A 57671-nucleotide genomic window follows, 5' to 3' on the forward strand; every position below is an offset into this window, starting at 1 on the left:
CCAGAACGTCCTGCCCGACATAGCGGCGCAGCACGTCGGGCACGACGACCGATCCGTCGGCCTGCTGGTAGTTCTCCAGCACCGCGACCAGCGTCCGCCCGACCGCAAGGCCCGAACCGTTGAGGGTATGGACGAAGCGGGTCGCCTTCTCCCCCTCCGGGCGATAGCGTGCGTTCATGCGGCGCGCCTGGAAGTCGGTGCAGGTCGAGCAGCTCGAAATTTCGCGATAGCGCTGCTGGCCGGGCAGCCAGACTTCGAGGTCGTAGGTGCGTGCGGCCGAGAAGCCCATGTCGCCGGTGCACAGCTTCATGCGGCGGAACGGAAGGACGAGACGGTTGAGGATATCCTCGGCCGCCTGGGTCATGCGTTCATGTTCCGCGTCCGACTGCTCCGGCGTGGTGATCGATACCATTTCCGCCTTTTCGAACTGGTGCTGGCGGATGAAGCCGCGCGTGTCGCGTCCCGCGGCACCAGCTTCCGAACGGAAGCACATGGTCAGCGCGGTGAAGCGCAGCGGCAGCTCGCGCTCGGCGAGGATGTCGCCTGCGACGATATTGGTCAGCGACACTTCGGCGGTCGGGATCAGCCAATGTTCTTCCGTCGTCCGGAACAGGTCCTCGGCGAATTTGGGCAGCTGTCCTGTGCCATAGAGCGCGTCGCTACGCACCAGCACCGGCGGCACGACCTCCTCATAGCCATGGATGCCGGTCAGCGTGTCGAGCATGAACTGGCCGAGCGCACGGTGCAGCTTGGCTGCCGCGCCGCGCACCAGCGTGAAGCGCGCGCCCGACAGCTTGACCCCGGTTTCGAAATCGAGGCCGATGGCCGGGCCGATCGCGTCATGCTCGGCAGGATCGAAGCCGAAGGCAGTCGGATCGCCTACGGTCTTTTCGACGACGTTATCGTCCTCGTCCGCGCCCTGGGGCACATCGGCGAGCGGCAGGTTGGGGACGATCGAGAGAACGCCGCGCAGTTCGCTGGCGAGCGACGCCTCCTCCAGCTCGGCCGCGAGCATCCGATCCTTCAGCGTGGCGACTTCGGCCATCAGCATTGCGGCAGTGTCCTCGTCCCGCTTCGCCTTGGCTGCCCCGATCGCCTTCGATGCTTCGTTGCGGCGCGCCTGAGCGGTCTGGATCTCGGTCTGAAGCGCGCGGCGGCGCTCGTCGAGCGCCACGATCTCGGCCGATCGCGGGTCGAGACCCCGGCGGGCAAGGGCGGCGTCGAAGGCGGCGGGATCGTCGCGGATCAGGCGGATATCGTGCATGGCGGGGCTATGGCGAGGCCAGCCGAGCCATGCAAGCCGCAACCGCCCCGCCCATCGGCGCGTTCATTCGCCCGGACAGCCATAAGGAGATGGACGATGCGGATACCCCATGACGCCTGCATATTGGTCGCGGACGGGCGCAAGATGCTGTTCTTTCGCAACGAAGGCGATGCGGACATGCCGAACCTGATCGTCGAGGATCAGAAGCTGCAGGCCAATCCCGCCGACCGCCACCAGAAGACCGATGCGGCGGGTCAGGCGTCGTCGACCACCGGCGGCACGATGGGGGAGGTCGATTTCCATCAGCAGGCCGAGGACCGGTTCGCGGCGGAAGCGGCCGAGCTGCTGCGCAAGCGTGCGCTGGCGAACGAGTTCGAATCGCTGATCATCGTCGCCCCGCCCAAGACGCTGGGCGAGATGCGCAAACATTATCACAAGGCGGTCAGCGACAAGCTGGCCGGCGAACTCGACAAGGACCTGACCGGCCATCCGGTCGACCAGATCGAGAAGCTGCTCGCCAACGCCTGATGCCGAAAGGCCGGAACGGAAAACGGGCCGCGCGGGGGTTCCACGCGGCCCGTTTTGTCGTGCAATCGACCGGGATCAGGCGGCGTCGCTGGCCACCTTGCGCGCGAACCGCTTGCGCAGGACCAGCGCCGCGGCGGCGCCACCGAATAGCAGCAGCATCGGCGGGGCCGGCACCGGCGTCGGGGGCTTGTCCGGCGGCGGGGGCGGCGGATAGCCGTTGGAGGACGACGAGGTGGACGAGCTGGTCGCCGAGGATGTCGAGGCGGACGATGCCGACGACGTGCTGGTGGATACGTTGCCGCTCGACGAGGTGGAGGTCGACGTCGAGACGTTGCCGCTCGAGGAGGTCGAGGTCGACACGTTCCCGCTCGACGAGGTGGACGTCGACACATTGCCGCTCGACGACGACGAGACATTGCCGCTGGACGAGCTGGACACGTTTCCGCTGCTGCCGCCCGACGCGGACGACGTGCTGCTGGTGCTCGACACGCCGCCGGTGCTGGTCGATGACCCACCGGCCGAGGTCGAGGTGGAGCCGCTCGTGCTGGAGGTCGACGATACGACGATCCCGCTCGACCCGCCCGAACCGCCGCCGCCGAAGAAGCCGCCCGCGAAGAAGCCGCCGCCGATCCCGCCGCCGCCGGTGCCGCCGACCAGTACCGGGCCGGGGGCGAAGCCGCCGCCCTGCATGACCGGCATGTCGGGGCTGGCAAAGGCGGGGGGCAGCGGCACGGGATCGGCTTGGCTGGCGACGGTCACGACGGTCGGTGCGCACACGGTCTTGGTCCGGGTGACGATGCGCTTCACGACTCGCTTGGGGGCCGGGCGCGCCGCGACTCGCTTCGTGATGACGCGTTTGGTGATGGCGCGCTTCGTGATCTCACGATGTTGCGACGATTCGGCGACGTGCACCGCGCCGCCGCCGATGACGGCACCGCCACAGGCACATGCGCATAATTTCGCCAATGCCATCTTTACCGACATGCAGCACCACTCTTCCCAAAGAACCCCGACTACGTGCCCGAGAGCATCGCGCGGGTCCGTCCTGCATCACCAAGGCGAAAGAAACCGTAAAGTTCAAGCCAATGTGACCTATTCCCGCGGTCATATTTCTGAAATGCGCGCTACGCCAGCACTTCGCTACGGTTAACGTACCGTAAAGGGACGACGAGTCACACCGGTACGATACGGACCCGTCGGCGATGCGACGGGAACAATGTCCCATGTTCCGCAACGCTTGTGGAGCCGCCCCCCGCTCGATATAGGCGCGCGGGACAAGAGAGGGCGACCCCGCGGGCTTCGTAGAGGGACGCCCCTGGGTGGAGAATGGGGATGGCCACGGTTTTGAGCGACACGAAACAACCTCTCGACATGCCACCGCCGCCGGCGAACGACGATGGCACCGGATATCGTCCCCATGCGGACGAACCGTTCATGAACCCCCGTCAGCAGGCCTATTTCCGGGCCAAACTGCTGGCATGGAAGGACGCAATCCACCGCGAGGCGCAGGACACGCTGGCGCATCTGCAGAACGAATCGCTGCGCGAGGCCGACCTGACCGACCGCGCATCGAGCGAGACCGACTTTTCGATCGAACTGCGCACCCGTGATCGCCAGCGCAAGCTGATCGCCAAGATCGAGGCGGCGCTGCGCCGGATCGACGATGGCGAATATGGCTATTGCGAAGTCACCGGGGAGCCGATCGCGCTGGGCCGGCTGGAAGCCCGCCCCATCGCGACGATGACGGTCGAGGCGCAGAGCCGCCACGAACGCCAGGAAAAGGTATCGCGCGAGGATTGAGCGCACGACAAGGCGCGGGGCCGGCAGGGCCCCGCGCAGGTCGTCGCGTTACAGCGCCGTCATCTCCTGCTTCACCATCAGCTTGCGCTTCTTCAGCGAGGACAGCAGCGCCTGGTCGGGGGAAGGACGCTGCGTTTCGGCGGCGATCTGACGATCGAGCGTCGCATGTTTCGCTTCGAGGGCGGTGAGGTGGGCAGACTGCATCGTTGCATCCTCCTGCTTGGCTGTTGGGGGAATGAATAGAACACAGCCGCCGACGATTGTCGCCATGCCGCGAGCGGCTTTTTCGACATGGCGTGCGAAAATGACCGACGGGCCGTTGCCAGCGGCCAAGCGCCAAGCGAGAGTGGACCGCGATGGACGAATCGGACCTTGAACAGCGTCTGGGGCTGCTGCGGATCGAGCATCGCGACCTCGACGATGCGATCGCGGCGCTGGGCATGGCGGCGCAGGTCGACCAGTTGCAAATCGCCCGGCTGAAGCGGCGTAAGCTGCGCCTGCGCGACGAGATCGCGGCGATCGAGGACCAGCTGATCCCCGACATCATCGCCTGAACCGCCCGGTTGGTTCGTTCAGGGACGGTCGCGCGTCATCGGGCGCTTGTCGTCCGGCGGCAGGGCGTGGCATCCAGCGGATCATGGGACCAGCCGGACACGGGGCGGACGTTCAACGCCGACTGATCGATTCGCTGTACGTCGAAGCCATGCTGCTGGCCGACGAGGCGCGATCCTATTTCAACGATGCCGGACAGGCGGAACGCGCGCTGCTCGACCCGATGGCGCGGGTGGTGCTGTCGTGCGAATCGCTCAAGATCACGACGCGGCTGATGCACGTCATCGCGTGGCTGCTGACCCAGCGCGCGATCGATGCGGGCGAGATGGCGCCGGACCTGGCCGAGGATCCGCTGCGCGCGCTGGCCACGTCGCCGGTGACCGAGGACGAGGTGCTGGAGACGATGCCGGCGGGGACGCAGGTGCTGATCCGCGCCAGCCTCGACCTGTATCGCCGGGCGGAACGGATCGAGCGGTCGAAGACCAGCCCGCCGCCGGCCAGCCCGGCGCGGGCGATGTTCGAACGGCTGGCGATGCAGCTATAGCGCCAGCCGGGTGCGGGCGGCGCGATATTCCTCCGCCATGCGCGCGATACGGTCGGCGGCGGGCAGGACGGCATCGACCGCACCGATGCCCTGGCCCGCGCCCCAGATGTCCTTCCAAGCCTTTGCGCCGGACCCGAAATTCATCTTCGAGGCGTCGCTGTCGGGCAGGGCGTCGGGATCGAGGCCGGCGGCGACGATCGAGGCGCGAAGATAATTGCCGTGCACCCCGGTGAAGAGGTTGCTGTAGACGATATCGTCCGCCCGGCCGTCGACCACCGCCTGCTTGTAGGCGGCGACGGCATTGGCTTCGGCGGTGGCGATGAAGGGGGAGCCGACATAGGCGAGGTCGGCGCCCGCCGCTTGGGCCGCGAGCACCGCGCCGCCATTGGCGATCGCGCCCGACAGCGCCAGCGGGCCGTCGAACCACTGGCGAACCTCCTGCGTGAAGGCGAAGGGGTTCAGGCGGCCGGCATGGCCGCCGGCGCCGGTGCAGACGAGGATCAGGCCATCGGCGCCCTTTTCCACCGCCTTGTGGGCGAAGCGGTCGTCGATGACGTCGTGCAGCGTGATCCCGCCCCAGCCCTGGACGGCGGTGTTCAGGTCCTCGCGCGCGCCGAGCGAGGTGATGACGATCGGCACCTTCCATTTGGCGCAGGTCGTCAGGTCCGCCTCCAGCCGGTCGTTGGAGCGGTGGACGATCTGGTTGACCGCGAAGGGCGCGGCGGGGCGGTCCGGGTTGGCGCGGTCGTGGGCGGCCAGTTCCTCTGTAATGCGGTGGAGCCATTCGTCGAGCTGCGCCTGCGGCCGGGCGTTCAGCGCCGGGAAGGAGCCGACGATCCCGGCCTTGCACTGGGCGATGACCAGATCGGGGCCGGAGATGATGAACAGCGGCGACCCGATGACCGGGATCGTCAGCCTGTCGAAGAGAGAAGGAAGCGCCATATGAGTTTCATAGCGCAACCGTAATCACTGTCCAGCGGCGAAAGTTGGCGAAGGTTACGGTACGTCGAAGTTTATAACGACCAGATTTCGTTGTTCTGCAATGACTTGCAGGGCAACTTCGGCGTGGAAGTCGACACTTGTGGTTCAATCGGTGCGTCGAGCGGTGCCGGGCAATGTCAAAGAGCCGGAACAGCATGCATGTTTCGGCCAAGTAGGAAAGTCAGCCGGTCACGACCTGATAGAGCAGCACCAAGTTGAGCACGATCACCGCCGCGCAGATGACCCATGCGGCCAGCGCCAGTACCGGGCGGTTGGCGAAGTCGCCCATCTTGCCCCGGTCGCCGGTGAAGCGGACCAGCGGATAGACGGCGAAGGGCAGCTGGAGGCTCAGCACGACCTGGCTGGCGATCAGCAGCTGCGCCGTGCCGCTTTCGCCATAGAGGCTGGCGACGATGACGGCGGGGACGATCGCGATCAGCCGGGTGACGATCCGGCGGATCCACGCCGGCAGGCGGATGTTGAGGAACCCTTCCATCACGATCTGTCCGGCGAGCGTCCCGGTGATGGTCGAGTTCTGGCCCGAGGCGAGCAGCGCGACCGCGAACAGGATGCTGGCGGCACCGGCACCCAGCATCGGGGTCAGCAGCTGATAGGCGTCCTGGATTTCGGCGACGTCGGTGCGGCCCGCGGTGTGGAAGGTCGCAGCGGCGAGGATCAGGATCGATCCGTTGATGAACAGCGCGAGCATCAGCGCGACCGAGCTGTCGATCGTCGCCAACTTCACCGCCTCACGCCGACCCTCCGGCGTCCGATCGAAGCTGCGCGTCTGCACGATCGAGGAGTGCAGATAGAGGTTGTGCGGCATCACGGTCGCGCCGAGAATGCCGATCGCGATGTAGAGCATCGCCGGATTGGTCACGATCTCGGTTCGCGGGATCAGCCCCTCGGCGATCGCGGCGAGCGAGGGTTGCGCGAGGAACAGTTCCACCGCGAAGCAGCCGGCGATGATGATGAGCAGCGCGACGATGAACGCTTCCAGCTTGCGAAAGCCATATTGCTGGAGCAGCAGGATCAGCATCACGTCGACGGCGGTGATGCACACGCCCCAGACGAGCGGGATACCGAAGAGCAGTTGCAGCGCGATGGCGGTGCCGATGACCTCCGCAAGGTCGCAGGCGATGATCGCCAGCTCGCACAGCACCCACAGGACCCAGCGGATCGGCGAGGGATAATATTCGCGACACGCCTGGGCGAGGTCGAGGCCGGTGACGATGCCGAGCTTGGCCGACAGCGATTGCAGCACCATCGCCATGATGTTCGACAGCAGGATGACCGACAACAGCGTATAGCCGAACGCCGAACCGCCGGCGATGTCGGTCGCCCAGTTGCCCGGGTCCATATAGCCGACCGCGACGAGATAGCCGGGGCCGGCAAAGGCACCGAGCTTGCGCCAGAACTGCCCGGCGCCGGCTGGAACCGGCACGGTGCGAAACGAGCCGGGCAGGCTGGGGCGCCGCTCGGGAGCGTCTGCGCTGGTCGGAGGGGCCATGCGATACGCTCCCGAAATCAGACGTTAGACGGCGTTGCTGGTCTTCAGCGCGCCATTGACCCCCGCCGGGAAGAAGCCGCCGGCCGAGACCGAGGCGCGGGTCAGGTAATGGATGTTGAGCACCTGCGCCGGCAGGCGGCTGAAGGTCAGCGCGCTGCCGTCGGTCGGCACGATGTTCGACGCGTTGTTGACCGGCTTCACCCCCTGATCGGTGTCGTTGGCACCTTCGAGGTCGTCGCGGGCCTTCGACAGGGCTTCGGTCGCATCGAGGATCGCCGGGGTGGCGATGCCCTTGCGATACAGCGCAGCGCGGATCAGGCCGGCATGATAGGCCTTGGCCGAGACCATGCCCGCAATCGCGTCGATGAACGCCGCGCCGGTCACGCCGGCGGTGATGCCGCGATAGGCGGTGACGGCGACGTCGGCGAACACGAACGCGCCGAGCATGACCTGTTCGTCGGTGGCATAGACGTCATAGGTCGCCGCCGTGCCGGTGATGAGCCCCGCCGTCCGGGCAAGGTTCGAGAAAGCGCTGGTCGCGGTGACGCCGAGGTCGATCGCCGGCTGGGCGATGACCGGGGTCCCGATCGTGCGGCGCAGCAGCGCGACCTGTGCCCGGGTGTCGGCGGCGATTTCGCGCGCGAACTGGCCGAGGACGGGATCGGCGAACACGCGCTGGCGCCCGCCGCTGGCGGCCCCGGCGGTGCCGGCTCCGGTCAGCAGGTCGGCGGACAGGCCGGCGCCGGTCGTGACGACGCTGAAATACTGCGCCTCGAGATAGGCGAGGTTCAGCGCGAAGTTCAGCACATCGGCATCGGTCAGCGGCGTCGAGGACGGCGTCGGCGTGGGCGACGTCGTTGCAGTCGGCGTGGGGGTGGGCGTCGGGGCCGGGTTGCTGTTGTTCCCGCCACAGGCAGCGAGCAGCGACGCGCCGGCCATGACGGCCGACACGCTGCCCGCGCTGCGCAGGAAGTCGCGGCGATCGGCGCGGCGGCTATCGTTGGTGTCGAGCACCGACAGGATCGATTCGTTGGTCATCTGGGTCGCTCCCGAAAGGCTCAGTTCGCCGCGCTGGACTTGATGGCGCCGTTGACACCGGCGGGGAAGAAGCCGCCCGTCGTGACGGCGTTCCGGTTCAGATAGGCGATGTTGAGCACCTGTCCGGTGGTGCGGCCATAGGGGAGGCCGTTGGTGGAATCGAACGGCATGATGTTCGACTGGTCCTCGATCGGGCGCACGCCCTGATCGATGTCGCTGGCGCCGTCGAGATCGTCGCGCGCCTTCGAGATCGCTTCGGTCGAATCGATCAGCGTCGGGGTGGTCAGCCCGCGCATGTACAGTGCCGAGCGGATCATCGCCGCGTGATAGGATTCGGCGGCGAGGATGCCCGACGCCGCCTGACGGATCAGCGCGTTGGCGATGCCGCCCATCGCGCCGCGATAGGCGGTGACGCCGACATCCTCGAACAGGAAGGCGGCGAGCAGGAAATTGTCGTCATTCTCATAGGGATCGAACGTCGCGCCCTGACCGATCAGGCCGGCGGCACGCGCGGCGTTCGAAAAGGCGCTGGTCGCGGTCGCGCTGATGTCGATGTTCGGCATCGCGATTGCCCCGGTGCCCAGCGCGTTGCGCAGGAATTCGACGTGCGCCACTTCGTCCTGTGCGATTTCGCGGGCATAGTTGGCGACGATCGGGTCGCTCAGATTGGCCTTCTTGCCGCCGGTCACGGTCCCGGCGGTGCCGGTGCCGGTCAGCAGCGTGGCAGCCAGGCCGGTGCCGTTGGCGGCGAACGCATAGAATTGCGCTTCGAGATATTCGAGGTTCAGCGCGAAGTTCAGCACGTCGAGGTCGGTGAAACCGCTGCTGTTCGTTGCGGTCGGCGTCGGGGTCGGCGTCGGCGTGCCGCTGGGCGTCGGGGTGGGCGAGTTGTCGTCGTTGCCGCCGCACGAGGTCAGCGCGAGGCCGGTGCCGACCGCCGCCACCGCGCCAAAGGCACGGAAGAAGTCCCGGCGTTCCTCGCGTCGGCGCACCCGCGCGTCGAGGGCTGCAACCATCTGTGTCTCGTCGGTCATCTACCGGTTCCCTTAAACCCTGGCGGCCCCGTTCCGTGGATGACGGAACGACCCGGACCTCTCCTTCGATGATATGCGGGTCAGGCCGACCGACATATCGCTGTAGCGTGCTGTATTGGCTGTCGTGCCGCGATGCTACCCCCCAGCGACCGGCGGAGGCGCGATCGATTCCCGCAGGATCAGGCGGTGTTCGTGGGCGATGGTCGCCGGGACCGGCGTGCCGGACAGCTGATCGAGCAGCAACGACGTCGCGCTGACCGCCATGTCGAACACCGGCTGGCGCATGGTGGTGATGCGCGGCCAGGTGATGCGGGCGATTTCCGAATCATCGAACCCGACGATCGACAGGTCGCGCGGCACGTCGATGCCCAGTTCGCGCGCGGCCATCAGCGCGCCGACCGCCATGTCGTCGTTCTGGGCAAGGATCGCGGTCGGCCGGTCGGGCCGGTCGAGCAGGGTCCGCGCGGCGGCAAAGCCCGAATCGAAGGTGAACAGGCCGTCGATGACCCGCGTCGGATCGATCCGAGCGCCGGCGGCGGCGAAGGCGTCGGCATAGCCGGTCATGCGCGCGCTGCTGGCGGCATGGGTCGGATCGCCCTTGATGATGCCGATGCGGCGATGGCCCTGCGCCAGGACGGCGCCGGCGACTTCGGCCGCGGCGACCACGTCGTCGACGACGACGCCCGGCACGATATCGTCGAACTGGGTCGGCGAGATGCGGGCGAACGGCATCCCGATCCCGACCAGTTCGTCGAGGATGCGGCGGCTGTCGGATGCCGGCGGGGCGAGCACCACGCCGTCGATCGCGGCCGAGCGCAGCAGACCGACGACCTCATCCGCATGGTCGTTGACCGAACGCACCGGCAGCACGACCAGCCGGTAGCGTTCGCCGCGCAACCGGTCGAGCACGCCCATCTGCAGGTCGACGCCATAGCTGGGCGAGGGATTTTCATAGACCAGCCCGATCAGGTAGGAGCGTTGCCGCGCCAGCCCCTGCGCCATGATGTTGGGGTGATAGTCGAGCACGCGCACCGCTTCGCGCACCCGGTCGCGCACCGCATCGGTGACGTGCGGTTCGCCGTTCAGCACGCGGGACACGGTTTTCGTCGATACCGCCGCATGGCGCGCGACATCGACGATGGTGATGCGCCGGGACGGGCGCGATCGCGGGGATTTCATGGGCGCCATCTTCCTCCACGCCGCCGCGCGCATGTCAACCTTCGCAGGTGCGAAGATGACGCGATCTTCATGTGCCGCCCATCCGCCGGACGCCCGGCATGGCGCAGGGTGGCGGCGAAGGAGGTGGCGATGGACGCGATCGGGCGCAGGTCGGGAATGCCGGTACGCGGGATCGCGCTGAGCGGTCTGGTCGCCCTTGCCCTGGTCGGACCCAGCGTCCTTGCCAGCGGGCGGAGCGCAGTGACGGCCGGCGGCGCGACGCTGTCCGTTACCCAGGCGCCGGACGGGTTGATCGTCACCAGCCTGGAGACTGGTGGCGCCTCTGCACAAGCGGGGCTGCGCGTCGGCGATGTGATCGACCGGGTCGACGGATCGGGCGCGCCGACGCCGGACATGCTGCTGCGTGCGGAGGGCGACGGCGTCGCGCGCCTGCATGTCGCGGCAAGGGGTGACGGCGTGGGCCGCACGCTGATATGGCGGCGACCAACGGAGGGCCAAGGTGAAGATCCTGATCGTCGAGGACGATGAACAAACCGCCAGCTATATCGCCAAGGGGCTGACCGAGGCCGGGTTCAACGTCGATCGCGCCACCAACGGGCGCGACGGGCTGTTCCATGCCATTGACGGCGGCTACGACTGTATCGTCATGGACCGGATGCTGCCGCAGATGGACGGCATGGCGGCGGTCGCGGCGATGCGGGCCGCCGGGGTCGCTACGCCGGTGCTGATCCTGTCGGCCATGGGATCGCCCGACGACCGGGTCGCCGGGCTGACCCAGGGGGCCGACGACTATCTGACCAAGCCGTTCGTGTTCGCCGAACTGCTCGCCCGCGTCCGGCTGCTGACCCGGCGGCAACAGGCGGGCGGGCCGGCGGTCGAGACGAAGCTCGTCTGCGACGATCTGGAGATGGATCTGCTTGCCCGGCGGGTGCGGCGGGGGACGCGGGTCATCGACCTGCAACCGCGCGAGTTCCGGCTGCTCGAATATCTGCTGCGCCATGCCGGGCAGGTGGTGACCCGCACCATGTTGCTGGAGGGCGTGTGGGACTATCATTTCGATCCGGGCAGCAACGTGACCGACGTGCATATCAGCCGGCTGCGGCGCAAGATCGACGAGGGTGAGGAACGCCGGCTGCTGCATACGGTGCGCGGGTCGGGCTATAAGCTGGGAGCCGACGCCTGATCCGGTGGAGCCGGTCGGCGACGCTGCGCTTTGCCGCGCTGGTGTTCGCGTTGCAGATTGCCGGGTCGGCGGTCGTGCTGTTGACGGTCCGGTCGATTACCGAAAAGCAGCTGACCGCCAATGCCACCGACGAGGCGGGGCGATTGCGCGCGACGCTGCTGGACGGATGGGCGTCGGGCGGGGTCGACCGGCTGGTGCGCGTCGCCGAGGCGCGGCTGGACCGGAGCGACCGGCCGCAATCGGTCGTGCTGGTGATCGGGCGCGACGGGCGGGTGCTGGCGGGCAATGTGGCGGCATGGCCCCCGAATGTCGTGATCGGACCGCCATCGACCATCGAAATCTTTCGCGTGGCGCGCAGCCAGCCGGAGGCGATGCGGGTGATCGGCACCGTCCTGCCCGATGGGACGCGGCTGCTGACCGGCCATGTGATCGAGGGCGAGCTGGCGTTCGTCGGCGCGATGGAGGCGGCGATGGTCGCGGCGATGGTCGTCGCGCTGCTGCTGGCCGCCCTGGCCGGATGGGCGGCGGCGCGGCTGATCGCGGCGCGGCTCGGGCGGACGGCACAGACGGTGGCGGCGGTGACGGCGGGCGATCTGGCGCAGCGGGTCGCGCTGGACGGGGGCAACGACGCGTTCGAGGCGCTGGGCCGGTCGGTCAATGCGATGCTCGACCGGATCGCGATGCTGGTCGGCGAGCTGAAGCTGGCGACCGATGGGCTGGCGCATGACCTGCGCTCCCCGCTGACCCGGCTGCGCGCGACGCTGGAACGCGCGCTGGCGGCGGCGGAGAGCGAGGAGGGGCGGGTCGCGGTGCTGCGGGCGATGGATGAGGGCGACCGGTTGCTCGGGATGCTCGACACCGCGCTGCGCATCACGCGGGCGGAGGCGGGCATCGGGCGGGAGGCGTTCCAGCCGGTCGACCTGTCCGCGCTGGTCGCCGATGTCGCCGACATGTTCGAACCGCTGGCCGAGGACCGCGGGCTGGCGATCCGCGTCGTGGATGGCGGCGGTGTGACCGTTCCCGCCAATCGCGAAATGATCGGACAGGCGGTGGCAAATATGGTCGATAACGCATTGAAATATGGCGCTGGTGTTATCCGGGTCGGCGTCGAGCAGGCGGAGGGCAGCGTGGCGATCATCGTTGCCGACGATGGTCCGGGTATCCCACCCGACCGGCGCGACGATGCGCTGCGGCGCTTCGGGCGACTGGATGCGGCGCGGACCGAAAGCGGGGCGGGCCTGGGCCTGTCGTTGGTTGCGGCGGTCGCGCATCTGCATGGCGGCACGCTGGAGCTGGGCGACAATGCGCCGGGGCTGGTCGCGCGGATGACGATCGCCGTGTAGGGTCAGGCGAGGCGGTGCGGGGTCGGGTCGCCGCGTTCGGCGACCAGTTGTCGATGGGCGATGGTCAGGCAGTCGCGATAGGACGCGGTCACGGAGTCGATTTCGGTGCCGGCAAGTTGCGTGACATGGGCGAGGGCGGCGTCTTCCGCCATGGTGGCCACCAGCGAGGCAGCGACGGTTTCGTCGAGGCCGAGGCGTGACAGCAGCATGCGGGTGGCCCGGACCCGCATGCGAAATTCGAAGTCGAGCAGGCGCGCGGTTTCATGCTCCGCCTTCTTGCGCATCGCCCGGCCCAGATCGAATACCATGAGCTATCAGCTAGGATGCCGGGAGGACTCGGGCAAGGTGGCGGTCGATGCTCCAAGGGGCTGCCTTTGCCGTGCCGTATTTCGCGGGAACATTCCTTGACCGGAAGGAGACGGGCGATGTGGGCGTTGCTTCTGTTGATGCAGGCGGGCACCGAACCGCCCGCGCGGATCGACCTGACGCCGCTGTCGCCCGAACCGAAATGCGGCAAGGCGGAAGACGACGGCGAGATCGTCGTGTGCGGCGAGCGCGACAGCCGCCGCTATCGCCTGAATGCCCCGCCCGCTGCGGCGGAAGAGCCGATGCGGGCGGAAGTGCGGATTGGTGACGCCAAGGCCGCGGTCGAGGGTGAGAGCGCGGCGCTGGGCAGCGGGATCACGATCCCACGACTGATGGTGCGGCTGAAGATTCCCTTCTGACCTCACGCCGCCTCCACCCGGCCGCTGCGCTCCAGCTTTCCCCATCCGACCACGAACCCGCCGATCGCCGAGGCGATGGCGCGCAGCACGACCCAGTACATGATCTGCCGGTACACCAGCCGCTGCGCGACGAGCAGATGGGCGGGATAGCGCGTCTTGTTGCCGTCGAGCCGATAGGCGATCCAGCCGCAGAAGACGTCGATCGCGGTGAAGCACAGCCAGTACAGGCCCATCTGCCCGACATCGCCGCTGGTCTGTGCCCAGCCATGCTGCGCGACGCGGACGGCCGTGCCGACGATCGACAGGATCAGCGCGAGGTCGATCAGCGGCGAGATGGCGGCGAAGAAGATCTGGAACAGCCATGCCTGGGGCAGGCCGATCCGGGCGAGGCCAGCGGGCTTGCCGGTCAGCAGCACGCGGCGATGCTTCCACAGGCATTGCAGCGTGCCGAACGCCCAGCGATAGCGCTGCTTGGCGAGCGCCTTGAAGCTCTCGGGCGCTTCGGTCCACGCGACGGCGCGCGGGTCGTAGGTGACGCGCCAGCCGGCGCGCTGGATGGCGATGGTCAGGTCCTGATCCTCGGCCAGCGTGTCCTCCGGATAGCCGCCGACCGCATCCAGTGCCGCGCGCCGCCAGGCACCGACCGCGCCGGGCACCACCGTCATCGCATCGAACCCGGCGAGTGCGCGGCGTTCGAGATTCTGCGCGGTGATATATTCGACCGCCTGCCAGCGGGTGACGAGGTTCACCCGGTTGCCGACCCGCGCATCGCCCGCGACCGCCCCCAGCTTCGGATCGGCGAACCAGCGCGCCAGCCGGGCGATGGTCGTCGGTTCGAACTGGGTATCGGCGTCCAATGCGATGATCACCTCGCCCTCCGCCTGCAACAGCGCGCGGTTCAGCGCCGCCGCCTTGCCGCCATTGGCGAGCGTCAGCAGCGTGACGCGCGGATCGCGGGCGAAGCGGTCGCGCACGACGGCGCTGGTGGCGTCCTTCGACCCGTCATCGGCGACGATCACCTGCAGCCCCGGATAGTCGCTGGCCAGCACCCGCGCGACCGAATCGGCGATTACCCGCTCCTCATTATATGCCGGGATGATGACCGAGACGCTGGGATGATAGTCGGGCGGGGTCGGGCGCGTCCGCCGCGACTGGAACCATGCCAGCGCCGCCATCAGCACCGCGCGCGCCATGCCGAGACCGATGGCGAGGTAGAACAGCCAGGCGAGGCCGACCGCAATCGCCGCCAGCACGATGAAGATGGCGACATCGGTGCGGACCGCCGCGAGGTCGCGTCCGGTCACCGCCGGCATCGCGACGGCGCGCGGCACGCCGACCAGCTGCGATGCGGTGACGAAGTGATAGCCCTTCGCCTTCAGGATCGCGATGATTTGCGGCAGGGCATCGACCGTCTGCTGCCGGTCGCCGCCGCCATCGTGCAGCAGCACGACGTTGCGCGAACTGTCGGCGCTGGCGTCCTCGACCTGCTCCACCACCTGCCGCACGATCGCGTCGGTGCCCGGCCGCTGCCAGTCGTTGGGATCGACGTGCAGCCCGACGACGGTGTAGCCGAGGTCCTGCGCCAGCAGCGCGGGTGCGATTTCGTCCATCGTCGTCGGTTCGGCATCGCCGAAATAAGGCGCGCGGAACAGCGTGGTCGACCGGCCGGTATAGGCCTGAATCAGCCGCTGGGTGGCATTCAGCTCCAGCTTGGTCGTGCGTTCGCCGGTCGTGGCGAGGTTGGGGTGGGTGTAGCTGTGGTTGCCGATCTCGTCGCCATCGGCCACGATCCGCTGCAACAGCGCCGGATGTTCGAGCGCGTTTTCGCCGACGACGAAGAAGGTGGCGGGCACCCCGGCCTTTTCCAGCGCGTCGAGGATCGGCGGCGTCCACGTAGCGTCGGGGCCGTCGTCGAAGGTCAGCGCGATCGCCTTCGGATCGGCGCTGCCGGTGCGCTGCACGACATAGGGGGTAGGGAGCGCGGTGTAGCGTTCGTCGGCGATCATGCCGTCGCGGTCGAATTGCAGCAGGCGGTGGCCATCCGTCGGGCGGCTGGTGATGCGCAGCACTTCGCCCGATCCCTCGACATCGACATTGACCGCGCTTCGCAGGCGGCCGAGCCGCGGCACGCGCCCGGCGGTGCGGAAGGCGGCGAAATCGTTCCAGATGCCGGCATCCTCGCTGCCCAGTCGCCACAGCGCGACATCGTCCAGCCCCAACCGACGCAGCGCCGCCAGTTCGTTCCAGCTGGTCGCGGCGTCGAGCATCCACAGCTGATGGCGGCTGCCGCGTTCGTCGTCATAGGTGAAGCCGGCATTGCCGCTCGACCGGTCGAAGCCGACCGGGGCCGATGAGTCGTGCGCGGCGAGCCAGGCTTCCTCGATCGAGAGCGCATCGGCGCCGCCATCGTGCCAGTCATAGGCATAGCTGCCGAGCGCCACGACCAGCTTGTCGCGACCGACCTGGCGAATGGCCTGTTCGACCTGATCGACGAACCAGGGTTGCGACGCGATGGGGCCGGGGGTGCCGCTTTCCCAATGTTCGTCATAGGCCATCAGGATCACCCGGTCGGTGGCGCGGGCGATATCGGCCAGTCGCCATTCGGGATCGCCCGCCGGCGCGGTGACGGCGAGGATCGCGCCCTTGGGCAGGGCGGCGTGGAGCTGCGCGAGGAAGGCGGGATAGCGGGCGACCGCTGCGGCGGGCAGGCTTTCATAGTCCATGACCAGACCGGCGGCGTGATGCGCCTGCGCATAGCCGGCCAGCTGCGCCACCAAAGCCGCGCGGGCCTGCGGATCGGCCAGCATCTTTGCGGCCCCTGCGCCGTCCCAGTTTTCGTCGGTCAGGTTCTGCACCATCGGCAGCACCTTCGGCGCGTGGCGCGTGGCGGCCATGAGCTGTGTCAGGCGTGGATCGTCGATCGCATGGACCTGCTGCCCGACGACGGTGACGAAGGCCGGCACGACCCAGTCGAGGCCGGTCATGTGCCGCTGGAGCGACGACAGCCCGCCGGCGGTGTCGGGGACGTAGAAGCCGATGGTCAGCGGCGATCCCGGCGTCGGCGCGCTGGTGCGGGGCAGCCAGCGGCGATGGTTCGCCAACCCGTCGTTGCGCGGCGCGAAGGCTTCGCCATGCCGCCGCGCGAAGGGCAGGGGCATGCCGAGCGTGCGCGGCGTCAGTACGAGTGTCGTCGCAAAGGCGATCGCCGCCAGCACGACCGCCAGGATCAGCAGCGCGACCCCGCGCCTCGCCCAGATGCCGCGCCGGCCGGTGGGATCGAAGAAGATGGGCTTGCTCACGTGGCGGCGACCTCAATAACGACTGTGCCGGCCGCGTTACGGGATCGGGCCGCGCCGGGCGGTGAGCGCCACATGAATTTTTGGTCACGCGGGCAGGACGGCGCGTGATGCCGCTTTGCAACAGGTTGCGCATTCCGGATTATTGATGATCGATACGACCCGGCATGAATTGACAGCCCCCCGACAAAGCATAGGATGCCGCAATCACGGCGTTTTCCGGGCCGTTCGAAGTATAGGGGGATTTACATGGTACAGCGTCGATCGGCGGCTTTCCGCCGGATGGCTCGTTGCGCGTTGCTGACATCGGTGATGCCGTTCGCCGTGCAGGCACAGGCGCAGGAGCGTCCGACGGAGTCCGTCCATGCACCGCATGCCGGCACGATCTCCGCCGCACCGGTGAGCGTTGCTCCGATCGGCAGCGCGCCGGTCAGTGTCGCTCCGCTGGGCATTGCGCCGGGTGGTGTGATGCCGGGCGGGTCGTCGGTCGACGAGCCGCAGGTCGTCATCAACCCGCCGGGCACGCCCACGACGGCACGCGACCCGAACGACATCACCGGCGTCGGGCAGATGTTCATCAATCAGGGCGGCGGCAGCCTGAGCCTGTGCACCGGCACGCTGGTCAACCCGCGCATGGTGATCCTGGCGGCGCACTGCATGAACACCAGTCCGGCCAGCGCCTATGGCACCGAAACCGGCAACAAGCAGATGGCGTTCGGTTTCAAGGCCGATAACCTGCAGGGCGTGCGCGACTGGCTGTTCGGTAATCCCACGACCGGCGTGACCGCGTTCCGGTCGACCCCCGCCAATGCGATGTTCAACGTCAATCAGGTGTCGTACCTGACCGACTCGCTGAAGCCCGAAAATCGCGGCTTCCTGCAGGCCGACGTCGCCATTGCGACGCTCGACACGCCGGCGGTCGGTATCCCGGCATGGGCGCTGCTGTTCTCGGCACTGCCCGCGCCGTCGTCGATCAACAACGCCACCGGCACCGGCTATCATGTCGTCATCACCGGTTATGGCCGCAACGGTACCGGGCTGAACGGCGATACCGGCGGGATCGATTATCGTCGTCGCGTGGCGGAAAATTATCTCGGCGCGCTGACCTCGCTCAGCGATGTCGACCTGTTCCTCTATGGCGACACGGCGCGGACGCTGAACCAGAACCTGTACATGACCGACCTCGACGATCCGCGTCGCGGCACGGCGTCGGCCAGCCGGTTCGACTTCAACCTGTTCAAGGACAATGCGCTTCCGAACGAAGGCATCACCGCCGGCGGCGATTCGGGTGGTCCGCTGATCCTCGACAAGACGTATAGCAAGCCGGTCGTGCTGGGCGTACTCTCGGGCGGCACGCGCTATTATGCCGCGCAGCCGTCGTCGTCCTACGGCACGACGTCCTTCTATCAGCCGCTCTATCTCTATTGGGACTATATCGTCGCCTCGAACCCCTACCGCTATGTCAGCGCGAAGGCGGGCGATGCGAAGTGGACCGACGCGACCCATTGGCAGACCGAGCTCGACCCGAGCTATCAGGTGATCCAGAACGGCAAGCTGGTGAACGGCGTGCCGACCACCGCGGGCCAGGGTGAGGCCGGATCGGGCGGCGATTTCGGGCAGCTGTGCTTCGAAAGCGCGTCGAGCTCGATCTGCAAGGATTTGGCGACCGGCATCTATTACCAGAACGGCGTGGCGGTCGCGCAGGACCCGGTCGACCGCGGTCCCGCCGCGGTGGCGCGTGCCGCCGCGACTTTGGCCAACGGCCTGCCGGGTGCGACCAACTTCGTCCCCAACAACACGAACCCGGTAAAGGCGTCGGGCATCGTCGGACGCTATTTCGACGTGACGCTCGGCGCGGCGGGTACCACGACGCTCGATACCAGCGTCACCATCGACCGCCTGTCGATCGCCAACAGCCAGGCGCGGTTGAACGTCACCAGCACCGGCTCGCTCACCAGCCTGATCGAGATCAACCAGCTGAACGGCCAGACCATCGTCGACGGCCGCGTGGCGACCGGCGGGGATTATTTCCTGCTGGGCGGGTTGCTCAGCGGTTCGGGCCGGGTCGATTCGCGCTTCCTAACGAGTGTCAGCGGCACGATCGCGCCGGGCACGATCGGGACGATCGGCACGCTGACCATCGGCGGCAACCTGATCCTGGCGTCGGGCACGCAGCTGGCGATCGACATCGGCAACAATGGCGCGTCGGACAGGATCGCACTGGTCCGCAACGGCACCACCGACGGGCTGGCTAGCATCGGCGGATCGGTGCTGTTCAATCCGGTGGCGGGCAGCACGATCCGCTATAACGACAGCTACACGATCCTGACCGCCGCCGGCGAAATCCGTGGCCGCTTTGCCCAGCCGGGGGCGCTTAGCGCGATCCTGCGGCCGGTGCTGAGCTACACCGCCAACAGCGTGACCGCGCGGATCGATGCCGGCAGCTATGCGAGCGTCGTCGCGCAGACGCCGATCCAGACCGCCTATGCCCAACTGCTCGACCAGAACCGCAGCAACTATGCGGCGGTGGCGGGCGCTTACGGCATTCTCGACCTGCAGAGCCAGGCCGGGATCCAGGCGTCGCTGGAGGGTCTTGCCCCGCGTAGCGAGACGACCAAGCGCGCGATCGGCACGGTGGCGATGGACAATGTCGCCCGCTTCTATCGCGAACGGCTGGCGGCGATCGATCCGGCGCAGCCGCTGGGTGGCACGCTGGCGGTGATGGGGCGGCCGAGCGATGTGGTGGTGGGGGCAGTGATGGCCCCGACCATGGGCGTCGCGGCACAGACCGATGCGTCGGTCACCTCGATCCGCGAGGGCGTGCTGCCCGACGATGCCAGTGCGTTCCTCGCGGGCGGCTATATCCGCGGCAGTTCGCCGGGGATGCCGGGCACGAACCCGGCATCGGGTCGCGACGAGTTCGACGGCTTCTACATCGCGGGCGGCGTCGAAAAGGCGCTGTCGGATACCGCCGTGCTCGGCTTCGGCCTGTCGTACAGCGATGTCGACGGGCAGCAGCGCTTTGGCCAGCAGGCGCGCGGCGAGCTGATCCAGGGGACGCTGTACGGCAAGGTGCAGGCGCCGATGGGCGTCACCGTCGATGCGCAGTTCGGTGCGGGCGTCTATCAGGCGCGCACCAGCCGTAACGTGACGCTGGGCACCACGCCCTTCACGCTGCGCGCCCGCGACAATGCGCTGGCGCTGTCGGCGGAAGTCGGCGCGGGCTATCTGTTCGGCACCGACCAGCTGCACATCGGCCCGCGCGTTGCGGTTCGTGCCAGCCAGCTGGGCTTCACCCCGACGGTCGAAACCGGCGGCGGTCCGGCGCTGCGCTACGATGCAGACAACTACACCAGCCTCCAAGGCCGCGCCGGTGCGGTGCTCGACGGAGCGTTCGGCGGCTTCCGTCCGTTCGCCTCGGCCTATTATGTCCGGGAGTTCGAGGATCGCGCGGCGTTCTTCACCGCGAACTTCGCGAACGGCATCGGGCCGAGCGTGGCGTTCGCGCTGCCCAGCCGCGACGATGAATGGGGTGAGATCGGCGGCGGCTTCGCGTTCGGCAGCGACAAGGTCGAATTCTCGGTCGCGGCCGACACGACGATCGAACGCGACATCCGCAACCAGTCGTATCGCGGTACGGTGAAGGTGCGCTTCTGATGGGTAGCAGCCGGCGCGTGTGAGCGCGCCGGTCGTTTGCGTGAACGGAGAGAAGGCGGCGGTCCAGGTGGTCTGCCGCCTTCTTGTTTGCGCGCGGTAGGGTGCTGGGCGAACGGGATCGGGAGCGGGCCACCAGATCGCTTCACCACCGCGGAGGTGATCGGCGGTCCCGACTTGTGGCGATCGGCGAGGAAGCGGGACCCCGGGTCAAGCCCAGGGTGACGACGATATGGCGTCTTCGATCAGGAACAGCGCCGCAACGGGTGAATGCCACTGCGTCGAGCGCAGGATCGGCCGAAACGCGCCAGGCGTTCTGCTACGATGGGGAGGACCCTTCCGGCCGGTCTGGGGAGAATGGTGGACGCACTTGGGCTCGAACCAAGGACCCGCTGATTAAGAGTCAGCTGCTCTACCAACTGAGCTATGCGTCCATTCGCTGGACAGGTGGTGGACGCACTTGGGCTCGAACCAAGGACCCGCTGATTAAGAGTCAGCTGCTCTACCAACTGAGCTATGCGTCCGTCGCCTGGGCGATGGGGCGGGCCGGGCTGGCCGATCCGCCGTTGGAGCGGCGCCTTTAGCGAACCTTTGGCCCCACGCAAACCCTATTTTTCAGATTTCCGAAAAATAGCGTCAGAACCGGACGCGATCACGATTCTCCCGGTCGATCGCCATCAGGATGCCGATGCAGCCGAGCACCGTCATCTGGGCCGATCCGCCATAGCTGACCAGCGGCAGGGGGATGCCGACGACCGGAGCCAGCCCCATGACCATGCCGAGATTGATCGCGACATAGAAGAAGATCGTCGTAGCGAGCCCGCCCGCGACCAGCTTCGAGAAACGCCCCTCCGCGCGGACGCCGACGCCGACGCCCCAGCGCACCAGCAGGATGAAGGCGGTGATGAGCAGCACGCCGCCGACCAGCCCCCATTCCTCCGCCATGGTCGCGAACACGAAGTCGGTATGCCCCTCGGGCAGATAGTCGAGATGGCTCTGCGTGCCGTTCAGGAACCCCTTGCCAAAGATGCCGCCCGACCCGATCGCGATCTTCGACTGGCTGATATGATAGCCGGTGCCGAGCGGGTCGCTTTCGGGGTTGAGGAAGATCAGCACGCGGTTCTTCTGATATTCGTGCAGCAGGAAGTTGAAGGCGAGCGGCGCGGCGATGGCGACGCCCAGCGCACCGCCGACGAACAGTCGAAGCGGCAGGCCGGCGAGGAACATCACCGTCAGGCCGCCTGCGGTAATCATCAGCGCGGTGCCGAGGTCGGGCTGAAGCATGACCAGCACGACCGGGATTCCCAGCATCGCCGCCGCCGGCCACACCGCACCGAAGCGACGTATCTCACCCGCCGGCAACAGGTCGTAGAAGCGTGCCAGAGCCAGCACGATGGCGGGCTTCATGAATTCCGATGGCTGTACCCGGATGAAGCCGAGGTCGAGCCAGCGCTGCGACCCGCCCTTCACCGCGCCGACCAGTTCGACCAGCACCAGCATCACGGTGATGACGGCATAGGCGGGCAGGGCGATCCCCTGCCAGAAGCTCATGCGGATGCGGGAAATGCCGATGGCCGCCAACAGGAAGATGGCGAAGGCCAGCCCCTGTCGCGACGCCCAGGGCTGTACGCTGCCGCCAGCCGCCGAGAAGAGGACGACCAGCCCGAACCCGCCGATCGCCAGCAACAGGAACAGGACGCGCCACGGCAGCTTCGCCAATGGTGCCGGAACGAAGCCCAGCCCGTGCGAGGTCGTCTGGTTGATGCGCTTCATTCGGTCCGTTCAGTCACGTTGGATTGGGCCACCGCGGTGTCGGGGGCGCTCTGGTTGGCGGCGGTGTCGACGACGTTGGTCGTCGCGCCCTCGACATCGGCCGGTGTCGCGGGAACGGTGGTGACCGGTGCGGTCTGTTCGGCCTCGAACGCCTTCCACTGTGCCGCCATCCGGGTCTGGACGTCGCCGCCCCATTCGCGCTCCAGCGGTTCGAGCCGGGCCATCGCCTTGTCACGGTCGAACAGCCATGAGAGAATGTCGCTGGCGATCGGCGCGGCGGTATAGATATGGCCGGAATGCTCCAGCACGACCGATACGGCGTAGCGCGGCGCGGCGGCGGGGGCGTAGCCGATGAACAGCGAGTGGTCGCGCATCCGGAACGGGATCGCGCTATCACCCAGCACACCGGTGCGACGCTCCGCCATGGTAATGCGACGCACCTGCGCGGTGCCGGTCTTGCCGGCCAGCTGGATGCCCTCCGGCAGCCCCTGAAAGCGCGATCGGCCGGCGGTGCCGCCGCCATTGACCACCGCCCAGGTCGCTCGGTGCACCGTCGCCAGCATTTCCGGATCGATCCCCATCGAGGGCGCCGGCTTATGGGCGGTATCGAGCAGCAGGCGCGGCACGACCTCGCGCCCCTGCGCCAGTCGCGCAGCCATCACCGCCAGCTGCAGCGGGTTGCTCAGGACATAGCCTTGCCCGATCGACGCGTTGACCGAGTCGGCGACGGTCCATTTCTGCTTATATTTCCGCAGCTTCCACGCGCTGTCTGGCACGGTGCCATAACGTTGCGACTGGAACGGAAGCTCGAATTTCTGCCCCAGTCCCATCTGTCGCACGGTGGTCGCGAACGCGTCGTAGCCCAGTTCGCGGGCCATGGTGTAGAAATAGATATCGCAACTCTGTGCTACCGCCCCGATCAGGTCGAGCGGGCCATGGCCACCACGCTTGTGGCAGTGGAAGCGGCCGGTGCCGACCTGCAACACGCCCGAACAGGTGACGCGGCGGTGAGGATCGACGCCGGCCTTCATGATGGCAAGGCCGTGCATCGGCTTGACCGTCGATCCGGGCGGATACAGCCCCTGCAGCGTCTTGTTCATCAGCGGGATATGGTCGTCGCCCGACAGCATCTTCCATTCGAGCCGGCCGATCCCGTCCGAAAAACTGTTGGGGTCGTAGGCGGGCATCGACACCATCGCCAGCACGTCGCCGGTAACCGCGTCCATCACCACCGCCGAGCCGGAGTTCGGCCCCAGCCGGCGGGCGGCATATTCCTGTAGCCCGAGATCGATGGTCAGGCGGACATTCTTACCCTGCTTGTCGGGCCGCGTGTCGAGTTCGCGCACGATCTGGCCGCGCGCCGTCACCTCGACGCGCTTGGCGCCCGCCGTCCCGCGAAGCTGCGATTCCAGCGTCTTTTCAAGGCCATCCTTGCCGAGTTTGAAACCCGGTGTGACCATCAACGGGTCGCGGGTTTCCTTGAACTGTTCGGCGGTCGCAGCGCCGACATAGCCGGTGATATGCGCGACCGCGGCGCCCGGTGGATAGCTGCGCGAAAAACCGCGGGTAGGCTGGACGCCGGGGAGTTCGGGCAGGCGGACGCTGACCGCCGCGAAGCGTTCCCAGTCGAGATTCTCGGCGACCTGGACCGGGGTGAAGTTGCCGGCGCGCTTCAGGTCGGTCTGGATGCGGGCCATGTCCTCCGGCGTCAGTGCCAGCAACTGCCGCAGTTCGCCGAGCACCCGGTCGCGATCCTCCAGCCGGTCGGGGATCAGGTCGACCCGGAAATCGGTGCGATTGTTGGCGATCGGCGCGCCGTGGCGATCGATGATCCACCCACGGCGGGGCGGGATCATGGTCAGGTTGACGCGGTTGCTTTCGGCGAGGAGGTTATAGCGCTCGTTCTCGGCGACCGACAGCCATGCCATCCGCCCCGCCAGCACGACGCCCACCGCCACCTGCGCCCCGCCCAGCACCATCGCGCGCCTGGAAAAGCTGAAAGCCTGTGCGGCCTCGGTGACGATCCTGCTCATTCATCCTCGCTACCACCAAGTGCGGTACATAGCCTTGTGGCGGCCGGGAACAACGCTATCGATACGACGATCTGAAACAAAAGCACGGTATCGACCTGCGCCGACAGCCGGGTGGCAAAAGCTCGGCCGGCGACGAGGCAGAGGGCGATCGACCCGCCGGCGAGCAGCCAGTCCTGCCAGAAATCGCGGGTAACGAGACGGGTATCGACCAGATCGAGCATCAACGAGCAAAGCTGCCACAACAGCACCGCACTGCCCAGCGGCTGGCCGCTCACCAGGTCGTCGAACAGGCCGAGCGGTGCTGCCGCCCAGACGGGCAGCGCGCCCGGTCGAAGCAGCCGCCAGCCGAGGAACATCAACAGGCCGAAGGGCGGCAGGAACGGCACGGTGGCGACGACCGGCAACAGCGTGACGAGCGAACCGGCGAGGATGCTCGCGACCGCCTTGCGCGTGAGCACGCGTTCGGCGCGACCGTCGTCGGGGCCGAGCAGCTTCATTCGGCGGCGGGCGTCGGGGTCGGCGTGGCGCTAGGGGTCGGGCGGGGAACCGGTGCGGGCAGGAACGCGCGCTCGACCAGTGCGAAATCCAGCCCGTCGGGTTCGGCGAACACACGGGCGGGTGCCACATCGCGCTGGCTGCGCGAGACGCGGGCGACCGGCACGCCCGGCGGATAGATGCCGCCGGTGCCCGAGGTGACGAAGACATCGCCGGCGAGCAGCGGCGCGTTGACGACGCCGGCGGTGCGGACCTCGACCATGCCGTTGCCGACGCCGGCGACGATCGCCGACAGTCCGTCGCGCGTGCGACGCACCGGCACGATGCTTTCGGGATCGATGATCAGCAGCACGCTGGCGGTGTTGGGGCTGGTTTCGACGATGCGCCCGATCAGGCCGTTGGGTCCGCGCACCGGCTGTCCGCGCATCACGCCCTGTCGCGACCCCGCGTTAAGCGTCGCGAAGCGGCGGGTGCTGCTGGCCGAACTGTTGACCAGACGGGCGGTAATCACCGGAGCGGCCGACCGGTCGCGCAAGGCGAGGAGCGTGCGCAGCCGGGCGTTTTCGCGGTTCAGCAGCCGCGCCTGCATCAGGTAGCGGCGGGTCGCCTCCTCCCGCGCGCGCAGACGGCGGTTCTCCGACACCGCGCCGAAATAGTCGCCGATCCCTGCGGGCACCGATGCCACTCCGTCCCACACCCAGTCGGCGCCTGAGGAAATCGGGGTCGTCGCCTCCCGCATCGCCCCGCGCAGCGCGGAGAAGGCGCGGGGATCGATGATCGAGATCAGCAGCAGGACCGCCCCGACGAGCGCGCCGCTTGCCGCCAGCACGTACCCGGCGAACACCGTATATTGCGCCCGCCGCGAAAAGCCCGGACGGTGGTTGCGTGGCGGCGCCATGCCCCCCAATCCCTATGTCAGACGGCGAGCAGGACGCCCTTGTAGATCGGATCCTCCAGCGCGCGACCGGTGCCGAGCGCGACGCAGGTCAGCGGGTCTTCGGCGACCGTCACCGGCAGGCCGGTTTCGTCGCGGAGCACTTCGTCGATACCCTGCAGCAGCGCGCCGCCGCCGGTCAGCACGATACCCTGGTCGACGATGTCTGCGGCCAGTTCGGGGGCGGTGTTTTCCAGCGCGATGCGGACGCCCTCGACGATCGCGGCGACCGGTTCGGACAGCGCCTCGGCGATCTGGCCCTGGTTGATCTGGATTTCCTTCGGCACCCCGTTCACGAGGTCGCGACCCTTGACGTAGATCAGCGTGCCGATGCCGTCGGCCGGCGGCTTTGCCGTGCCGACTTCCTGCTTGATGCGCTCGGCCGTGGCTTCGCCGATCAGCAGGTTGTGGTTGCGGCGGACATAGCTGACGATCGCTTCGTCCATCTTGTCGCCGCCGACCCGGACCGAGGTCGAATAGGCGAGGCCGCGCAGCGACAGGACGGCGACTTCGGTCGTGCCGCCGCCGATGTCGACGACCATCGACCCGATCGGTTCGGTCACCGGCATGTCGGCACCGATCGCGGCCGCCATCGGTTCCTCGATCAGCCAGACCTGCGATGCGCCGGCGTTCGAGGCTGCGTCACGGATCGCGCGGCGTTCGACGCTGGTCGAGCCCGAGGGCACGCAGATCACGATCTGCGGCCAGCGGATGAAGCGGCGCTGGCCATGCACCTTCTGGATGAAGTGCTTGATCATCTGTTCGGCGACGTCGAGGTCGGCGATGACGCCGTCGCGCATCGGGCGGATCGCCTCAATCGAGCCGGGGGTCTTGCCCATCATCAGCTTGGCGTCGTCGCCGACCGCCTTCACCCGCTTGACCCCGTTCAGCGTCTCGACCGCCACTACCGACGGTTCGTTCAGCACGACACCGCGACCCCGCAGGTACACCACCGTATTGGCGGTGCCGAGGTCGATCGCCATATCATGCGACATGAACTTGAAGAAACGCGAGAAGGCCATCGATACTTCCGTCCTTATCCGCGTGTCCCGACGCGGCGGTTCGCAGCTTGTACCTCGACCCGTCCGACCGGGGTTCCAGTCGGTTGCCAGATGGCGGAAGCGGGTCGCGGGATGGCGCCGCTTGGGCTAGAGCGACCCCCATGTCAATACGCCGTCTGCCCGAGCATCTAGTCAACCGCATCGCTGCGGGAGAAGTGGTGGAACGCCCCGCTTCCGCGCTGAAAGAACTGGTCGAGAACGCGATCGACGCCGGCGCCGGCCGCATCCTCGTCCGCCTGGCGGGCGGGGGCATCGATTTGATCGAGGTTAGCGACGATGGCTGCGGCATGGGGCCGGCCGACATGGCGCTCGCGTTGGAACGGCATGCGACCTCCAAGCTGCCCGACGACCGGATCGAAGCGGTCACGACGTTGGGTTTTCGCGGCGAAGCGTTGCCGTCGATTGCCAGTGTCGCGTGCCTGTCGATCGAGAGCCGCCCGGCCGGGGCGGAGGGGTGGCTGCGCACCGTCGACAATGGTGAGGTGGTCGAGGATCGCCCCGCCGCGGTCCCGCCGGGCACGCGCATTCGGGTCGAGGGGCTGTTCGCCCGCGTGCCGGCGCGGCGCAAGTTCCTGCGCTCGCCCCGGTCGGAATTCGCGGCCTGTGTCGATCAGGTGCGGCGACTGGCGATGGCGCGACCCGATATCGCTTTCACCCTCGAACATGACGGGCGCCGGATATTGGGCGTGCAGGCGGGCGAATCGCGGCCGGAACGCGTCGCGGCGCTGACCGATCGCGCGCTGGCGATGAACTCGGTCGGGCTCGACTGGGAACGCGAAGGGATGCGGCTGGGCGGCGTCGCCGGGCTGCCGACCTTCCACCGGGGCGTCGCGGACCATCAATATCTGTTCGTCAATGGCAGGCCGGTGAAGGACCGCCTGCTGTCGGGCGCGGTGCGCGGTGCCTATGCCGAAATGCTGGCGCGGGACCGGCATGCGGTGGTCGCGCTGTTCCTCGATGTCGATCCCGACCTTATCGACGTCAACGTCCATCCGGCCAAGACCGAGGTGCGCTTTCGCGATCCGGCGGCGGCGCGCGGGCTGATCGTCGGTGGCTTGCGGCGCGCACTCGACGAGGCGGGGTTTCGCGCGGTGCAGCGTCCCGCCGCCGATGCGATGGCGGCATGGACGACCGAGCCGGTGGCGCCGGTGACGGCCCCGGCAATGCCGTTGCCGCCGCTTGCCGAGACGAGCGTGTCCCCGGGCTTCGCCTTTCACGACAAGCGTCCGACGTTCTTCGCGCCGCCGCCCCAGGCGCGCGCTGAGGTGGCCGTCGAGCCTCCGCCGGCCTCGACGGAATTTCCGCTGGGCGCGGCGCGCGGGCAGGTCGCGCGAAGCTATATCGTGGCGGAGGCCGAGGACGGGCTGGTGCTGGTCGACCAGCATGCCGCGCACGAACGGCTGGTGCTGGAGCGGATGCGGGCGGCAATGGCGACGGGCGGCGTGGCACGGCAGGCGCTGCTGATCCCCGAAGTGGTCGAGCTGGACGAGATCGCGTGCGACGCGCTGGAGGACAAGGCGGAGGAACTCGCCGAATTCGGACTGGAGGTGGAACGGTTCGGCCCGCGCGCGATGCTGGTGCGTGCCGTGCCGGCGATGCTGGGGCAGGGCGACGTCATCGGCCTCGTCACCGACCTTGCCGACGAAATCCGCGCGCATGATGCCGCGCTGTCGCTGAAAGAGCGGATCGACCATGTCGCGGCGACCATGGCGTGTCATGGATCGGTTCGCGCCGGGCGGGTGTTGTCGGTGGTCGAGATGAACGCCCTGCTGCGCGAGATGGAGGTCACGCCGCATTCGGGCCAGTGCAACCATGGTCGACCGACGTGGATCAAACTGGCGCATGGCGATATCGAGAAGCTGTTCGGACGGAAATAGGAAGTAGCGCCATGAAGTTCACCGAAGCCGCCGGCGCCAACCCGACCGATGCGATGCGGGTGCTGGGACGGCCGACCGATCGGATCGAAGGGCCGTTGAAGGTCAGCGGACGGGCAACCTATGCCGCCGAGTTCGCGGTGGCGGGGCAGGTCTATGGCGTGGTCGTCGGCACGACGATCGCGACCGGGCGAATCGTGTCGATCGACGCGGCGGACGCCTTGGCAGCGCCGGGCGTGCTGGCGGTGGTGACACACGAGAATGCCGGGCCGCTGGGTATCGGCGAGGATCACAAGGTGCCGATGCTTGCCGGGCCGCAGGTCGATCAACTCGGCCAGGCGGTGGCTTTGGTAGTGGCCGAAAGTTTCGAGGCGGCACGCGCGGCTTCGAAGCTGGTACAGGTCGACTATTCGGCGGCGGACGGTGCCTTCGATCTGGCGGACGCGGCCGCGCGCGGGGCGGACAAGCCGTTCCGGTCGAACGGACATGGCGATTTCGACCGTGCCTTTGCCGATGCGCCGGTGCAGGTCGATGCGACCTACACCACGCCCGATCATGCCCACGCGATGATGGAGCCTTACGCGTCGATCGCGGCGTGGGAGGGTGACGCGCTGACGCTGTGGACCGCGAACCAGATGGTCGACTGGGCGGCACGCGACATGGCGAAAATATTGAAGATGCCGAAGGACAAGGTGCGGATCGTCGCGCATCATGTCGGTGGCGGCTTCGGCGGTAAGCTGTGGGTCCGTGCCGATGCGGTGTTGGCTGCCGTCGCCGCGCGGCAGGTTGGGCGGCCGGTCAAGGTTGTGCTGTCCCGGCCACAAATGTTCAACAACACCACGCACCGGTCGTCGACGATCCAGCGACTATGGCTGGGCGCGGCGGCAGACGGGCGGTTGCAGGCGATCGCGCATGAAAGCTGGTCGGGCGATCTGCCCGGCGGCAGTCCGGAGGGTGCCGGCGCGCAGACGCGGCAGCTCTATGCCGCGCCGAATCGTCGGGTGGTCGAATGGCTCGCCGAGCTGAACCTGCCCGAATCCAGCGCGATGCGGGCGCCGGGCGAGGCTGTCGGGATGATGGCGATCGAAGCGGCGATGGACGAGCTTGCCGAAAAGCTGGCGATCGACCCGGTCGAACTGCGCGTGCTGAACGATACGCAGGTCGACCCGGAAAAGCCCGAGCGCCGCTTTTCGCACCGCGATCTGATCGGGTGCCTGCGCGAGGGGGCAGAGCGTTTCGGATGGCGCGAGCGTAATCCGGTTCCGGGCCGGCGACGTGAGGGGCGCTGGCTGGTGGGCGTGGGCATGGCGGCGGCGTATCGCGGCAACATGGTGTTGAAGTCGGCGGCGCGGGTCGGGATTGCCGGCGATGGCCGGGTGACGGTCACGACCGACATGACCGATATCGGCACCGGCAGCTATACGATCCTGGCGCAGACCGCCGCCGAGATGCTGGGCGTCGAGCTGGATCAGGTGACGGTCCGGCTGGGCGAATCGAGCTTCCCGGTGTCCGCGGGGTCGGGGGGGCAGTTTGGTGCGAACAGCTCGACGGCGGGGGTCTACGCCGCCTGCGTGGGGCTACGCGACCGGATCGCCGAGGCGGTCGGGTTCCACCCCGCGACGGCGCGCTTCGCCGAGGGCCGGGTGTGGTCGGGCAACCAGTCGGTCGCGCTGGGCGAGGCGGCGGGCGGTGCGGGAATCGAGGTTGAGGACCGGATCGAGTTCGGCGACCTGACGAAGAAGTTCGTGCAGGCGACCTTCGGCGCGCATTTCGTCGAGGTCGGCGTCGACGCCGATACCGCGGAGGTTCGCGTCCGCCGGATGCTGGGCGTTTTTGCCGCCGGACGCATACTGAACCCGAAGGCAGCACGCAGCCAGATATTGGGCGCGATGACGATGGGCGTGGGCGCGGCGTTGACCGAGGAACTGGTCGTCGATCCGCGGCTGGGCGGGTTCATCAATCACGACCTCGCCGAATATCATGTCCCGACCCATGCCGATATTCCGCATCAGGAAGTCGTGTTCCTTGACGAGACAGACCCTTATTCGTCGCCGATGAAGGCGAAGGGCGCGGGCGAGCTGGGCATTTGCGGCGTCGGCGCGGCGGTCGCGAACGCGGTGTACAATGCCTGTGGGGTGAGGGTTCGGGAGTATCCGATTACCGTCGACAAGGTGTTGGTGGGGTTGGAGTAAATCTATTGTCCGTCATTCCCGCGAAGGCGGGAATCCATACGCGCCAGCAGTTCGTTCTAAGCCGAAACGGTAGCGGCAATGGATTCCCGCCTTCGCGGGAATGACGAAGGAGAGGCCGAAACCGGTCGCTCTCGTCAGCCTGAAACAGGCCGGGATGACGGTGGGGTTACGCCGCTACCTTGCGGCGCTCCGCCATCTCGTCGTTGAGCATCTCGGCCAGCAGAAATGCCAGTTCGAGGCTCTGCCCGGCGTTGAGGCGCGGGTCGCAGTGGGTGTGATAGCGATCGGCCAGCGCCTGTTCGGTGACCGCGATCGCGCCGCCGGTGCATTCGGTGACGTTCTGCCCGGTCATTTCGGCATGGATGCCGCCGGCATGGCTGCCTTCCGCACGGTGCACGGCAAAGAAGCCGCGCACTTCGGCAAGGATGCGGTCGAACGGCCGCGTCTTGTAGCCGGTCGTCGCCTTCACCGTGTTGCCGTGCATCGGGTCGCACGACCACACGACCTTGTGCCCTTCGCGCTGCACCGCGCGGACCAGCTTGGGCAGTCCGGCTTCGATCTTGTCGTGACCATAGCGCGTAATCAACGTCATCCGTCCGGCGATGCGGTTCGGGTTGAGCGTGTCGAGCATGCGCAGCAGCGCGTCCGGCTCGAGCGTCGGGCCGCACTTGATGCCGATCGGATTGCCGATGCCGCGCAGGAATTCGACATGCGCCGATCCGTCGAAGCGGGTGCGGTCGCCGATCCACAGGAAATGCGCCGAGGTGTCGTACCAGTCGCCGGTCAGTGAATCCTGCCGGGTCAGCGCCTGCTCGTAGGGCAGCAGCAGCGCTTCGTGGCTGGTGTAGAAGCTGGTCGCCTTCAGCTGCGGCACGCTGTCGGCATCGATGCCGCATGCCGCCATGAAGTCGAGCGCCTCGCCGATACGGTCGGCGACATCGGCATATTTCTTGGCCCAAGGCGACCGGCCCATGAAGTCATGGGTCCAGCGATGCACCTGATGCAGGTTCGCATAGCCGCCGGTCGCGAAGGCGCGCAGCAGGTTGAGCGTCGCCGCCGCCTGCGAATAGGCGCGGATCATCCGTTGCGGATCGGGCACGCGGCCTTCGGCGGTGAAGGCGATGTCGTTGATATTGTCGCCGCGATAGCTGGGCAGTTCGACGCCATCGACCGTTTCGGTATCGGCCGAGCGCGGCTTGGCGAACTGTCCAGCCATGCGCCCGACCTTCACCGTCGGCAGCTTCGACGCGAAGGTCAGCACCACCGCCATCTGGAGGATGACGCGGAAGGTGTCGCGGATGTAATTCGGATGGAATTCGGCAAAGCTCTCGGCGCAATCGCCACCCTGCAGCAGGAACGCCTTCCCCTCCGCCACCTGCGCCAGTTCGGCGGTCAGGTTGCGCGCTTCGCCGGCAAAGACGAGCGGCGGATAGCTGGCGAGCTGCGCGGTCGCGGCATCGAGCGCCTGTGCGTCGGGATAGGTCGGGAGCTGGCGCGCTTCGGCGGATTTCCAGCTGTCGGGGGCCCAGATTGCGGCCATGTCACATTCCATCCAAGTCGGTTCGGGCAATTCCCATGCGCGAAACGGACCGTTCGCGCAATGAAGGAAAGGTTCATCGCCCCGATCGACCGCTTCGATCAGCCATAGCGATGCTGGAATTCCTCATGGTCCATGACGAGGTAGCGGATCGCGTCGATCAGCGCCCACGGCCCGGTGACGAAAAGCCCGACCAGCGTGCAGCTGAGCAGCAGCATGACGATGCCCGACCCCGTGCGACCGAGATAGAAGCGGTGGACGCCGAGCGTGCCGAGGAAGAAGGCGAACAGCACGGCCGCGACCTTGTCCTTGCGCGGACGCCGGCGGGCCGGATCGGGGGCGGGGCGCGGCGCGACGGTGCCCGGCACATGGTAGATGCGCAGCGCGCGACCGTTCGAGACCTCGAAATCCACCTGCGCGCCGACTGCCGGGCCGATCCGGTCGGACCAGTCGTCGGGTTCGAACCAGTAACGCTGTCCATCGTCGCCGGCGATACGCCCTTCGCGTCCGTTCCGATCAACGCCCAGCACCTGTCCCCGCATATCGACCCCCGATGATTCGCGGGCAGGGGTATGAAGGCGAAGCGGGGCCGGGAGCAAGGGGTTAGGGCAGGTTGGTGAACCTCCGGCCGATATATGATCCGGGCGCGCGTCCTACCGCCCGTCGAGGAAGAAGCGTTACCCCGGCTCAAGGCCGGGGTGAGGGGCGGCTAGGTCAGCGTCGGGCGCCAATCCCAGCCGAGCGGGTCGCCGTCCATGACCTCGACCCCCGCCGCCATCAGTTCGTCGCGGATCGCGTCGCTCGCGGCGAAATCCTTGGCAGCACGGGCTTCCTTGCGGTCGGCCAGCCGCGACTCGATCGTCGCAGCGTCGATCGTAGCATCGGCCGGGCGGACGCGCAGGTCGGCGCGGTCGAGGGTGGCGAGGCTGAGCCCGAGCACCGCGTCGAAGTCGGCGAGCGCGGCGAGGCGGTCGGCGGGCGTCAGCTTCTTGTCGGCGAGCAGTTCGTCAAGCACCGGCAGGGCGCGCGGCGTGTTGAGGTCGTCGGACACAGCCGCATCGAGCCGCTCGCGATAGGCCGCCGCCTTGGCCGCATCGCCGTCGCCGCTCGCACGGCTGCGCAGCGCTGCGACGGTCATCACCAGTCGCTTCAGCCGGGTCAGCGCCGCCAGCAGATTGTCAGGCGAAAATTCCAGTTCCGAGCGATACTGCGCCGACAGGCACATCAGCCGGTAGGCGAGCGGATGCACGCCGCCGTCGATCAGCGTCTGGAGCGTGGTGAAGTCGCCCTTCGACTTCGACATCTTGCCCGATCGTTCGACGAGGAAGTTGTTGTGCATCCAGAACGCCGCACCACTGTCGGCGCAGCCGCAATAGGCCTGGTTCTGGGCGATCTCGTTCGGATGGTGGATCTCGCGGTGGTCGATGCCGCCGGTGTGGATGTCGAACGGCGCGCCGAGATATCTGATGCTCATGACCGAGCATTCGAGGTGCCAGCCGGGCGCACCCTTCCCCCACGGCGAATTCCATTCCATCTGGCGGCTCTCGCTCGCCGGAGTCTTGCGCCAGATCGCGAAATCCTGTGGATGGCGCTTGCCGGCGACGGGATCGATGCGGCCTTCGCCGGCATCGTCCTGCCCGCCGGCGAGTGCGCCGTAATGGGGAACGGTGGTGCTGTCGAAATAGAGCCCGCTGTCGATCTCGTAGCAATGCTCCGGCGCGATCCGTTCGGCGAAGGCGATCATCTCCGCGATATGGTCGGTCGCGACCGACCAGCGGGTGGGATCGTCGATGTTGAGGTCGCGCAGATTGCGCTTGAATGCCTGCGTATAATGGGCGGCGATGTCCCAGATCGACTGGGCGCGGGCCTTGGCCGCCGCTTCCATCTTGTCATCGCCGGCATCGGAGTCGGACGTCAGATGGCCGACATCGGTGATGTTGATGACATGGGTGAGCGGATAGCCCTTCCATCGCAGCACGCGGCTGAGCGTGTCGGTGAACACATAGGCGCGCAGATTGCCGATATGGGCATAGTTGTAGACCGTCGGGCCGCACGAATAGACGCGGACGCCCTTTGCCGGGTCGAGCGGTTCGAAACGCTGCGTACTGCGCGTCAGCGAATTGTGGAGCGTGAGCGGGGCACCGTGCATGGCGCGGCGTGTAGCGCGATGCGGCCCGTCTGCAAATCCGGGCTGTTCGCGGCGAAAAGCGCGGTCGGCCATGGAACAGCGGGTGAACCCGTAGGTTGGGGCTACTTCGAACATAAAATAATGTTCGATCAATAGCTTATCATGGATCAACCAGTCGGGCCACTGGCCCGGCGGACGGGAGAGCATCGCCATGGCCCAAGCCGAACTGCCCGGCGACATCGAGCGGGACGACGGACCCGCCTTCACATCGAAAGACCGGGAGGAACGCGGTCACGCGGCGCCGGAGGGCGAATCGTCGGTTTCCGGCGTCGCGGTCACGATTAAACGGCCCGCATCCGAACTCTACGCCTATTGGCGGGACTTCGGGAACCTTGCCAGCTTCATGCTGAATGTCGAGGGCATCGATGTCATCGACCGCGAGCGATCGCATTGGCGCGTGGCCGGTCCCAACGGCACCTACGAATGGGACGCCGTCGTGACCGAGGATGTGCCGGACCAGCGCATCGGCTGGCGTGCCGAAGAGGCCGACGTGCCGAACAGCGGCTGGGTTTCCTTCGCGGACGCCGGCCCTTCGCGAGGGACGGTGGTTACGGCGATGATCGCCTATTCCCCGCCCGCGGGCATCGTCGGCAAGCTGGTCGCCAAGGTGACGCAGCAGGAACCGGCGATTCAGGCGCGGCGCGACCTGCGCCGGTTCAAGCAGCTGATGGAAACCGGCGAGATCGCGACGACCACGCCCCCCAACCGCGAACCCAAATCATAAGGAGCCGGCGATGCGCGCACTTACCTGGCACGGCAAGCACGACGTCCGCGTCGATACTGTTCCCGATCCCGAGATCATCAACCCGCGCGATGCGATCATCAAGATCACCTCGACCGCGATCTGCGGGTCGGACCTTCACCTGTACGACGGCTATATCCCGACGATGAAGGCGGGCGATATCCTCGGCCATGAATTCATGGGCGAGGTGGTCGAGACCGGCCCCAAATCGACGTTGAAGAAGGGGCAGCGCGTCGTTGTGCCCTTCGTCATCGCGTGCGGCAGCTGTTATCATTGTTCGAAGCAGCAATATTCGGGCTGCGACAACGGCAATCCGGCCGACAATCAGGACATTGCTCAGGAATTGTGGGGGCAGGTCGGATCGGCGCTGTTCGGCTACAGCCACATGACCGGCGGCTATCCGGGGGGGCAGGCGGAATATGTCCGCGTGCCGTTTAGCGATGTCGGGCCGATCGTGATCCCCGATGGCATCGAGGACGAGAAGGTACTGTTCCTGTCCGACATCCTGCCGACCGGATGGATGGCGGCGGAAAATGCCGATATCGAGGACGGCGACATCGTCGCGGTGTGGGGCTGTGGCCCGGTCGGGCTGTTCGCGATCCAGTCGGCGCTGCTGATGGGCGCGCACCGGGTGATCGCGATCGATCACTTCCCGCACCGGCTGGCGCTGGCCAAGGGGCTGGGGGCGGAAGTCCTCAACTTCGAGGAAACTGATATCTACGACGCGCTGATGACGATGACCGGCGGGATCGGACCGGACGCAGTAATCGACAGCGTCGGCCTCGAAAGTCACGGCATGTTCGTCGACAATATCGTCGATCAGATCAAGGCATCGACCTTTCTCGGCACCGACCGACCGCATGCGCTCAGGCAGGCGATCGTCGCTTGTCGCAAGGGCGGGCGCGTCTCGGTGCCCGGTGTCTATGGCGGGCTGATCGACAAATTCCCGTTCGGATCGATCATGGAGAAGGGGCTGACGCTGAAGACCGGGCAGACCCATGTCCAGCGCTACCTGCCCGGGTTGCTCAGCGCGATCATGGAGGACAAGATCGACACGACCTTCATGATCTCCGACCGGATGGCGCTGGAGAATGCGCCGGAGGGGTATCGGAAATTCCATGACGAGCAGAACAGCTGCACCAAGGTCGTCCTGAAACCCGATTGGGAGCGGGCAGCGTCCTGAATTTGTAAAATCGTTACAAACTAACAATGCCCGGAGCGGTTCGCGACGACGTCGCGACACTGTTCCGGGCATTCGGTGCGTTTACGTGGGCCATCCTGTCATGTTCCTTACCTGACATCGGTGGCGAATGGTTCGCCACCCGCGAAAGGGTGTGACGCATGACCAACGAGCCGCAACGCAGCCGCGCGGTTTTCTCGACCGAGGATTTCGGCCTGCTGAAGGAAGCCGTCGGCGCCTATGTCCGGCAGATTGCGGAAGAGCCGCGGTCGTCGAAATTCTCCAACCTCTACCATCGCCTCGGCCGACTAAGCTGAGCACCGCGCGGGCTGGCACCGCGCATCGTCCACCATCCCGACCACGCCCCGCCGGCGCGACCGCTTCGTCGCCGGTGGTCGCCCCGTGCCGTCCGTACAGAAGGACCGACCATGACCTATCAAGAACAGGCGGCCCGTGCCGCATCGCTGATCCAGCAGCATCGCGGCACCTGGGACGGCATCGATGCAGACGCCGTCGCGCGGATGCGGTTGCAGAACCGCTTCCTCACCGGCCTCGACATCGCCCGCTACACCGCCGGCATCATGCGGCGCGACATGGCGGCCTATGATGCCGATCCGGCGGCCTACACCCAGTCGCTGGGGTGCTGGCACGGCTTCATCGCGCAACAGAAGATCATCTCGATCAAGAAGCATTTTGGCACGACCAAGGGGCGCTACCTCTATCTGTCGGGCTGGATGGTCGCGGCCCTGCGCAGCGAGTTCGGTCCGCTGCCCGACCAGTCGATGCATGAGAAGACGAGCGTGCCCGCGCTGATCGCCGAACTCTACACCTTCCTGAAACAGGCCGATGCGCGCGAGTTGGGGATGCTGTTCCGCGACCTCGACGGGGCGCGGGCCGAGGGCAATGCCGTCGAGGCGCAGCGGCTGAGCAACGCGATCGATCAGTATGAAACCCATGTCGTGCCGATCATCGCCGATATCGATGCGGGCTTCGGCAATGCCGAGGCGACCTACCTGCTCGCCAGGAAGATGATCGAGGCCGGAGCCTGCGCGTTGCAGATCGAGAACCAGGTCAGCGACGAAAAACAGTGCGGCCATCAGGACGGCAAGGTCACCGTTCCGCACGAGGATTTTCTCGCGAAGGTCCGCGCCTGCCGCTACGCCTTCCTCGAACTGGGCGTCGAGGACGGCATCATTGTTACCCGGACCGATTCGCTGGGCGCTGGGCTGACCAAGCAGATCGCCTATTCGACCGCGAAGGGCGATCTGGGCGACCAGTATAATGCCTTCCTCGATTGCGAGCCGGTCGATGACGTTTCCGCGCTGCGCGGCGATGTGGTGATCGAGCGCGACGGGCAATTGGTGCGGCCGAAGCGACTGGCGTCGAACCTGTTCCAGTTCCGCGAGGGGACCGGTGCGGATCGCTGCGTGCTGGACTGCATCACTTCGCTCCAGAATGGCGCCGACCTGCTGTGGATCGAGACCGAGAAGCCGCATATCGAACAGATCGCATCGATGGTCGACCGCATCCGTGCGGTCGTGCCGAACGCCAAGCTGGTCTACAATAATTCGCCCAGCTTCAACTGGACGCTGAATTTCCGCCAGCAGGTGTACGACCGTTGGGTCGAGGAAGGGCGCGACGTGTCGGGCTATGACCGGGCGAAGCTGATGAGTGTCGACTATGACGCGTCGGAACTGGCGCAGGAGGCCGACGAGAAGATCCGTACCTTCCAGCGGGATGCGAGCGCGCGCGCCGGCATCTTCCACCACCTCATCACCCTGCCGACCTACCACACGGCGGCGCTCAGCACCGATAATCTGGCGCGCGACTATTTCGGCGATGCGGCGATGCTTGGTTATGTGAAGGGGGTGCAGCGCCAGGAAATCCGACGGGGTATCGCCTGCGTGAAGCATCAGAATATGAGCGGGTCGGATATCGGCGACGACCATAAGGAATATTTCGCCGGAGAGGCGGCGCTGAAGGCGGGCGGCGCGCACAATACGATGAATCAGTTCGCCGCCTGAGCGGGACGCGAACAAGATTGCGCGGGGCTGCGGCGATGCGGTGGCCCCGTTGCAATTTCCGGCAATGTAAGGAGGTTACTACCGTTGGAGGCGCGACCGGGAATCGAACCCGGGTGCAAGGATTTGCAGTCCTCTGCGTCACCACTCCGCCATCGCGCCTCGATACGGTGGGAGGCGGCATTTGCGGGGCGCGCGCGCCGGTGTCAACTGCCGGAATGCAAATTATCCCCGCAGGCATCCTTGGCGGCGGGCGTCGGTCGCGATAGACAGCGGCGATCGCGCGATGTGTGTTGCGCGGCTAAAACAGTTGTGCGACAGGATTGCACCATGACCGATTCGATCCCGACCCGTCCCGATTTCGATGCGATGCGCCATGCGATGGTCGTCAGCCAGTTGCGTACCAGCGCCGTCAGCGACGTGCGCGTCGTCAGTGCGATGGGCGAGGTGCCACGCGAAGTCTTCGTGCCGCCCGCGCAGGCGGAGGTCGCCTATCGCGACGCACCGCTGCCGCTCAGTGGCGACCGCGCGATCAACCCGCCGCTGATTACCGGTCGCCTGCTGACCGCCGCCGAAGTGCAGCCGACCGACCGCGTGCTGCTGGTCGGGGCCGCCATGGGCTATGCCGCCGCCGTGCTCGCCCGGCTGGCCGGTTCGGTCGTGGCGCTGGAGGAGGATGCCGCGCTGGCCGCCGCCGCGCGTGACGCGATCGCGGACGCGACGGTGGAGGTGGTCGAAGGACCGCTCAATGCCGGTTGGGCGCAGGGTGCACCCTATGACGTCATCGTCATCGACGGCGCCGTGGAGTCGGTTCCCGACGCGATCGTCACGCAGCTGGCCCCCGGCGGGCGGCTGACCACCGGCATCGTCGATCGCGGCGTGACCCGGCTGGCACTGGGCCGTCGCACCGAGGGCGGGTTCGGGCTGGTCGATTTTGCCGATCTCGGCTGCGTCGAGCTGCCCGGTTTCGCCAAGCCCAAGACATTTCAGTTCGCAAGGTAAGGGACATATGCGGGGGGGGAAGTTCATTACCGGAGTCGCGGCGCTGGCGCTGCTGGCCGGGCCGGCGAATGCGGAAACGCTGCGCGAGGCATTGGCGCGGGCCTATGCCACCAACCCGCAGCTGACCGGCGCGCGGGCGAACCTGCGCGCGACCGACGAGGGCGTACCGCTGGCGCGCTCGCAGGGCCTGCCGCAGGTCACGACCCAGAGCTCGGTGATCGAGAACGTCATCACCCCGGCAAGCCGCGGCTTCACCCAGGCCCCACGCCAGGGCACCGTGCAGGTGCAGGTATCGCAGTCGCTGTTCGCCGGCGGGTCGGTGCGCAACAATGTCCGCGCCGCCGATGCGCGGGTCGATGCCGGCCGTGCCAACCTGCGCAGCACCGAGGCGAATGTCTTCACGCTGGTCGTCGCCGCCTATAATGACGTCATCCGCGACGAAGCGATCGTCCGGCTGAACCAGCAGAATGTCCGCGTGCTGGAAGTGAACCTCCAGGCATCGAAGGACCGGTTCCAGGTCGGCGACCTGACCCGCACCGACGTTGCGCAGTCGGAGGCACGGCTGGCATCGGCGCAGGCGCAGTTGCGCAATGCCGAAGCGTCGCTGATCCGCAGCCGCGAAAACTATGTCGCGACCACCGGTTCGCCGGCCGCGACGCTCGACACGCCGCCGGTGCTCCCCAACCTGCCGGTCGATCCCAATGCGGCGGTCGGGGTGGCGGTTGCGAACAATCCCGCGCTGATCGCCGCGCGTCGTACCAGCGATGCCGCCGGGTTCGACGTCAGCGTGGCGCGCGCCAGCCGGCTGCCGACGATCAGCGCGGTCGGTGGCGGCGGCTATACCAGCTTCCTCGGATCGGCTGAGTCGGTGAACGGCATCGTGTTGCAGCAGGACGGCGGTCAGGCGCAGGTCGGCGTGCAGATGAGCCTGCCGCTGTGGCAGAGCGGCCGTCCGAGCGCCCAGATTCGCCGGGCGCAGGCGCTGGAAGGCGCCGCGATCGAACAGGTGACGCAGGTCGAACGTACCGTCGTTTCCGACGCCCGCTCGGCCTTCGCCGCGTGGCAGTCGGCGCTGCGCGTGATCCAGTCGTCGGAAGTGCAGGTCGCGGCGAACCGCCTGTCGCTGGAGGGCGTTCGCGCCGAGAACAGCGTGGGCACGCGCACGATCCTTGACATCCTGAACGCCGAACAGGAACTGCTCAATTCGCAGGTCCAGCTGGTGTCGGCCCGGCGCGACGCCTATGTCGCGGGCTTCGCGCTGCTGGCGGCGATGGGCAAGGCCGAGGCACGCGATCTGGGCCTCGACGGTGGCGCGCTCTACGATCCGACGGTCAATTACAGCCGGGTGCGCAACAATATCTGGGACTGGAGCGGCGATCCCGCGCCGGTGCCGATCGCGCCCAGCACGGTGAACAGCCCGGCGCAGACCCCGGTCGTCACCCGCGAACTCGATCCGTCGCTGCAGCGCAGCCCCAATCCGTACACCCCGACCCAGGGCATCGATGCCCCCAATCGGCAGGGCGGCGCCCCGCGCGCCACGCAGGGCGTTGACACGCCGCGCGCCAACCCCGACAGCTAAGCGTTCAGAGGCGATAGAGATGAGGGTTGCGATGGGCGATATCAGCAACGAAACGTCGATGGAGGACATCCTGTCCTCGATCAAGCGGATCATCGCCGAAGAGGGCGAAGGATCGGCCCAGGCGTTGCGCGGGCGCAAATCGATTCGGACTGCGCAGCAGGTCCGCGACATCGACGACCGCGACGAGGTGCTGGAACTGAACCAGAGCGTCGCCGCGCCGCCGCCTCCGCCGTCGCGGGTCGACGCGATGCGGGCAGAGGCGATGCGCGCCGAACCGCCGCGTGTCGAGCGTGCCCGTGCACCCGAACCGGAGCCCGAACCCGTCGCCGCCGCGCCCGCGCCGAAGGTCGATCCGTCGATCGTGTCGGAACGTGCCGCCGAGGCGAGCCGCGGTGCGCTCGACCAGCTGTCGCGGCTGGTCGTGAAGCCGGAAACGCCAGGTTCCGATTCGCTCGAAGGGCTGGTGCGCGAGATGCTCAGACCGATGCTGCGCGAATGGCTCGATGCGCAGCTGCCCGGCATCGTCGAATCGATGGTCGCGCGCGAGATCGCCCGGATCAGCGGGCGCGAGTAACGCCGCTCTCTTGCCCCCACTCTCTTGCAACGCCGCCGCATCCGCGCCATGCGGCGGTGCATGAGCGAACTGCCCAAGACTTTCGACCCCGCCGCCATCGAAGCGCGCTGGTATGCCCATTGGGAACAATGCGGCCTGTTCCGCCCCGAGCGTCCGAACGCGACGCCGTGGACCATCGTCAATCCGCCGCCCAACGTGACGGGCAGCCTGCATATCGGCCACGCGCTCGACAATACGCTGCAGGATATTCTGGTCCGTCATGCCCGGTTGCAGGGCAAGGACGCGCGCTGGGTCGTCGGCACCGACCATGCCGGCATCGCGACGCAGATGGTCGTCGAACGCCAGATGAACGCGGCCGGGCAGAAGCGCACCGACTTCACGCGTGACGCCTTCATCGAAAAGGTCTGGGACTGGAAGGCCGAAAGCGGCGGGCAGATCACGGGGCAGTTGCGGCGCCTGGGCTGTTCGATGGATTGGGCCAACGAACGCTTCACCATGGACGAGGGCTTTTCGAAGGCCGTGCTCAAGGTCTTCGTCGAGCTGCATCGGCAGGGCCTGCTTTATCGCGACAAGCGGCTGGTCAACTGGGACCCGGGCCTCGGCACCGCGATCAGCGATCTCGAGGTGGAGACGCGCGAGGTCAGAGGGAGCTTCTGGCGCCTGCGCTATCCGCTCGCCGACGGATCAGGCTTCATTGAGGTCGCGACGACGCGGCCCGAAACGATGCTGGCCGACATGGCGGTCGCGGTGCATCCCGACGACGCGCGGTATACCGCACTGATCGGCAAGCAGGTGCGCCTGCCGATCACCGGTCGCCTGATCCCGATCCTCGCCGACGAACATGCCGACCCCGAGCTCGGGTCGGGCGCGGTGAAGATTACGCCGGGCCATGACTTCAACGATTTCGAGGTCGGCCGCCGCGCGGGCTTCGAGGCCCGCGACATGCTCAACATGCTCGATGCCAAGGCGCGCATCGTCCAGACCGCGGACGGCCTGATCCCCGACGCGTTCCTCGGCCTGTCGACCGCCGACGCGCGCAAGGCGGTCGTCGCGCGGCTGAAGGACGAAGGCGTCCTGATCCCGCATGTCGACAAGGACGGCGCCGAACACGACGCCGAGCCACGCACGATCCAGACTCCGTTCGGCGACCGTTCGGGCGTGGTGATCGAGCCGTGGCTGACCGACCAATGGTATGTCGATGCCAAGACGTTGGCCCAGCCGGCGATCGAGGCGGTGCGGTCGGGCGCGGTCAAGATCGTGCCGAAATCGTGGGAAAAGACCTATTTCAACTGGATGGAGAATATCCAGCCTTGGTGCGTGTCGCGCCAGCTGTGGTGGGGGCATCGCATACCCGCGTGGTTCGCCGATGACGGTCGGGTGTTCGTCGCCGAGACCTATGAAGCGGCGCAGGCCGAGGCGGGCGAAGGCGTTGCGCTCAAGCAGGACGAGGACGTCCTCGACACCTGGTTCTCGTCTGCGCTGTGGCCCTTCGCGACCCTAGGCTGGCCGGAGAACACCGACCCGACGCTTGGCGGGCGCTACAGCAACGACGTGCTGATTTCGGGCTTCGACATCCTGTTCTTCTGGGACGCGCGGATGTTGATGCAGGGCATCCACTTCATGAAGGAGGTGCCGTTCAAGACGCTGTACCTCCACGGGCTCGTCCGTGCCGCCGATGGCGCCAAGATGTCGAAGTCGAAGGGCAACACCGTCGATCCGCTCGGGCTGATCGATCGCTATGGCGCCGACGCGCTGCGCTTCTTCATGGCGGCGATGGAGAGCCAGGGCCGCGACATCAAGATGGATGAGAAGCGGGTCGAGGGCTATCGCAACTTCGCGACGAAGCTGTGGAACGCGACCCGTTTTGCGCAGGCCAACGGCATCGGCGCATCAACGACGATCGAGCCGCCCCGGGCCGAGCTGGCGGTCAATCGCTGGATCATCGCCGAGACGATCGAGACGGTGCAGGCGCTGGACCTCGCGCTCGCCGATCTGCGCTTCGACGGTGCGGCGAACACGATCTACCAGTTCACGTGGAGCCGGTTCTGCGACTGGTATCTCGAACTGATCAAGCCGGTGTTGCAGGGTGGGGCCGAGAGCGGCGAGGAAACGCGCGCGGTCGCCGGTTGGGTGCTCGACCAGATATTGGTCATGCTCCACCCGTTCATGCCGTTCATCACCGAAGAATTGTGGCACGCGCTTGGGGCACGGTCGAACGACCTGCTCGTCGCCCGCTGGCCCATGGCGGATGCGCGGGCGATCGATCCGGCGGCACGCGAGGAGATCGACTGGCTGGTCCGGCTGGTGAGCGAAATCCGCGCGGCGCGGACCGAGCTGAACGTGCCGCCGGGCGCGCGCCTGTCGCTGCATGTTCGCGATGCTTCGGGCGAGACGGCCGAGCGGTTGGCGCGACAGGGTGCGGTGCTGGCGCGGCTAGCGCGGGTCGATGCGGTTGCGGGCGATGCGCCGGCCGGTGGCGCGTTGCAGATCGTAGTTGACGAAGCGACCTTCGTCCTGCCGCTGGGCGACGTTATCGATCTCGATGCGGAACGCGCCCGCCTGACCAAGGCGATCGCGGCGGCGGAGAAGGAGCGCGATGCGCTCGCCGGGCGGCTGGGCAATGCGAGCTTCGTGGAGCGCGCCAAGCCCGAAGCGGTCGAAAAGGCGCGGGCGGACCATGCCGACAAGATGACCGAGGCGGCACGGTTGCACGCGGCGCTGGGGCGGCTGGGCTAAGGTGCTTCGTCATTCCGGCGGAGGCCGGAATCCATGGATGGGGTGACGGCGGCGTTTCTGCCGTGAGCGCCCGACACAATGGATTCCGGCCTTCGCCGGAATGACGGGGTTTTTGTTGGCGACCCGCTCGTCATTCCCGCGAATGCGGGAATCCATAAACGCGACGGTTCGGTTCCATCGCTGGCGTCAGCGCTTATGGGTCCCCGCCTGCGCGGGGACGACGTCACTCTTCGACCGGCGCCATCACCTCGATGATCCCCGCCGCGATCTTCGCCATGACCGGCGTCTTCGCCAGCACCTCGCCATCGATTGAGATCGGCAGCGGCGGGTTGGTCTCGATCCGGAGCGACTGGCCGTGGAACGTCACGGTATCCACCCGGCGGGAGTCGAGCCGGAAGAAGCCGGCCGCCCAGTTGCGGGCCAAGCTGCGCTTGCCCTTGCCGCACACGACCTGAACGATGATCTCTCCGCTGTCCAACCGCGCTTCCTCGACCAGTTCGGTGCCGCCATGAAAGCGCCCGTTCGAGATGCGAACCTCGGTCGCCATCATCCGCTTGGCGCTAGCACCCTGGCCGACGATCAGCTCAAACGGATGGAACTTCGCGAATTGCAGCGAGGCCCAGGCGAGATAGCCGACCCGCCCGAACAGCTTCTTGACGCCATGCGGTACGGTCTTGGCGATCTGCGGCGACAGGCCGATTGCGGCGCAATTGGCGAAGTAATCGCCGTCGATCATGCCGAGGTCGATGCGGCGCGGCCGGCCTGTCTTCAGCACCTCCACTGCACCCGGAATGTCGAGCGGGATACCGAGCGTCCGGCAGAAGCTGTTGGCGGTGCCGAGCGGCAGCACGCCAAGAACGACGTCGTGCCCCAGCAGATAGTCGACCAGGCTGCTGATCGTCCCGTCACCCCCGCCCAGGATCACCATGTCCGGCTTGCGCTCCAGCGCGCGCTTCAGCGTCGGGACGAGCTGATCGGGGTCTTCGACGGCATGGGCGTCGACCTCGAACGCGGCGCCCTGCAAGGCGTGGCACGCCTGGGCGAACTGGTCCTGCCCGCTGCGTGACCGGGCGTTGACGATCATGGCGGCGGTGCGGATGCGGTTCATGGCGTCGGTAACGTTCCGTAACGAAAATGGACCCACGCGACTTTGGGTTGATCGCCCGGACGCCATGGCCCACAAGTCGCGCCATGTCCGCTGCTTATCCCGCGCTCCGCCTGCGCCGCACCCGCGCCACCGCATGGAGCCGCCGCCTCCACGCCGAAACCCTGCTGACGCCCGCCGACCTGATCTGGCCACTGTTCGTGACCGAGGGTGAGGGGGAGCCGGTCAAGGCGCTGCCCGGCGTATCGCGCTGGAACCTGTCGGGCATTGTCGATCGTGCCCGTGAAGCTCGCGATCTGGGCATTCCGGTCGTCGCGCTGTTCCCGAACACGCCGCGCGAACTTCGTAGCGACGATGGGGCGGAGGCGTTCAATCCCGACAATCTGATGTGCCGCGCGATCCGGGCGATCAAGGATGCGGTGCCGGAGGTCGGCGTGCTGACCGACGTCGCGCTCGACCCCTACACCTCGCATGGGCATGACGGCATCGTCGATGCATCGGGATATGTGCTGAACGACGTGACGTCGGAGGCGCTGGTCCGGCAGGCGCTGGTGCAGGCGGAGGCGGGCAGCGATATCGTCGCGCCGTCCGACATGATGGACGGCCGCGTCGCCGCGATCCGCGACGCGCTGGAAAGCGGTGGCCATCCCAATGTGCAGATAATGGCTTACGCCGCCAAGTACGCCAGCGCCTTCTACGGCCCGTTCCGCGATGCGGTCGGGACCCATGGCCTGCTGAAGGGCGACAAGAAGACCTATCAGATGGACCCGGCCAATAGCGAGGAAGCGTTGCGCGAGGTCGCGCTCGACCTGGCCGAGGGCGCCGACAGCGTGATGGTGAAACCGGGGTCACCCTATCTCGACATCATCACCCGCGTGAAGGCGGCGTTCGAAGTCCCAGTGTTCGCATATCAGGTATCGGGCGAATATGCGCTGATCGAGGCCGGCGTGGCGGCAGGCGTGGCGGATCGCGATGCGATGGTGCTGGAGACACTGCTGGCGTTTAAGCGTGCCGGCTGTTCGGGGGTGCTGACCTATCATGCCGCCCATGCCGCCCGGCTGCTGGGCGCATGATCGACACCGGGCGACTGGTCCTGCGGCGGTGGCAGGACCGTGACCGCGAAACCTTCTACGCCCATTGCGCCGATCCGGACGTCATGCGCTATTTTCCGGCGCTGCTCAGCCGCGAGGAAGTGGATGCCGCCATTGCGCGGCAGGACGGCTACATGGCGAGCCACGGCTTCTGCTTCTGGGTCGCCGAAGACCGTTCGAGCGGTCGGATGCTGGGCTTTTGCGGGTTGAAGCCGGGTGCCGAGGGGACGCCGCTGGAGGGTTCGGTCGAGATCGGCTGGCGGTTCGGCAAGGAACATTGGGGGCGGGGCTATGCGCGTGAGGCGGCGGAAGCGTCGCTTGCCTGGGGGTTCGCCAATCTGCCGGTCGAACGGATCGGCGCGATCACCGTCCTTGCCAACACGCGTAGCTGGGGGTTGATGGAGCGGATCGGCATGACCCGTTCGCCGCAGGAGGATTTCGATCATCCGGTCGTCGCCGATGACAGCCCGTTGAAACGCCACATCACCTATTGGAAGACGCGTCCGTGACGATACCCGACCGGACCGCCGGCTGGCCAATCCGCTGGATCTTCATGACCACGATCCTCGCCGGATCGTTCCTGCTGTTCCTCGTGCAGCCGATGGTCGCGCGCATGGCGTTGCCGCAGCTGGGCGGCGCGCCGGCGGTGTGGAATTCGGCGATGCTGGTGTACCAGGCGCTGCTGCTCGGCGGCTATGCCTATGCCCATCTGCTCGGCAAGCTGATGCCCAAGGCGCAGGCGGCGGTGCATATTCTCGTCCTGCTCTGCGCGGCGGTGTGGTTGCCGATCGGAGTCAATTCGACTCCGACGCCGACCGGGGTAGAACCGGCGCTGTGGACGCCGTGGCTGCTGACCGCCTCGATCGGCCCGCTGTTCTTCGCCGTGTCGGCACAGGCGCCGCTGCTGCAACGCTGGTTCGCCTTTGTCTGTCCCGGCCGCGACCCCTATGCGCTCTATGCCGCGTCGAATGTCGGCAGCTTTGCCGGGCTGCTGGCCTAATCCGCTGCTGGTCGAACCTCTGCTGCCGGTTCGGGCGCAGAGCTGGGGCTGGAGCATCGGCTATGTGCTGCTGTTCGTGCTGGTGATCGGCTGCGGATGGCTGTTGCCGCATCGCCGTGAACAGGCGGTCCCGCTGGACAAGGGCGAAGCACCGGGCACGCGGCGCGTGCTGCACTGGATCGTGCTGGCGCTGGTGCCGTCGGGACTGATGCTCGCGACCTCGACCTTCCTGACGACCGACATCGTGGCAGTGCCGTTGCTGTGGGTATTGCCGCTGGGGCTGTATCTGCTCAGCTTCACCGTGGCGTTCGCCGCGCGGCGGGGGCTGGCCGATGCAATCGCTCGCTACGCACCGATCACGATCCTCGTGTTCGGCGGGATGATGATCGGCGGGCATCACGACTTTCCGCTGCTCAGTGCACTGGCCGCGCTGATGCTGCTGTTTGCGGTCTCGGTCACGCTCCATGCGCACATGTATGCGTTGCGGCCGGCGCCGGGTCGGTTGACTGGCTTCTATCTCGCCATGTCGGTCGGCGGGGCGTTGGGCGGGGTATTCGCCGGGCTGATCGCGCCGGTCCTGTTCGACTGGACCTATGAATATCCGCTGCTGATCCTGGCCGCGGGCATGCTCGCGCCGCTGCCGTTTCTGCTGCCGGCGACCCAGCGTCTGTGGGAAACGGGCGGGGTGAAGCTGCGCGTCGCGGTGATCCTGATCATCGGCGTGCTGGTCGCCATGGGTATGACCAATCCCGGCGGGATGCTCGGCGCCAAGCCCGATGCGGTCGCGTTTTTCGGGATCGTCGCGGTCGGACTGTTCGCAATCGGTGCGCGCGCGCCGTTCGTCTTCGCGCTTGCCGCCGCGCTGTTCCTGTTCGGCGGCTATCGCGCGATCGCGTTGTCGCTGGAGCCGGGTGCGCGAACGCGGAGCTATTTCGGCGTCTACACGATCATGCGGGGGCAAGGCGTCAACGAACTCCAGCACGGCACGACGCTGCACGGTATCCAGCTGACCGGGTCGCCGGAGCGGGAACGGACGCCGACGACCTATTATGTGCGGGGCTCGGGCGTGGGTGAGGCGTTGCGCGCGGCCCCGTCGCTCTACGGCCCGGCGGCGCGGATCGGCATTGTCGGCCTCGGGACCGGGACGCTCGCCTGCTATGCGCAGCCGGGACAGCATTGGCGCTTCTATGAGATCGATCCGGTCGTAGTGCGGATTGCGCGCGACTCCGGTGCCTTCACCTTCCTGCGGCGTTGTGCACCCAGTGCGCAGATCGTAGTCGGCGACGCGCGGTTGAGCCTATCGCAGGAGCCGGCAGGCAACCTCGACCTGCTGGCGCTCGACGCCTTTTCGTCCGACGCCGTGCCGATGCACCTGATGACGCGCGAGGCGTTCGAGACTTACGGCCGGGTGCTCGGGCGGCGCGGGCTGCTGCTGGTCCATGTGTCGAACCGCTATCTCGACCTGGGCCCGGTCGTCGCGCGGACGGCGGGTGGATGGATGGCGGCGCAGCTGCCCTATCAGCCCAAATCATCCGACCCGGCCGAAACCGGTTCGCTGTGGATCGCGCTGACCCGCGATCCGGAAGTGCTGGGCACGCTGCTGACGTCGGGTGGGGATTGGGAACCGTTGCCAGTGACCGACACCGCGCCATGGACCGACGACTATGCGTCGATCCTGCCGGTCCTGCGCGCGCTGCAATAGTTATTTGAGGCGTGCGTTGAGCGACGCAATGGTGGCGCGCTGTTCGGTCGAGGCGGCGTTCGCCTTGGCCAGTGCGGCATCAAGCGCCGGGTAGGGCGGGGCGCCGGCCGCCGCCCGATCGATCGCTAGGCGTTCGAGTTCGGCCAGCGGCACGTCGATCGCCGTCCGTGCGACGTCCAGTTCGGCGAGCGCCACCTGCGCGCCCAGCCAGCGCTCGCTGCCCTCCGCGGTGCCCGCGGCGGCATTGACGGTCTTCCCTACCCGGGCCGCCGCCGCATCGAAGGCGCTTTTCGCGCCGGTGACCTCGCGGGTCAGCGTCGCGATCTTGGCGTCGAGCGCGGCGTCGGGCGTCGCCACCGGGACCGGGCGAACCGGTTCGGCCAGGCTGATCTTTTCGATCGGGCGCGGCAGCAGCGAGGGATAATCCCCCGCCGGCGCGGCGCAGGCCGACAACAGGGCGGCGGGCAGGACGAGCGGGATCGCGGAGCGGGTCATGGCCCACCGATACCCATGCAAAAAAATTGACACAACGGGGTTGCCAGCCGGGGAGGTGGCCTGTAGCAGGCGACCTCCACCGGGCACCCGTAGCTCAGCTGGATAGAGCATCAGACTACGAATCTGAGGGTCGGACGTTCGAATCGTTCCGGGTGCGCCATGGAAAACCCCGCCATGTCATGCGACTTGGCGGGGTTTTCTTTGTCCGGACGGCATGACGTTCGGCGGCATGAAATTTCCCTGCCGAACCGACTTGCCAGACCGGAAAAGCCTCTCTAACAGGCGGCCTCCACCGGGCACCCGTAGCTCAGCTGGATAGAGCATCAGACTACGAATCTGAGGGTCGGACGTTCGAATCGTTCCGGGTGCGCCATGGAAAACCCCGCCAGGTCATGCGACTTGGCGGGGTTTTCTTTGTCGGCTTATCGTTGGTAGGCGTAGGGGCCGACGACCGTACCCGTGAACCCTCCCGCCATGCGCGTGCTGAGGAAGCGGATATCGACATCCTTGACCAGCGTAGTGCGCTTGCCACCGATTGCATAATCGACCGCCATCGTCCCGCGATCCGCGCGCAGCGTCAGCGTGACGGGACCCGTGCCGGTAAGCGGTGCGCTCGCCACCAGCTGCTCGGTGCCCTTGGCGCGGGTGTAGAGCGCGATCACCGGCTTGCCGGCGAGGCGGGTAATGCCGAAGAACAGATAGCTTTCGTCGCTCTGCATCGCGACCAGCCCGGCGCGGTCGCCGTCCCGACGCGGCGAGAAGCGGACGGTCGTCGCCATCGTCGCGATATGATGCTGCTGACGCCGTCCGACAAAGCCGGGCACGCCATTCTGGTCGCCGATCGCCGCACCGCCATCGATCAGCAGGTCGCCGCCGGCAAGGCGATAGACGGGGGCCTTGGGCGTGCGGACGCCGATCCACTGCATCGCGAGCTTCGAACCATCGAACTCGTCGACATAGCCGAAATCGCCGCTGGTCGGCAGCTTCGGCGCAGGCTGGCTCGGCAGTTTGGGGCGATCGGCGACGAACGGTACGCGCTGTCCGGCAGGCAGGATCGTCGGCCAGCCATCCTTCCACGTTACCGGCAGCAGGAACGTCTCGCGCCCGATATTATAATAGTCGTCGCCATACGGTCGCACCGCGAGGAAGGTCGCCCACCAGTCGCCATTCTGCGTCTGCACCAGCTCCGCATGGCCCGCTGCCGAGATCGGGTCGGCGCGATCGTTCGGCAGGTCGCGCTGCGTCAGGATCGGATTGCCGCTCCACGGCACGAACGGCCCACGCAGTTCCTTCGACCGGAACACGACCTGCGAATGATTGACGCTCGTCCCGCCTTCGGCCGCGGTCAGATAATACCAGCCGTCCTTCCGGAAGATATGCGGTCCTTCGATCCACACCGGCTTCTTCGACAGGTCGACGCCGCCATTGATGAGTTGGGTCGATTCACCCACCATCTTGCCCGCGCGCCAGTCATATTCCTGGATCCAGATCGCACGGTGGCCGTCATAGCGCGGCGGTTCGTTCGGTGCGCGGTTGTTGACGATATAGGCTCGGTCGTTCTCCCAATAGATCGATGGGTCGATGCCCTCGAACGGCAGCCAAATCGGGTTCGACCACGGGCCCTTAGGGTCCTTGGCGGTGATGACGAAGTTGCCGCGACACTGGACGCAGGTGTTGACGATGTAAAAGGTGCCATCGTGGTAGCTGATGTCCGGTGCGAAGACCGCTTCGGACACCCGCCGCCCGCTGAAATCCAGCTGTTCGGGCCGGTCGATCGCGTTGGCGATCTGCGTCCAGTTCACCAGGTCGCGCGAATGGAAGATCGGCAGGCCTGGATAATGGGCGAAGGACGACAAAGCGAGATAATAGTCGTCGCCCACCCGGATCACCGACGGATCGGGATAATAGCCCGACAGGATCGGGTTGCGATACTGGTTCGGACCCGGCGTGGCGCGCTCGACGCTGCGGCCGTCATAGGTGAAGCGGCTGAACCGGGCTGGCTCGGCCATGGCGGTGCCGATGCTAGCGGTCAGCAGCAGGCCGGTCATCAGGGTGCGGAACATCGATCGCTCTTTCGTTGGCAGGAGTTCAGGCGCGGTCAAGGCGGAACAGCGCGGCGCCATGCGGCGGCACGTCGGCCTCGACCCGGTCGGCAACCGTCCCGATGTCCCGCCGGGCCCACAGGTCGCGCACCCGCACCGACTCGCGCAGGTCGAGCCAGCGCAGGTCGACGCCCGGCCGCGACGGCTTGTCGCCCGGATTGAACAGCGCGAGATAGGTCGACCCGGTTGGACTGCGTGCGGTCCAGGCGCGCATGCCGTCCTGGACATGCAGGGGGCGGTTGGCCGAACTGCTCTGGTTGACGGCGATGACCTCCGGATTGGTCAGCAGGTCGAGCGTGGCCGCGTCGAGATGGCGCAGGTCGCCGCCCATGATGAGCGGCGACCGGGCAATCGACCACAGCGTCATCAGCGTACGCTGTTCGGCCGGCGTGAACTTGGTGTCGCGCTGCCCTAGTGCCAGTCGGCCGAGCGGCAGCATGTCGGCATCGGGCCAGCCCCCGGGCCCCGCGAAACGCTGCCAATTCTCCAGGCGGACGAACTGCGCGTCGAGCAGTGGCCATTCGTCCCAGAAATCGTCGCTGATCCGCCACATCTGCGCATGCGCCCAGACATGGTCGGCACTGGCGAGCGGGGTTTCGCCCGGCGACAGGCTCAGCAGGATCGGGCGGCCGGAACGGCCGATCGCCTTTGCCGCCCCCTCGATCTCCGGCGCGTGCGAGTCATAGGGACGGCTCATATCGTCCATTTTGACCAGATCGACGCCCCAGTCGGCATATTGCGCGAACACGCTGTCGTAATAGGCCTGCGCAGCGGGATGGCGCATGTCGACGCCGTACATGTCGCTGTTCCACGAACAGATACTGGTTTGGTCGGCAATGTCCTGCGCGCGATACCGGGTGCCCAGGATCGGGAGGTTGCGCCGTACCGCTTCGCGCGGGATGCCGCGCATCAAATGGATGCCGAATTGCAGCCCCATCGCGTGCACCCGGTCGGCGATCGATCGAAAGCCCCGGCCATCGGCTGCGGACGGGAAGCGCTTGGGATCGGGTTGCAGCCGGCCATACGCATCCAGCACCGGCACTGCATCCGCGCGATAGGCATAGCCGGTCGCACCCGGTTCGTACCACTGGATGTCGATGGTGAAGATCGAATAGCCCGCCGGCAACAACCGGTCGCGCATGATCGTGGCGGTTTCCATCGCCTGCGCTTCGGTGATGGTCGTCGCGAAGCTGTTCCAGCTGTTCCAGCCCATCGGCGGTGTCTGCGCCAGCTTCGGCTTCTCCCGGGGCGCTGCCGTCGCGCCGACGGACCCGGCGAGAACCGGAACGGTGGCGGCGCCGACGAGAAGGCTGCGGCGGGTAATGTCTGATGCCACGTCGGTTGCTCCGGTCAGTCGTGGAAGGAAGTCGCTCACCGCGCCGCGCGCAGCGTGAAGCGGTCGATGTCGAGATAGCCGTTACCCGGCTTGGCGTTGTAGCAGGACAGTACCATCTGCTGCCCCTGGAAGGTGCCGGTCCGCCACGCGAAGGCGAGGGGGAACGCCCCGCCCGCCGCCACCCAACGCTTCCCGTCGCGACTGTACGACAGACGGCCTTGGTCGGTAGTGAAATCGAGGTCGAGACCGATCCACAGGGTCGACCCGGCAAAGGCTATCGGCGGTGCCCGATCCTTGACCACCGGCCCCGTCTCGGTACTTTCGATCACGTCCATCGCCAGCCGGGCGGCACCGCGATCGTCGCGGCTGACGGCGAGTGTCGCGCTATATTGGCCGAACGTCCCGAAGCCGCAGCGGTCGCCGGCCGCGATACCGCTAATGTCCAGCTTCACCTCCGCCCGGCTGCGCGGACCCTGCGCCTTCTGCGTCAGCGTGTTGCGCGCCCGCCAGAGGCCGTCCGCCCGGGTCGGGCGCAGCCGAAGGAAGCCGGGCCGCTGGGTCAGCGACCAGCGTGTGTCGTCAGGATTATGGTTCCATTGCCATTGCTGCCCCAGTTTCGCCGAGGAAAAGTCGTCGGACGTCGCCGGTTCGGCAAAGGGGAACCCCGCAATCGGCTTGGCCGCCCGCTCCGGCACGCGGCCCGGTGCGTCGGGCGTGCCCCAGACCGGCCAGTCGTCCTGCCAGAAGACGGGACTGAGGTTCGTCGTCCGTCCGATCGACCCGGCGTCGAGCATGACGAACCCGACCCATTTGCCGTCGGCGGTATCGACCAGCGCCCCCTGATGCCCGCCGCTGCGATCGTCGACCTGCGGCCGGGTTTCCCATGGGCCGTACAGGCTGTGGGCGCGCGACACGGTCAGCCCCAGCCGCCGGGGGATCGCGTTGAACAGATAATAATATTGCCCGCGCCGGATGATCTTCGACCCCTCGGCCCCGGCGTTGTAATGAACCTTGCGGTCGTCGACGACGCGACGCAGGCCGGGGTCGAGCTTCAGCAGGCGGATGGTGCCGTCCGAACCGATCGCGGTCGCGATATAGGCGGTGCCATCGGGTTCGATGAAAAGGCCGGGGTCGAATGCCTCCCGGTCCAGTTCGTTCATCACCCATGGGCCGCGTGGATCGCGCGAACGATAGATGCGCGTGTTCTGCCCGACCGGCGTCACGGCCACATAGAACGTCCCATCGTGATACCGCAGGCTGGCGGCGAACAGTCCCCGCCGATAGGCGTCTTTGCCATTGTCCAGCCGATAATCGGGACGATCGTCCAGCCGGGGCACGACATGGCTGAACAGCCGCCAGTTTACGAGGTCCTTCGAATGCAGCAGCGTCAGCCCCGGCGCGTTGGCAAAGGTCGTCGTGACGAAGTAATAATCGCTGCCGACCCGGATGATGTCGGGATCCGGATAATCGGCGAACAGCAACGGGTTGCGATAGGTGCCATCGCCCTGGTCCGATCGCCAGACCTGCGCCGAAGCGGGGCCGCCCGCCGCCAATGCCATGGCCAGCACGGCCACGCCCGTCATCGTCCCGCCCCGCATCTTCTCTCCTGACGACGGTGTCTGTTTGCCCGCTATTAGTCTGGGTATTGATGGAAGAAATTGCGGTCAACGGCTATTATCCACAGCGCTTGGTCGTCTGCCCCGGCCATCGGGCAAGTTCGTCCCGGTGGAGCATCGAAGCACGGTTTGACGACGGCTCCCGCCGTGCCTAGCGTATCGCTTCACTGGCGCGCGCAAATGCCCGCTCAATATTGGTTATACAATACGATGGCGACATCGGGTGCTCGATGCGGATCGAAGCCGAGGACGAAGGAAACGACGTGAACACGGACAGCGCATTGGAGGAAGAAGACATCGTCGCCGCCGAGACGACCGGTGCGTTGGGCGATCACGCCGGATCGTCGCGCAAGGGATCGGGGCGACGCCTCCGCGGGGCAGTCGCGCATTATCTCGGCACGGCAATCGTGTCCGGCCGGATCGCGCCGGGGGAATTGCTGACCGGCGAAGTTGCCAATGCCGAGGCGCTCGACGTGTCGCGCAGCGCCTATCGCGAGGCGGTGCAGGTGCTGACCGCCAAGGGGCTAGTCGAAAGCCGTCCGAAGATCGGCACCCGCGTCCTGCCGCGCCGCCGCTGGAACTTCCTCGACCCGATGGTCTTGGCGTGGGCGTTCGAGGGGGAACCGAACATCGCCTTTGTCCGCGGGCTGTTCGAACTGCGCTCGGTCGTCGAGCCGGCGGTGGCGCGACTGGCGGCCGAACGGCGTGACAAGGACGACATCAAGGCGCTGAAGACTGCGCTGGCCGGCATGCGTCGCCATACCCTCGCGACCGAAGCCGGTCGGGCGGCGGACCGCGATTTCCACGATGCGCTGATCTTCGCCACCCATAACGAGACGTTCGTGGCGCTGAGCGCCAGTATCGGCGCGGCAGTGAACTGGACGACGCAGTTCAAACAGCGGCAGCGCGCGCTGCCGCGCGACCCGGTCCCCGATCACGCGCGGGTGTTCGACGCCATCGTGGCGGGCGACGCACGGGCGGCGGAAGACGCGATGAACGCTCTGGTGACGCTGGCGCTGGAGGATACCCGCTCGGCGATGGGCTGATCGCCGACCCGATCCGTACGCGCGGTGGCTGGCGCAGCTTCGCGGCCTTTGCCATGGTAGCGCTCACACGCGAATCGGGGAGAGGCTATGCGTTCGGTCATGGGATGGGCGGCGGGTCTGACGGCCGCGTTGCTGGCGGGAAGCGCGCCGGCATGGGCGCAGGCAACCGCGCCCAGCTTGGCGAATATCTTCGGCGATCATGCCGTCCTGCAGCGTGATCGGCCGATCACGGTCTGGGGCGATGCCACGCCGGGCGAAAAAGTGACCGTCCGACTGGCCGATCGCAGCGTCACTGCCGTCGCCGCCAAGGACGGCAAGTGGCGTGCGACCTTGCCGGCGATGCACGCGGGCGGTCCTTATACGCTGAGCGTCGGCGGGACGGCGGGTGCACCGGCGCAGCAGCTGTCCGACGTGCTGGTCGGCGACGTCTTCCTGTGCGGTGGCCAGTCGAACATGGAATTCCAGGTTAGTCATGCGACTGGGCTGGAGGTCATTCCGTCGGCGAACGACGCCCAGTTGCGCTTCACCACCATTCCGGACGTCAGCGTGCCGGCACCCGCCGCCGAACTGCCTGCGCGGGCGCAGTGGAAGGCGGTGTCGCCGGAAACCGTCAGCGATGCGTCGGCAGTCTGCTATTTCATGGCCCGATCGCTGCGTACGACCGAACAGGTGCCGATGGGCTTCATCGCCTCCGAATGGGGCGGCACGCGGATCGAAAGCTGGATCAGCGCGCCGTCGCTCGGCAAGCTGCCGGGCTTTGCCGACCGGCTGGCGAGCGTGGCGACCTTCGGCTCCGATCCGGCGGCGGCGGTCGCGCGGGAGGGCGCCCGGCGGGAGGCGATCTGGGATGGGTTCGATCCGGCGGCAAAGAAGGAGCGGGCGTTCCGCGCTGCAACGTTCGACGATAGCGGCTGGGCGACGCTTCCCGCGGATGACGGGCAACTGCCCGCGGCCGACCGCGCCGGCCTTGAAGGCGTCGTGTGGTTGCGCACGACCATCGACCTGACGCCCGAACAGGCCGCGGCGGCCCGGCGGATCCAGCTGGGACCGATCGGCAAGTTCGACGAAACCTATATCAACGGCCGCTATGTCGGCGGCGGCAGCGTCGACTGGGTCTGGCGCAATTACGAATTTCCGTCCGGCACGCTGAAGGCCGGGCGCAACGTCGTCGCGGTCCGCGTGGTCGGCGCGAACGGGCGGATGGCGATCACCAACGCCGGCAACCGCGCCATCGGCCTTGGCGATGGCGGCACGGTGCCGCTCAACGGTCCGTGGCGCTACCGGATCGGCAGCCGGATCGGGAATGTGCAGGTGCCGCCCGCGCCTTGGGAAGTCCCGAACAGCCTGACGACGCTCTACAACGGGATGATCGCTCCGCTCGCCGGCTACGGGCTGAAGCTCGCCGCATGGTATCAGGGGGAATCGAACGCCGGCGAGGCGAGGGCCTATCGCGGGCTGCTGACGACGCTGATGGCGGATTGGCGGCGAACCTTCGCCCAGCCGGACCTGCCCTTCTTCGTCGTGCAGCTGACCGCCTTTGGCAAGCCGCAGACCGTACCGGTCGATTCGGACTGGGCGGCGCTGCGCCAGGCACAGGCGGAGGCGGTCGCGGCCGACGCCCATGCC

46 protein-coding genes, 5 tRNA genes and 1 pseudogene (2 of these 52 cut by a window edge) are annotated in these 57671 nt (G+C 67.2%); 27 read left to right on the forward strand and 25 right to left on the reverse strand.

All coding sequences use genetic code 11. The features are described from left to right. Positions 1-1264, reverse strand: partial view of a serine--tRNA ligase gene (gene serS / locus PPZ50_RS10240; RefSeq protein ID WP_066687690.1) — the 5' portion only. It extends 14 nt beyond the left edge of the window; 1264 of the gene's 1278 nt are visible here — the first part of the coding sequence; it begins with the start codon at positions 1262-1264; the stop codon falls past the left edge of the window. A gap of 96 nt (positions 1265-1360) precedes the next feature. Here serS and PPZ50_RS10245 point away from each other — a divergent pair, with 96 nt between their 5' ends. The 3 genes from PPZ50_RS10245 (at position 1361) to dksA (ending at position 3592) form a co-directional block, all read left to right on the forward strand. Beyond that, positions 1361-1792 (forward strand): host attachment family protein, encoded by a 432-nt coding sequence (locus PPZ50_RS10245; protein ID WP_066687697.1) that lies wholly within the window; start codon positions 1361-1363, stop codon positions 1790-1792. Positions 1793-2024: 232 nt separating this feature from the next. Beyond that, positions 2025-2942, forward strand: coding sequence for a hypothetical protein (locus PPZ50_RS10250; RefSeq protein WP_232307832.1), 918 nt, complete (start codon positions 2025-2027; stop codon positions 2940-2942). A gap of 182 nt (positions 2943-3124) precedes the next feature. Then, complete coding sequence (gene dksA / locus PPZ50_RS10255) at positions 3125-3592, forward strand: RNA polymerase-binding protein DksA (RefSeq protein ID WP_055756271.1); 468 nt, start codon at positions 3125-3127, stop codon at positions 3590-3592. A 48-nt stretch (positions 3593-3640) separates the two neighbouring features. On the opposite strand, the gene PPZ50_RS10260 is transcribed toward dksA, so the two are convergent. Further along, entirely contained in the window at positions 3641-3862 is a 222-nt protein-coding gene (locus PPZ50_RS10260) for a YdcH family protein (protein WP_336314560.1), read from the reverse strand. Positions 3863-3948: 86 nt separating this feature from the next. On the opposite strand from PPZ50_RS10260, the gene PPZ50_RS10265 reads away from it, so the two are divergent. Both PPZ50_RS10265 and PPZ50_RS10270 read left to right on the forward strand, forming a co-directional pair. After that, positions 3949-4146: a YdcH family protein gene (locus PPZ50_RS10265; RefSeq protein ID WP_066687702.1), complete on the forward strand. Its 198-nt coding sequence runs from the start codon at positions 3949-3951 to the stop codon at positions 4144-4146. Positions 4147-4229: 83 nt separating this feature from the next. Beyond that, positions 4230-4688, forward strand: coding sequence for a DUF1465 family protein (locus PPZ50_RS10270; RefSeq protein WP_084401225.1), 459 nt, complete (start codon positions 4230-4232; stop codon positions 4686-4688). On the opposite strand, the gene PPZ50_RS10275 is transcribed toward PPZ50_RS10270, so the two are convergent. From PPZ50_RS10275 to PPZ50_RS10295, 5 genes are all read right to left on the reverse strand, one after another. Further along, positions 4683-5630 (reverse strand): NAD(P)H-dependent flavin oxidoreductase, encoded by a 948-nt coding sequence (locus PPZ50_RS10275; RefSeq protein WP_066687712.1) that lies wholly within the window; start codon positions 5628-5630, stop codon positions 4683-4685. The two genes, PPZ50_RS10270 and PPZ50_RS10275, sit on opposite strands and share 6 nt — an antisense overlap. 220 nt (positions 5631-5850) lie before the next feature. Continuing rightward, the gene (locus PPZ50_RS10280) at positions 5851-7179 is read right to left on the reverse strand and encodes an Nramp family divalent metal transporter (RefSeq protein ID WP_066687714.1); all 1329 of its coding nucleotides are present in this window, start codon (positions 7177-7179) and stop codon (positions 5851-5853) included. 24 nt (positions 7180-7203) lie between these two features. Continuing rightward, entirely contained in the window at positions 7204-8217 is a 1014-nt protein-coding gene (locus PPZ50_RS10285) for a ferritin-like domain-containing protein (protein WP_066687717.1), read from the reverse strand. A gap of 20 nt (positions 8218-8237) precedes the next feature. Further along, complete coding sequence (locus tag PPZ50_RS10290) at positions 8238-9251, reverse strand: ferritin-like domain-containing protein (RefSeq protein ID WP_066687720.1); 1014 nt, start codon at positions 9249-9251, stop codon at positions 8238-8240. 135 nt (positions 9252-9386) lie between these two features. Further along, complete coding sequence (locus tag PPZ50_RS10295; RefSeq protein WP_084401257.1) at positions 9387-10430, reverse strand: LacI family DNA-binding transcriptional regulator; 1044 nt, start codon at positions 10428-10430, stop codon at positions 9387-9389. A 69-nt stretch (positions 10431-10499) separates the two neighbouring features. On the opposite strand from PPZ50_RS10295, the gene PPZ50_RS10300 reads away from it, so the two are divergent. The 3 genes from PPZ50_RS10300 to PPZ50_RS10310 are packed head-to-tail and all read left to right on the forward strand — an operon-like array spanning position 10500 to position 12956. After that, positions 10500-10958, forward strand: a complete 459-nt coding sequence (locus tag PPZ50_RS10300) for a PDZ domain-containing protein (RefSeq protein WP_126012723.1) — start codon at positions 10500-10502, stop codon at positions 10956-10958. Beyond that, positions 10930-11613: a winged helix-turn-helix domain-containing protein gene (locus PPZ50_RS10305; RefSeq protein ID WP_066687725.1), complete on the forward strand. Its 684-nt coding sequence runs from the start codon at positions 10930-10932 to the stop codon at positions 11611-11613. Before PPZ50_RS10300 ends, PPZ50_RS10305 begins: the two co-directional genes overlap by 29 nt. Positions 11614-11654: 41 nt before the next feature. Further along, positions 11655-12956 carry a sensor histidine kinase gene (locus PPZ50_RS10310; RefSeq protein WP_232307834.1) on the forward strand — a complete coding sequence of 434 codons (1302 nt, stop codon included), beginning with the start codon at positions 11655-11657 and terminating at the stop codon, positions 12954-12956. A gap of 2 nt (positions 12957-12958) precedes the next feature. Here the strand turns inward: PPZ50_RS10310 and PPZ50_RS10315 are convergent, their stop codons facing one another. Then, the gene (locus PPZ50_RS10315; protein ID WP_066687729.1) at positions 12959-13264 is read right to left on the reverse strand and encodes a hypothetical protein; all 306 of its coding nucleotides are present in this window, start codon (positions 13262-13264) and stop codon (positions 12959-12961) included. Between the two features lie 117 nt (positions 13265-13381). On the opposite strand from PPZ50_RS10315, the gene PPZ50_RS10320 reads away from it, so the two are divergent. Next, entirely contained in the window at positions 13382-13681 is a 300-nt protein-coding gene (locus PPZ50_RS10320; RefSeq protein WP_066687732.1) for a hypothetical protein, read from the forward strand. A 2-nt stretch (positions 13682-13683) separates the two neighbouring features. Here PPZ50_RS10320 and PPZ50_RS10325 read toward each other — a convergent pair whose 3' ends face one another. Next, the gene (locus tag PPZ50_RS10325) at positions 13684-16980 is read right to left on the reverse strand and encodes a glycosyltransferase (RefSeq protein ID WP_066687735.1); all 3297 of its coding nucleotides are present in this window, start codon (positions 16978-16980) and stop codon (positions 13684-13686) included. Positions 16981-17226: 246 nt separating this feature from the next. Between PPZ50_RS10325 and PPZ50_RS10330 the strand changes: the two genes are divergently transcribed. Beyond that, positions 17227-20634 (forward strand): autotransporter domain-containing protein, encoded by a 3408-nt coding sequence (locus PPZ50_RS10330; RefSeq protein ID WP_241215419.1) that lies wholly within the window; start codon positions 17227-17229, stop codon positions 20632-20634. 355 nt (positions 20635-20989) lie between these two features. Here PPZ50_RS10330 and PPZ50_RS10335 read toward each other — a convergent pair. The 7 genes from PPZ50_RS10335 to PPZ50_RS10365 form a co-directional block, all read right to left on the reverse strand. Then, positions 20990-21065, reverse strand: a tRNA-Lys gene (locus tag PPZ50_RS10335). Between the two features lie 14 nt (positions 21066-21079). Then, positions 21080-21155, reverse strand: a tRNA-Lys gene (locus PPZ50_RS10340). A gap of 112 nt (positions 21156-21267) precedes the next feature. Then, on the reverse strand, positions 21268-22404 hold the full coding sequence (gene rodA, locus PPZ50_RS10345; protein WP_066687738.1) for a rod shape-determining protein RodA: 1137 nt from the start codon (positions 22402-22404) through the stop codon (positions 21268-21270). Continuing rightward, the gene (gene mrdA, locus PPZ50_RS10350; protein ID WP_066687740.1) at positions 22401-24437 is read right to left on the reverse strand and encodes a penicillin-binding protein 2; all 2037 of its coding nucleotides are present in this window, start codon (positions 24435-24437) and stop codon (positions 22401-22403) included. The genes rodA and mrdA overlap by 4 nt, the downstream gene beginning before the upstream one ends. Beyond that, positions 24434-24934 (reverse strand): rod shape-determining protein MreD, encoded by a 501-nt coding sequence (gene mreD, locus PPZ50_RS10355; RefSeq protein ID WP_066687742.1) that lies wholly within the window; start codon positions 24932-24934, stop codon positions 24434-24436. The genes mrdA and mreD overlap by 4 nt, the downstream gene beginning before the upstream one ends. After that, on the reverse strand, positions 24931-25830 hold the full coding sequence (gene mreC, locus PPZ50_RS10360; RefSeq protein ID WP_272815286.1) for a rod shape-determining protein MreC: 900 nt from the start codon (positions 25828-25830) through the stop codon (positions 24931-24933). Before mreC ends, mreD begins: the two co-directional genes overlap by 4 nt. A 17-nt stretch (positions 25831-25847) precedes the next feature. Continuing rightward, a complete protein-coding gene (locus PPZ50_RS10365) occupies positions 25848-26888 on the reverse strand; it encodes a rod shape-determining protein (RefSeq protein ID WP_055756338.1) in 1041 nt (346 codons plus the stop codon). 140 nt (positions 26889-27028) lie between these two features. Between PPZ50_RS10365 and mutL the strand changes: the two genes are divergently transcribed. After that, positions 27029-28804, forward strand: coding sequence for a DNA mismatch repair endonuclease MutL (gene mutL, locus PPZ50_RS10370; protein WP_066687748.1), 1776 nt, complete (start codon positions 27029-27031; stop codon positions 28802-28804). An 11-nt stretch (positions 28805-28815) separates the two neighbouring features. Continuing rightward, positions 28816-30993, forward strand: a complete 2178-nt coding sequence (locus PPZ50_RS10375) for a xanthine dehydrogenase family protein molybdopterin-binding subunit (RefSeq protein ID WP_066687757.1) — start codon at positions 28816-28818, stop codon at positions 30991-30993. A gap of 166 nt (positions 30994-31159) precedes the next feature. On the opposite strand, the gene PPZ50_RS10380 is transcribed toward PPZ50_RS10375, so the two are convergent. The 3 genes from PPZ50_RS10380 to cysS all read right to left on the reverse strand — a co-directional run bounded on the left by PPZ50_RS10380 (position 31160) and on the right by cysS (position 34679). Then, positions 31160-32533: a class II 3-deoxy-7-phosphoheptulonate synthase gene (locus PPZ50_RS10380; protein WP_066688108.1), complete on the reverse strand. Its 1374-nt coding sequence runs from the start codon at positions 32531-32533 to the stop codon at positions 31160-31162. A 98-nt stretch (positions 32534-32631) separates the two neighbouring features. Beyond that, complete coding sequence (locus tag PPZ50_RS10385) at positions 32632-33072, reverse strand: TM2 domain-containing protein (RefSeq protein WP_066687759.1); 441 nt, start codon at positions 33070-33072, stop codon at positions 32632-32634. Between the two features lie 167 nt (positions 33073-33239). Continuing rightward, positions 33240-34679, reverse strand: a complete 1440-nt coding sequence (gene cysS / locus PPZ50_RS10390) for a cysteine--tRNA ligase (protein WP_066688113.1) — start codon at positions 34677-34679, stop codon at positions 33240-33242. A 190-nt stretch (positions 34680-34869) separates the two neighbouring features. On the opposite strand from cysS, the gene PPZ50_RS10395 reads away from it, so the two are divergent. From PPZ50_RS10395 to PPZ50_RS10410, 4 genes are all read left to right on the forward strand, one after another. Continuing rightward, the gene (locus PPZ50_RS10395) at positions 34870-35442 is read left to right on the forward strand and encodes an SRPBCC family protein (protein ID WP_066687760.1); all 573 of its coding nucleotides are present in this window, start codon (positions 34870-34872) and stop codon (positions 35440-35442) included. A 10-nt stretch (positions 35443-35452) separates the two neighbouring features. Next, a complete protein-coding gene (locus PPZ50_RS10400; protein WP_066687763.1) occupies positions 35453-36643 on the forward strand; it encodes a zinc-dependent alcohol dehydrogenase in 1191 nt (396 codons plus the stop codon). Positions 36644-36801: 158 nt separating this feature from the next. Beyond that, positions 36802-36957: a hypothetical protein gene (locus tag PPZ50_RS10405; protein ID WP_164523815.1), complete on the forward strand. Its 156-nt coding sequence runs from the start codon at positions 36802-36804 to the stop codon at positions 36955-36957. Between the two features lie 111 nt (positions 36958-37068). Then, positions 37069-38664, forward strand: coding sequence for an isocitrate lyase (locus PPZ50_RS10410; protein WP_066687766.1), 1596 nt, complete (start codon positions 37069-37071; stop codon positions 38662-38664). Positions 38665-38749: 85 nt separating this feature from the next. On the opposite strand, the gene PPZ50_RS10415 is transcribed toward PPZ50_RS10410, so the two are convergent. Further along, positions 38750-38823 (reverse strand) — tRNA-Cys (locus PPZ50_RS10415). Positions 38824-38991: 168 nt separating this feature from the next. Between PPZ50_RS10415 and PPZ50_RS10420 the strand changes: the two genes are divergently transcribed. From PPZ50_RS10420 to PPZ50_RS10435, 4 genes are read left to right on the forward strand one after another with little or no spacing between them, the layout of a single operon-like run. Further along, on the forward strand, positions 38992-39663 hold the full coding sequence (locus PPZ50_RS10420) for a protein-L-isoaspartate O-methyltransferase family protein (RefSeq protein ID WP_066687774.1): 672 nt from the start codon (positions 38992-38994) through the stop codon (positions 39661-39663). Between the two features lie 7 nt (positions 39664-39670). Beyond that, entirely contained in the window at positions 39671-41242 is a 1572-nt protein-coding gene (locus tag PPZ50_RS10425) for a TolC family outer membrane protein (protein WP_066687777.1), read from the forward strand. A gap of 31 nt (positions 41243-41273) precedes the next feature. Further along, positions 41274-41816, forward strand: a complete 543-nt coding sequence (locus PPZ50_RS10430) for a DUF2497 domain-containing protein (protein WP_084401227.1) — start codon at positions 41274-41276, stop codon at positions 41814-41816. 60 nt (positions 41817-41876) lie between these two features. Continuing rightward, positions 41877-44552: a valine--tRNA ligase gene (locus PPZ50_RS10435; RefSeq protein ID WP_066687780.1), complete on the forward strand. Its 2676-nt coding sequence runs from the start codon at positions 41877-41879 to the stop codon at positions 44550-44552. 223 nt (positions 44553-44775) lie between these two features. Here PPZ50_RS10435 and PPZ50_RS10440 read toward each other — a convergent pair whose 3' ends face one another. Continuing rightward, complete coding sequence (locus tag PPZ50_RS10440; protein WP_066687794.1) at positions 44776-45660, reverse strand: diacylglycerol/lipid kinase family protein; 885 nt, start codon at positions 45658-45660, stop codon at positions 44776-44778. Positions 45661-45743: 83 nt separating this feature from the next. Here PPZ50_RS10440 and hemB point away from each other — a divergent pair, with 83 nt between their 5' ends. From hemB to PPZ50_RS10455, 3 genes and pseudogenes are all read left to right on the forward strand, one after another. After that, positions 45744-46730 (forward strand): porphobilinogen synthase, encoded by a 987-nt coding sequence (hemB, locus tag PPZ50_RS10445; RefSeq protein ID WP_066687795.1) that lies wholly within the window; start codon positions 45744-45746, stop codon positions 46728-46730. After that, positions 46727-47257, forward strand: coding sequence for a GNAT family N-acetyltransferase (locus PPZ50_RS10450; protein ID WP_066687802.1), 531 nt, complete (start codon positions 46727-46729; stop codon positions 47255-47257). The genes hemB and PPZ50_RS10450 overlap by 4 nt, the downstream gene beginning before the upstream one ends. Before the next feature lie 44 nt (positions 47258-47301). Then, positions 47302-49450, forward strand: a pseudogene (locus PPZ50_RS10455) (spermidine synthase). Here PPZ50_RS10455 and PPZ50_RS10460 read toward each other — a convergent pair. Continuing rightward, the gene (locus PPZ50_RS10460; RefSeq protein ID WP_066687804.1) at positions 49451-49945 is read right to left on the reverse strand and encodes a hypothetical protein; all 495 of its coding nucleotides are present in this window, start codon (positions 49943-49945) and stop codon (positions 49451-49453) included. Between the two features lie 83 nt (positions 49946-50028). Between PPZ50_RS10460 and PPZ50_RS10465 the strand changes: the two genes are divergently transcribed. Both PPZ50_RS10465 and PPZ50_RS10470 read left to right on the forward strand, forming a co-directional pair. Beyond that, a tRNA-Arg gene (locus tag PPZ50_RS10465) sits at positions 50029-50105 on the forward strand. Positions 50106-50241: 136 nt separating this feature from the next. Then, positions 50242-50318, forward strand: a tRNA-Arg gene (locus PPZ50_RS10470). 49 nt (positions 50319-50367) lie between these two features. Here the strand turns inward: PPZ50_RS10470 and PPZ50_RS10475 are convergent. Genes PPZ50_RS10475 through PPZ50_RS10485 form a run of 3 tightly spaced genes read right to left on the reverse strand, consistent with a single transcriptional unit; the run spans position 50368 to position 54966 of the window. Further along, positions 50368-52008, reverse strand: coding sequence for a glycoside hydrolase family 43 protein (locus PPZ50_RS10475; protein ID WP_066687806.1), 1641 nt, complete (start codon positions 52006-52008; stop codon positions 50368-50370). Between the two features lie 25 nt (positions 52009-52033). Next, on the reverse strand, positions 52034-53383 hold the full coding sequence (locus tag PPZ50_RS10480; RefSeq protein WP_066688117.1) for a glycoside hydrolase family 27 protein: 1350 nt from the start codon (positions 53381-53383) through the stop codon (positions 52034-52036). Between the two features lie 35 nt (positions 53384-53418). Further along, positions 53419-54966: a glycoside hydrolase family 43 protein gene (locus PPZ50_RS10485; RefSeq protein ID WP_066688119.1), complete on the reverse strand. Its 1548-nt coding sequence runs from the start codon at positions 54964-54966 to the stop codon at positions 53419-53421. Positions 54967-55229: 263 nt separating this feature from the next. Between PPZ50_RS10485 and PPZ50_RS10490 the strand changes: the two genes are divergently transcribed. Both PPZ50_RS10490 and PPZ50_RS10495 read left to right on the forward strand, forming a co-directional pair. Continuing rightward, complete coding sequence (locus PPZ50_RS10490; protein ID WP_084401229.1) at positions 55230-56045, forward strand: FadR/GntR family transcriptional regulator; 816 nt, start codon at positions 55230-55232, stop codon at positions 56043-56045. An 87-nt stretch (positions 56046-56132) separates the two neighbouring features. Beyond that, positions 56133-57671 carry the 5' portion of a sialate O-acetylesterase gene (locus PPZ50_RS10495; RefSeq protein WP_066687807.1) on the forward strand. The gene runs 420 nt beyond the window's last position, so 1539 of the gene's 1959 nt are visible here — the first part of the coding sequence; its start codon is at positions 56133-56135; its stop codon lies off the right edge, out of view.

Source organism: Sphingomonas hankookensis, assembly GCF_028551275.1.
In the GTDB taxonomy this organism is placed as follows: Bacteria; Pseudomonadota; Alphaproteobacteria; order Sphingomonadales; family Sphingomonadaceae; genus Sphingomonas; species Sphingomonas hankookensis_A.

Excerpts from the sequence above, each read along its gene's own strand:
- PPZ50_RS10245 (WP_066687697.1), top strand. The coding sequence starts at position 1,361 with ATGCGGATACCCCATGACGCCTGCATATTGGTCGCGGACGGGCGCAAG.
- dksA (WP_055756271.1), top strand. The coding sequence starts at position 3,125 with ATGGCCACGGTTTTGAGCGACACGAAACAACCTCTCGACATGCCACCG.
- PPZ50_RS10260 (WP_336314560.1), bottom strand. The coding sequence starts at position 3,862 with ATGGCGACAATCGTCGGCGGCTGTGTTCTATTCATTCCCCCAACAGCC.
- PPZ50_RS10265 (WP_066687702.1), top strand. The coding sequence starts at position 3,949 with ATGGACGAATCGGACCTTGAACAGCGTCTGGGGCTGCTGCGGATCGAG.
- PPZ50_RS10270 (WP_084401225.1), top strand. The coding sequence starts at position 4,230 with ATGGGACCAGCCGGACACGGGGCGGACGTTCAACGCCGACTGATCGAT.
- PPZ50_RS10275 (WP_066687712.1), bottom strand. The coding sequence starts at position 5,630 with ATGGCGCTTCCTTCTCTCTTCGACAGGCTGACGATCCCGGTCATCGGG.
- PPZ50_RS10280 (WP_066687714.1), bottom strand. The coding sequence starts at position 7,179 with ATGGCCCCTCCGACCAGCGCAGACGCTCCCGAGCGGCGCCCCAGCCTG.
- PPZ50_RS10285 (WP_066687717.1), bottom strand. The coding sequence starts at position 8,217 with ATGACCAACGAATCGATCCTGTCGGTGCTCGACACCAACGATAGCCGC.
- PPZ50_RS10290 (WP_066687720.1), bottom strand. The coding sequence starts at position 9,251 with ATGACCGACGAGACACAGATGGTTGCAGCCCTCGACGCGCGGGTGCGC.
- PPZ50_RS10295 (WP_084401257.1), bottom strand. The coding sequence starts at position 10,430 with ATGAAATCCCCGCGATCGCGCCCGTCCCGGCGCATCACCATCGTCGAT.
- PPZ50_RS10300 (WP_126012723.1), top strand. The coding sequence starts at position 10,500 with ATGTGCCGCCCATCCGCCGGACGCCCGGCATGGCGCAGGGTGGCGGCG.
- PPZ50_RS10315 (WP_066687729.1), bottom strand. The coding sequence starts at position 13,264 with ATGGTATTCGATCTGGGCCGGGCGATGCGCAAGAAGGCGGAGCATGAA.
- PPZ50_RS10320 (WP_066687732.1), top strand. The coding sequence starts at position 13,382 with ATGTGGGCGTTGCTTCTGTTGATGCAGGCGGGCACCGAACCGCCCGCG.
- PPZ50_RS10330 (WP_241215419.1), top strand. The coding sequence starts at position 17,227 with ATGGTACAGCGTCGATCGGCGGCTTTCCGCCGGATGGCTCGTTGCGCG.
- rodA (WP_066687738.1), bottom strand. The coding sequence starts at position 22,404 with ATGAAGCGCATCAACCAGACGACCTCGCACGGGCTGGGCTTCGTTCCG.
- mrdA (WP_066687740.1), bottom strand. The coding sequence starts at position 24,437 with ATGAGCAGGATCGTCACCGAGGCCGCACAGGCTTTCAGCTTTTCCAGG.
- mreD (WP_066687742.1), bottom strand. The coding sequence starts at position 24,934 with ATGAAGCTGCTCGGCCCCGACGACGGTCGCGCCGAACGCGTGCTCACG.
- mreC (WP_272815286.1), bottom strand. The coding sequence starts at position 25,830 with ATGGCGCCGCCACGCAACCACCGTCCGGGCTTTTCGCGGCGGGCGCAA.
- PPZ50_RS10365 (WP_055756338.1), bottom strand. The coding sequence starts at position 26,888 with ATGGCCTTCTCGCGTTTCTTCAAGTTCATGTCGCATGATATGGCGATC.
- mutL (WP_066687748.1), top strand. The coding sequence starts at position 27,029 with ATGTCAATACGCCGTCTGCCCGAGCATCTAGTCAACCGCATCGCTGCG.
- PPZ50_RS10375 (WP_066687757.1), top strand. The coding sequence starts at position 28,816 with ATGAAGTTCACCGAAGCCGCCGGCGCCAACCCGACCGATGCGATGCGG.
- PPZ50_RS10380 (WP_066688108.1), bottom strand. The coding sequence starts at position 32,533 with ATGGCCGCAATCTGGGCCCCCGACAGCTGGAAATCCGCCGAAGCGCGC.
- PPZ50_RS10385 (WP_066687759.1), bottom strand. The coding sequence starts at position 33,072 with ATGCGGGGACAGGTGCTGGGCGTTGATCGGAACGGACGCGAAGGGCGT.
- cysS (WP_066688113.1), bottom strand. The coding sequence starts at position 34,679 with ATGCACGGTGCCCCGCTCACGCTCCACAATTCGCTGACGCGCAGTACG.
- PPZ50_RS10395 (WP_066687760.1), top strand. The coding sequence starts at position 34,870 with ATGGCCCAAGCCGAACTGCCCGGCGACATCGAGCGGGACGACGGACCC.
- PPZ50_RS10400 (WP_066687763.1), top strand. The coding sequence starts at position 35,453 with ATGCGCGCACTTACCTGGCACGGCAAGCACGACGTCCGCGTCGATACT.
- PPZ50_RS10405 (WP_164523815.1), top strand. The coding sequence starts at position 36,802 with ATGACCAACGAGCCGCAACGCAGCCGCGCGGTTTTCTCGACCGAGGAT.
- PPZ50_RS10410 (WP_066687766.1), top strand. The coding sequence starts at position 37,069 with ATGACCTATCAAGAACAGGCGGCCCGTGCCGCATCGCTGATCCAGCAG.
- PPZ50_RS10420 (WP_066687774.1), top strand. The coding sequence starts at position 38,992 with ATGACCGATTCGATCCCGACCCGTCCCGATTTCGATGCGATGCGCCAT.
- PPZ50_RS10425 (WP_066687777.1), top strand. The coding sequence starts at position 39,671 with ATGCGGGGGGGGAAGTTCATTACCGGAGTCGCGGCGCTGGCGCTGCTG.
- PPZ50_RS10430 (WP_084401227.1), top strand. The coding sequence starts at position 41,274 with ATGGGCGATATCAGCAACGAAACGTCGATGGAGGACATCCTGTCCTCG.
- PPZ50_RS10435 (WP_066687780.1), top strand. The coding sequence starts at position 41,877 with ATGAGCGAACTGCCCAAGACTTTCGACCCCGCCGCCATCGAAGCGCGC.
- PPZ50_RS10440 (WP_066687794.1), bottom strand. The coding sequence starts at position 45,660 with ATGAACCGCATCCGCACCGCCGCCATGATCGTCAACGCCCGGTCACGC.
- hemB (WP_066687795.1), top strand. The coding sequence starts at position 45,744 with ATGTCCGCTGCTTATCCCGCGCTCCGCCTGCGCCGCACCCGCGCCACC.
- PPZ50_RS10450 (WP_066687802.1), top strand. The coding sequence starts at position 46,727 with ATGATCGACACCGGGCGACTGGTCCTGCGGCGGTGGCAGGACCGTGAC.
- PPZ50_RS10460 (WP_066687804.1), bottom strand. The coding sequence starts at position 49,945 with ATGACCCGCTCCGCGATCCCGCTCGTCCTGCCCGCCGCCCTGTTGTCG.
- PPZ50_RS10475 (WP_066687806.1), bottom strand. The coding sequence starts at position 52,008 with ATGTTCCGCACCCTGATGACCGGCCTGCTGCTGACCGCTAGCATCGGC.
- PPZ50_RS10485 (WP_066688119.1), bottom strand. The coding sequence starts at position 54,966 with ATGACGGGCGTGGCCGTGCTGGCCATGGCATTGGCGGCGGGCGGCCCC.
- PPZ50_RS10490 (WP_084401229.1), top strand. The coding sequence starts at position 55,230 with ATGCGGATCGAAGCCGAGGACGAAGGAAACGACGTGAACACGGACAGC.